A 56,323-nucleotide genomic window follows, 5' to 3' on the forward strand; every position below is an offset into this window, starting at 1 on the left:
CTAAGAAAGTGGCAGCCGGGCTGGGGCAAATGGGCCCCCGGCCCGGCCATAGCGGGCGGCTGAGCGAAGCTCTGCCGGGTGCCCGCGTTTAAGAGAGGCTGCCCGGCAGCTTCGCGCTCACCGGGAAATAGCTAGGAAACCAGTAGCTTCCGCAAGGCTGCGAGCGGTATGCCGGCCCAATCCGGCCGGCAGTTCCGCTCGTAGGCCAGTTCGTACACGGCTTTTTCGCACTCGAAAAATGAACAGGCGCGCGTAAACGCCGCGTCATCCTCCGGCACCAGCCGCACCGGCGCCAGGGCCAGGGCGCTGCGGTATCCGCCTAAGAACGCCTCCCGTGCTGGCCCTTCCCAGTCCGGCCGCGCCGCGGCGTGCGCCGCATAGCCGAACGAGCGCAGCATCCCCGCCACGTCCTGCATCACCGTCCCCTTGCGCCGCCGCTCCGCCAGCGGCCGTGCCGGCTCGCCTTCAAAATCGAACAGGTAGAAATCGCCCGCCGTCTTCAGGACCTGCCCGAGGTGATAATCGCCGTGGATGCGTATTGTCTGGCAGCCCAGGAGGCCCTCCAGGCCCGTCTCCCCGGCTCCCATCCGGGCACACCAGTGGCGCAGCAACGCCGCATCCTCCGGCGCGGCCGCCGCCGCTCCGACGAGTGCGCGCTCGCGCCAGCGCTCGAGATCCGCCGTGCTAATTGGTTCCGGCGTGAAGTCCGCCTCGGCGGCAATCGAGGCAAGGGCGGCATGCAGCTCGGCGGTGCGCCGGCCCAATAGTTCCAGATCGGCGAGCAGCGCCTCCGGGTTCTCGCCCGTGCGCAGCCGTTCGATCGCGTATTCCCAGCCATCGCCGTGGTTGGGAATGAAGTTTTGCAACACCGCCAGAGTTGCCACCTCGCCGCCCCAACTACGATAGGTTATGCGGCCGGCGGCTGCGGGCACGTTGCTGAAACCGGTGTGCGCGGCGAGCGCCCGGGGAATTTCGAAATCGGGATTCTCGCCTACCTGCACGCGCCGGAACAATTTCAGAATCCAGCGCGGCTCGTTCGCGGCGCCGGTGTAGAGGATCGAAGTATTGCTTTGCTCCGCGCGCGAAAGCCGGCTGGAAACAAACACCCCTAGCGGCATCAGCGCTTCAAAATCGAATCGGCCCTGCGCACCGGCAATGCGCGCGCCTTCCTCCAGCAAATGGAACCAGTGCTCGCGCGCCGCCTCTGCCAGTCCCGATCCGCCATCATACTCGGGCAGCGCATAGCGTACCGCGGGATGGCCCGCGGGCGTTATATCCACGAGCGCCAATTCCGGAATGCGATCCCCCAACTCGACGGCCGCAACGAGCGTATCTTTCGCCCCATACCAGCGTTGAGCCAGCAGCCACGCCGCGAATTCCGGATCGACCGGTGGCGCCATGCCTCTTATTCTGGCATGCTCAATTCAGCATGCGGTTTCAATTCGTCGCAGTTACTCTCCTTGCGTCTTTCGGCTTGGCGGCGAGCTTGGCGGCACAGGCCGTGTCGGTGCCCCCAATTCCGTTCAGCGAGTTCAAGCTGAACAATGGCATGCGGGTGATCCTGTCCGAAGACCACACTCTGCCGGTGGTGACCGAGAGCATGCTGTTCGCCGTTGGCGGACGCAATGAGCCCAGGGGGCAGTCGGGCTTTGCCCATCTGTTCGAGCACCTGATGTTCGAGGGTTCGGCGCACGCGCCTAAAGGCATGTTCGATCACCTGGTCGAAGGCTACGGCGGCACGGACAATGCGTCGACGCACGAGGACTACACCTTTTATTTCGAGAGCGTGCCCAGCAATGTACTCGAAACCGTGATGTGGCTTGACGCCGACCGGCTCTCGGCGCTCGATGTCACCCAGGCCGCAATGCAGAACCAGATCAAGGTGGTCGAAGAGGAAAAGCGCCTGCGCGTCAACAACTCCCCCTACGGTCCCCTGATGTACGTGGACCTGCAGCAGCAGGCCTTCGCAAACTGGCAGAACGCGCACCCAGTCATCGGCTCGTTCAAAGACCTGAATGCCGCCACGCTCGCACAAGTGCGGCAGTTCTTCGATGACTATTACGCGCCGCGCAATTGCATTCTGACGATTGTGGGCGACTTCGATAGCGCCCAGGTCAAGCCCATGGTGGAGAAGTACTTCGGCTGGATTCCCAACCGCGGCAAGCCGCTGGCCGTCAACACCAAAGAGCCGCAGCAAGCTCAGCCGCGCCGCCAAACCCTCCACGACGCTCTGGCGAAGCTGCCGGCGCTGACCATGAGCTGGCACGGTCCGGAGCGCGGCACCCGCGACTTCTACGCGCTGACAATGCTGGGCCAGCTCCTGTTCTCGGGCCAGGGTTCGCGCCTGTATCAGTCGCTGGTAAAGGATCACAAGGTCGCGCTGCAAGTGGATGGCGGCCTGGGCTTCCCCATGGGCAGCTACCGCGATTACCTGGCGCCGGGGCTATTTGCCGGCCTTGTGGTCTATAAGCCCAACGCCAACGCTCAGCAAATCGAAGGACTGGTGATGCAGCAGATTCACCAGATCGAAGCCACCGGCGTCTCCACGGAAACCCTGCATCGGCTGCAGACCAAATTCGCCTCCGACTGGATTCGAGTGCAGCAAACCACCCTCGGCCGCAATCAGTTGCTGGCGCTGGCGACGCTGTTCGACGGCCGCCCCGGCGACGCCAACACCGAACTGGCGAAGTTCATGGATATTAATTCCAACGATCTGGAGCGCGTGGCGCAGACCTATCTCACCAGCGCCCGCCTGAATCTGATCGTGGACCTGCCAGGCAAGCCCGCCGCCAAAACGGCTGCGCCGGGAGGTCAGCAATGATCCGGCGCCTTCTACTCCTGCTCGCACTGTTCGGTTTGGCGCTGGCGGCGCAAGCGCCCACCTTCATGGAGAAGCCGCCGCAGGTTCCTCCCGCCAAGGCCTACGCTCCGCCCACGAGTCAGGTCGATCAGCTCCCCAACGGCCTGCGCATCGTCGTGGTGCAGGACCAGCGCTTCCCGCTCATCACCGTGCATCTGGCGCTGCGGGCGGGCACCTCACGCCTGACGCCGTCCAACGCCGGCCTGGCCAGCGCCGAAGCCGACCTGCTCACTGCGGGCACACCCACGCGCACCGCCCTCCAGATCGCGCAGCAGCTCGATGCCATGGGCGGCGACTTAAGCGCCAGTGCGGATCAGGATTTTCTTTACGTCAACGCCTACGCCCTCGGCAGCCGCGCCCATCAGTTGTTCGAGCTGCTGGCGGACGTGGTGCTGCACCCCACCTTTCCGCAATCAGAAGTCGCGCTCGAGAAAGCCAATATGCTGCAGACGCTGCGGGCCAACCGCGCCGATGCGGGCTTTCTGGCGTCGGTGCAATTCAACAAGCTGCTGTTCGGTAATAATCCCTACGCCATCACCGCGCCCACGCCCGAGTCCATCGCGCAAATCAGCCGCCAGGCGCTGGTGTCGTTTCACCAGAACTATTTTCTACCGAACAACCAGGCCGAGATCGTGATCGTGGGCGATGTGCAGGCAGCACGCGCGCACAATCTCGCGCAGCAATATTTCGGAGGGAGCTGGCGGCTGGGCGCGCCCCTGCCGCCACCGGCGCCGCCCGTCGCCAATCCCAAAACCACGCGCATTTATCTGGTCGAGCGGCCCGGCTCGGCGCAATCTACCATCCTGCTTGGCAACCTCGGCTTGACGCGCACTTCGCCCGACTACTTCCCTTTTCACGTCGCCAACGAGGTGCTGGGCGGCAGCTTCAACTCCCGCCTCATCGCTGACCTGCGCGAAGCCAAAGGCTACACCTACGGCATTTACAGCTTCAACGCTCCCTACCGCGATCTCGGCGCCTGGATGATCTCGACCCAGGTGCGCACCTCGGTCACCGCGCCGGCGCTGAAGGCGATTCTGCAGCAATTGAATGCGCTCCGCTCGGCGCCAGTCAGCCCCCAGGAGCTGACGCGGGCGAAAAACTACCTCAACGGTTCGTTCGTGCTCGGTTTGCAAACTCAGCGCGAGCTCGCCGACGCCATGCTGACGCCCGGCCTCTACGGGGTAGGACCGGACTGGCTGGCCAACTATGTCGACAACGTGCGTTCGGTGACTGCAGCCGAGGCCCTGAATGCAACCAAGGATGTGATCCAGCCCCAGCACCTGGTGATCGTGGTCGTCGGCGATGTGAAGCAGATCGAGGCCGGCCTGGCCAATCTCATCCCCGGCGCCACCATGACCATTTTTGACGCCACCGGCAAGATGGTGGGCACCTATCCGCCGGAAGGCGCCGGCAAGACCAGGGTCATAAACCCGCAATAACCGCGGCCGTGAACGCCGCGGTGGAAGCCACCGGCGCACCCGACACCGCGAGATCCGCAGGCAGCGGCCCCCGCCGCAGCGCCGCATCGACGGCGGACTCGATGGCCGCGGCAGCCTCTTCGTGCGGAAACGAATGCCGCAGCATCATCGCCGCCGACAGGATCGCGCCGGCCGGATTGGCCCGGTCCTTTCCGGCCAGATCCGGTGCCGAACCATGCACTGGCTCATACAGCCCCACCGCGCCGCCCAGCGAGGCGGAGGGCAGCAAGCCCAGCGATCCCGCCAGCACTGCGGCTTCGTCGCTCAGGATGTCGCCAAACAAATTGCCGGTAGCGATCACATCAAAACTCCCCGGTCGCAGCATGAGTTGCATCGCCGCATTGTCCACGTAGAGATGATCCAGCCGCACATCCGGAAACTCCCGCGCGACCCGCACGAACACCGAGCGCCAGAGCTGGCTGACTTCGAGCACGTTGGCCTTGTCCACGCTGGTCAGGTGGTCGTTGCGCTCCCGTGCCAGCTTGAACGCAAAGCGCGCCAGCCGCTCGATCTCCCCGGCGCTATAGCGCATGGTGTTGTGCGCCTCGGTGTGATCAGGCGCGAACCCGCGTGGCTCGCCAAAATACAGGCCTCCGGTCAGCTCGCGCACCACCACCAGATCGGTCCGCGCCGCGATCTCCTCGCGCAGCGGGGTTGTGCCCGCGCCCGCGACACGCCGCACCGGCCGCACATTTGCCCAGCACCCCAGCAACTTGCGCAGCGCGAGCAAGCCGGTTTCCGGTTTCCGCTCCGGCGGTTCACCATCGAATGCCGGATCACCCACCGCGCCCAGCAACACCGCCTTGGCTTGGGTTACCGCGGCGCGCGTCGCCGCCGGCAACGGCTCACCGGTAGCGCGCAGCGCCGCGCCGCCAATGAGCTCCTCCTCGGCCTCAATGGTGAAATCAAACCGCCGCCCCGCCGCCTCCAGCACTGCCAGCGCGGCGCGCGTGACCTCCGGTCCAATCCCATCGCCCGGCAGGCAGATCAACTTCACGATGCTTTGCATGTTTGCCGGAGAAGGCCGTGCAGCGCGGCGTCAGAGACAATCTTGTCGCGATCGGCAAGCGCCAGAAACTCCGCGTAGGCCGCATTGAGCTGTCCGCGATCCAGACTATAGCCGAGCTGCCGCAACCGCTCGCCCAGCGCGTGCCGGCCACTGTGTTTGCCCAACACCAGCTCATGTCCGCCGCGGCCCACCGTGGAAGGCGTCATGATGGCGTAGGTCAGCGGCGACTTCAGCATCCCGTCCTGATGAATGCCCGCTTCGTGAGCAAAGGCGTTGGCCCCCACAATCGCCTTGTTCGGCTGCACGCCGATGCCGGTGATCCGGCTCAGTAGTGCGCTGCTGGGATGCAATTGTTCCAGCCGCAGCCCAGTGGCAAACGGCAGCGCGTCGCCGCGCACGTACAGCGCCATCACGAACTCCTCCAGCGCCGTATTGCCCGCCCGCTCGCCAATGCCATTCAGCGTACATTCTACCTGCCGCGCGCCCGCCGCGACCGCCGCCAGCGAATTTGCCACCGCCAGACCCAGATCGTCGTGGCAGTGTGCGCTCCAGACCACATCGCCGCCGCCGCGCACCTGCGTCCGCAGCCAGGTGATTAATGCGCCAAACTCCTGCGGCACCGTGTAGCCAACCGTGTCGGGAATATTGATCGTCCGCGCGCCCGCGGCAATCGCCGCTTCGCACACCGCGCCCAGAAATGCCCGGTCGCTCCGCGTTGCATCTTCGGGGGAAAATTCCACGTCGGCGGTGAACGTCCGCGCCAGTGTCACCGCTGCCGTCGTCGCCATCAGCACCTCCGCCCGCGTCTTGCGCAGCTTGTGCTCCAGATGGATGTCACTGGTCGCCAGAAACAGATGCAACCGCGGCCGCGCCGCCCCGGCGAGCGCCGCCGCCGCGCGCCGCACATCGACCTCCAGCGCCCGCGCCAGCGCCGCCACCGTCACCGTCCGGCACGCTTCGGCTACCGCCGCCACGCCGGCAAAATCGCCCTCGCTGGCGATGGGAAAGCCGGCCTCGATCACGTCCACCCCCAGGGCCGCAAGCTGCCGTGCCAGCGCCAGCTTTTCCTGCGGCGTCATACTGAAGCCCGGCGCCTGCTCGCCATCGCGCAGGGTCGTGTCAAAGATGCAGATCCGCTCCGCCATGCCTTGAGTTTCCCGGCGACACACGTCTAAGTCAAATGGATAATAATTGTCATAGTATAATCATTAATTATGGATCTTGCCGATCTCGAAACCCTGCTCACCGTCGCCCGGGAGCGCAGCTTCTCGCGCGCCGCAGAAAAACTGCACCGCACCCAGCCGGCGATTTCCCAGGCCGTGCAGCGCCTGGAGCACGATTGCGGCGAAATCCTCATTGATCGCGCCAGCCGCCGCGCCCGCCTCACCCCGGCTGGAGAACTGGTCGTCCAGCGCGCCGAGCAGATGCTGCGCGAGCGCCTCCGCCTGCAGCACGAGCTGAGCGAACTGCGCGGCCTGCATCGCGGCAAGGTCACCGTCGGTGCCAACGAGAGCACGGCGTTTTTTCTGCTGCCCATCGTCGCCGCCTATCGCGCCCGCTGGCCGGAGGTCAAAGTCGAAATCCGCCGCAGCCTTTCGCGCACCATCCCCGCCGAAGTGCTGGCCGGCAATCTCGACCTGGGCGTCATCGCCTACGATCCGGAATTGCGCGAGCTCAGCGCCGAGGTCGTCTACCATGACCGCCTGGCCTTCATCGTGTATCCGCGCCATCCCCTGGCCCAGGCAGCAAAACCGGTGCCGCTAAAGCGCCTGGCCTCCGAGTCCTTCATCGCCCACAACGTCGAATCCCCGTACCGCGACTTCACCGTCAGCACCTTCCGCCGCGGCCAGGTCCCGCTCAACATCGCCGTCGAGATGCCCACCATCGAAAGCATCAAGCACCTGGTCGCCCGCGGCCTGGGCGTCGCCTTCGTACCCCGCATTTCGGTCGAGCAGGAACTCCGCGCCGGCGCCCTGCGCGAAGTGTCGATTCGCCAGTTCAAGGTTGAGCGCCCGCTCCGCCTGGTCGCCCCGCGCCACGGCCGCCTCTCCCACGCCGCCGCCGCCTTTGCCTCCCTCGCGCGCAGAGCGCCCCCAAACCTTCCGTCCGCAAACTGTAAACTGTTAACTGTTAACTGTTAACTTTTTTCAATGATTCAACTCTCTGGCGCGGCCAAGCACTTTGGCGGGCGCACCCTCTTTCAGAACGTGGATTTGCTGATTCCGGACCGTACCCGCGCGGGCGTGGTGGGGCCGAACGGCAGTGGCAAAACCACGCTCATGCGCATCCTGACCGGGCTGGACTCGCTCGACGAAGGCAAGGTGGTGCAGAACCGCGATCAAACCGTCGGCTACCTGCCGCAGGACGGTCTCCACGCCGCCGGCCGCTCCCTGGTCGACGAATGCCGCTCGGTATTTGCCGATCTGATGGCCGTCGAGCGCGAGCTGTTGGAAATCGAGGGCCAGCTCGAGCACACCGACGATCTGTCGCTCTTCGAACGCTACGCCGACCTTCAGGAACGCTTCCAGCTTGGCGGCGGGCCGTCGCTGGAAGCCAAAATCGGCACCATCCTCAAAGGCCTGGCATTTACGCCTGCGGATATGGCTCGGCCCTGTGAGGACTTCTCCGGCGGCTGGCAAATGCGCATCGCGCTGGCCAAGCTGCTGCTCGCTGAACCGCAAGTCCTGCTGCTGGACGAGCCGACCAACCACCTGGATCTGGAAACCCGCAACTGGCTGGAGGATTACCTCAATCACTATCCGCACACCTGCCTGCTGGTTTCCCACGACCGCTACTTCCTCGATGCCGTGGTCGAGAAGGTCATCGAACTCGGTCAGCAAACGATCACTCTCTACACCGGCAATTACTCCAGTTTCCTGAAGCAGCGCGATGAGCGCCTGGAGCAGCTCCGCGCCGCCTACAAGAACCAGAAAGACCGCCGCGAGCAGCTCGAAGCCTTCATCAACAAGTTCCGCTATACCGCGACCAAGGCGGCGCAGGTGCAGAGCCGCATCAAGGAACTCGATCGCATGCCGGAAATCGAGATCCCGCCCGCGCAGGAAATCATTCACTTCTCCTTTCCCCAGCCCAAGCCCAGCGGCCGCCGCGTGCTCGAGCTGCGCCAGATTTCCAAAGCCTACGGCGACACCCGCGTGTTCGAGAAGCTTGACGTGGTGCTCGAGCGCGGTGACCGCATCGGTCTCATCGGCCAGAACGGCGCCGGCAAATCTACCCTGCTGCGCCTGCTCGCCGGCGTCGAGTCGCCCGATGCGGGCGAGCGCGTCGAAGGCCACCAGGTCACGCTCGACTTTTTCGCTCAGGACCAGTACAAAGCCCTCGATCCCACTGCCCGCATCCTGGATGATTTGACCTCGATCAGCCCGGCGCTTATGGTCCCGCAGTTGCGCACTTTGCTCGGCAGCTTTCTATTCCACGGCGACGACGTTTTTAAGCGCATCGGCGTGCTCTCGGGCGGCGAGCGCAACCGCTACGCCCTGGCGCGCATGTTGCTGCAGCCCTCGAATTGCTTACTGCTCGACGAACCCACCAACCACCTCGACCTCCAGGCCAAAGAAGTTTTGCTGGAGGCGCTCAAGAACTACAACGGCACGGTAATTTTCGTCTCTCACGACCGCGCTTTCATCGATGGCCTGGCCTCGAAGATCATCCACGTCACGCCCTTCGAACAGGGTGGCGGCGTGGAGATCTATCCCGGCGATTACGAACAATACCGTTGGCATCTGGACCAGGCGAACGCAGAGGCCAGGGGGCAGGGGCCAGGGACCAGCGAGGCTGCACGCACGCCCTCGGCCAGCCCGGGCAAGTCTCCGAAAGTAAAGCGCGTCAACCCGCAGCGCCAGGAGGCCTTGCGCAATTCCATTGCCGCGCTGGAAAAGGCCATTGCCGAGGCCGAAGCCGACGTGCAGCGCATGGAATCAGAAATGGGCAGCGAGCAAACCTTCCGCGACGGCACCCGCGCCGCCGCCCTCATGAAGGCCTACCAGGAGCGCCAAGCCGACCGCTCCCGCCTCTACGCCGAGTGGGAACAAAAAAGCGGCCAGCTCGCCGCCATCGTCGACTGACGCCATCGCCGGGGGCGGCACGCTCGCAAACCGCGCCAGTTGCCCTGCTCTTCCTCATGCACCTCGGCCACGCAACGAGGGCAGTCACCCTCGCCACCGATCTTGCCGTAAAATGTCCTGTGGCCGACGCTCCCCATCGCTCTGCGCTCGATGAGCTTTGCCCCTCCGGGCTTTATCCAGCGATTGCCGCTGCACATGCCGATTCCATCGCAGAAAAAACCATCCTAACCGAGCTGGTATCTGACAAGCTCAGTCTGCCGCCCGACTCGACCCTCGTTGCTTTCGGGTCACTAGCACGCGAAGAATGGTCCAGCGGCAGTGACCTCGATTGGGTGCTGCTAGTCGATGGGCAAGTCAGCCCCGCCCATTTTAGTGCCATGCTTAAAGCACAGCGTGAGCTCGAGCACCTTGCGCCGGGCGCAACCGGCACCTTCGGTGGCCTCGTCTTTAGCCATCAGCTCGTACACCTGATCGGTGGCCAGGATGACAGCAATCGCAACCTCACTCTGCGTATGCTCCTCCTCCTCGAATCGGTTGCCTTAGGCCAACCTCCAACGCAGGCCTACGACCGCGTGCTAAACGCGCTGCTGAGCCGCTACCTCATTGAGCCGAGCTCGTTTTCGCAAAAAAAACTGACGCCGAGATTTCTGTTGAACGATCTGATCCGCTATTGGCGAACGCTCGGCGTTGATTTCGCCGACAAATTTCACGACCAGGCCGGAAAAAAAGCAGTCCTGCGCAACGTGAAACTCCGCTTCTCGCGCAAACTGATCTACACCGCCGGCCTGTACTCCTGCCTGCGCTGGTACGAAACCCAGCCGCAGCCTAACGCAAGCGAAACGCTCGACCACTTCCGCCACCTCGCCACCACCCCACCGCTTGAGATCATCGCCCAGGCCTGCCTCGATCAGGATGCCTCACCCACGACAAGGGAGGCGATTTTCACCAACTACGAGATTTTCCTTTTAGCCTTGCGCGATAAGCGCGAAGAGCTCGAGCAGCTTCCTCCAGGCCAAGCTGCAGCAGATCCGCTGTTCAACCACTTACGCGATGCAAGCCACCCGTTCGAAAATGCACTGATGGACCTGCTCGCTGCTAAAAACCTCGGCTCGCAACTGGTTCGCTATGCCATCTTCTGAAAACACTATCGGCTTCTCCACAGGAGCCATCAGCAAAGGCGACTTCCGCACCGCGCTCGACCTCTTGCGGCCGCTCAACCTCTGCACCGTCGAGCTGTCCGCCCTCCGCCGCAGCGAGCTCCCCACGCTCCTTGCCGCCCTCCCCAGCCTCGATCTATCCGCTTACTCCTACGTCTCCCTCCACGCGCCCAGCCGCCTCGATCCCAGCGAAGAAGCCCTCGTAATCGAAGAACTCTCCCACATTCCCGATCAGATCAGATGGATCATCGTTCACCCTGATGTCATCGCCAATCCCATGCGCTGGCAACCGCTCCAGGCCCGGCTAGCGATTGAAAACTTGGATACACGCAAATCTGCCGGCCGCACGCCGGAAGAAATGCAGCCGCTCTTCGATCAACTGCCGCAGGCCAAACTATGCCTCGACCTCGCCCACGCGGAAAAAGTTGATCCCACAATGCTCGTGGCTCAGGCTATGATCCGCCAGTTCCGTGATCGTATAATTCAGGTTCACCTCAGCGAGATCACCACCGGCAGCGAGCATCGCTGTCTCAGCATTCAGGGCGTCGAAGCCGCCCGGCGCGTCGCCAAGCTCATCCCTGCCGACGCGCCCGTGATTCTCGAAACCCCCGCCAGCTCGCCAGAGAGCATGCTCCACCAGATCCACCTCGCCCAGCGGATCTTCCACCCCGCACTCGAGGACCTCAAGTCCGATATCGACTCCAAGCTCAACTCTCCCTACAATCGACAGGAAGTCGCCAACATTTTTCTGCGCTCCCTAAGCGGTGCGACGGACGCACGCGCCGGCATCTTCAACCTGCCCTACGGCGGAGCCATCGCCCGCGGCCAGGTCTTCGTATCCCCCAAGGACCTCTACAACTCACTCACCGCCGCCGAACGCAGCGAAATCGAGGACCACTATGCCCTTCGACTCCGCCAAGTGCTGGACGAATTCCCGACCCTAGCCGCACTGGTCGCGCCCGCCCAGACACGATAGTCAGAGCCTGCCTGACCCCATGCCCAGCAGTCCGCTCGGTGTGCTACCATCCCGGCGAGGCTTGGGATGGCATGAAACCGCTCTTCCGTTACGCTCTGGGCTTGACGATGCTGGCCATGGCGCTGGTGGCGGTGCGCGCGGCGCACGCCTTCAGCTATGTCGGTGCCCCGAATGGCACGTTCTGGGGCATTCAGGATGCGGCGCCGCCCGGCGTCGATACCGGCAGCATCTGGGGCACCCAGACCGGCGAGGGTGCGCGCGCTCCCTTCACCACCACGATCAACGGCTACGGCGGGCTGCGGGTACGCATCGATAGCTCGCCTGCGCCCCGCTTCAACGGCCAAATGCTGCGCGGCTTTGGCCTGCAGTTCGACGGCCATGAGCACTCCGTCAGCACCCGTGCCGTGGCCTTGGGCCCTGCCAACATCACCCGTTCCATCTGGATTAACCGGCAGGCCAACTGGGGACGCTGGCTCGATACCTTCACCAACACCTCCGCGCGCCCGCTCACGCTCGATGCCGCCTTCGGCGGCCAGACCGGTATTGGCGCCTCCGGACCGTATTCCAGTTATCTCGTGCGCACCTCCAGCGGTGGCACGCGCGTAAGTCCGCACGACGTCTGGATCGCCTATGCCACCCCGGCCGCCAAACAGGCCTCGCGGCTGGTGGGAGGCACGCAAATCACCGTTACCGGCCGGTTTTTCTTTGCCGGCGATTGGCTCAACGATCCCTTCCGGGACTCTCTCCGCTACCGTGGCTATCGGCGCAATTTCCCGGCCTTCGTCAATACGCTCCACATCCCCGCGGACCAGAGCCGCTCGCTGCTGCACTTTGTCGTGCTGGGTCCGCGCGTCAACGCCCAGACCTCGGCCGCTGCCCAGGCACGTGCCGAAGCCATGGCTGGGCAACTGGCCGCCCATCCCAATCTCGCCGGCCTCACGCCCGCCGAGATTTGCTCGGTGGCCAATTTCACCCTCACCTGCCCGGCCACCGCAGCGCGCCGTGTGCCGCAGCCGCCGCCCCCTGCGCCCCTGCCCACAACCACCTCCGTCGCCTATAACGTCGTAGGCAAGACCATCGATCAGTTGCAGGCCGCGATGGAGTCGGGCGAGACCACCTCGCAGGCCATTACCCAGGCGTACCTGAACCGCATCGCCGCCTACGACCGCGGTCAGTTCGGTTTTCATGCTTTCGAGATCGTCGCCGGGAACGCGCTAGCGCAGGCGAAGGCTACTGACGTCGCGCGCCGCGCTGGCCGGCGGGGCCGCCTGCTGGGCATTCCCGTCGCCATCAAAAATCTCTACGACACCTTCGACATGCCCACCACCAACGGCAGTCTGACCTTCGCCGGCTTCCGTCCCGCGCACGATGCCTTTCAGGTCGCACGGCTGCGCTCTGCCGGAGCCGTCATCATCGGCAAGGCCGCCATGGAGGAATACGCCACCAACGGCTTCTATTCCAATGATGCCTGGGGACAGGTCTGGAATGTATTCAGCCCCTCGCGCTCGGCGCTCGGCTCCAGCGGCGGCTCGGCCGTCGCCGTAGCCGCAAGCTTTGCCGCTGCCGCGTTGGGCACCCAGACAGGCGACTCGCTCTACGCACCCGCGAGCGCCGCCGGTCTGGTCACGCTCCGGCCCACCGACGGCATGGAGAGCAGCTCGGGCATCATGCCGCTTGTCTGGATGACCGATACCGGCGGCGTGCTCGCCCGCTCCGTCCCCGATCTGACGGATATGCTCAACGTGGTGACCGGCACCGACGCGAATGATCCTGCTACCGCCGAAGCGAATAAACATCGGCCCCACAACTGGCGCAGCGTGCTGGACCCCAATGCCCTCCGCGGCAAGCGCATCGGCATCATCGCCTCGGCCTGGCGGGATCCGTTCGGCACTCATGAAACCCTGGACGCCGAGAAAGCGGCGTTACGCTTCTTCACCGCCGCTGGCGCCACCCTGGTCCCCATGGGCGCCACCGTCGGCGGGCCCGACCGTCCGCCGCACCCCCGCGACACTGCCGGTGGCAATCTCGAAGCCGAGGGTTGGATGCGCTACCTTGACCGCCACCCCGAGCTGCTCGCGCAAGGCTTTCCGCTGCATAACTTTGTGCAGGTGGAGTGCTCGCAGAAAATGATCGCCTATTCCCGCCTCCCTCTCTCCGCGTGTGCCGAGCCGGAGCCGCCACGCATGAGTGCAGCGCAAATTGCCGCCCATCGTGCGTATCGCCACCTGCGTCAGGCCGGCGTCCGGGCCTGGCTTAACGCCGCCGGCGCCGATCATCGCGGCGTTGATGCGGTCGTCTATCCCGGTCTGTTAAGCGAAATCAGTCTCAACGACGGAGGGGGCGAGCGCCCCAGCTTTGGCCGCCGCGACACGCCCAGCGCCGCCAATGGCGTACCTACCGTGGTGTTTCCCGCCGGCCGTGACATCCTCGGCAATCCCGTGGATATTGAGCTCCTCGGCCGCGCCCGGGATGACGCCAAGCTGGTCGGCATGGCCTACGCCTTCGAGCTGCTTGCCAACCGCGCCGGTGACGGCCATGTTTCGCCATCCGCGGTTCCACCGCTGCGCTACGTGGGGCGGAAGCGATGAACTAGGCGGCTTTCGGGCGGCGGCGCGAGGTGGACTTGCCGCGCGCGAGGGTTTTCATTCCGGTGCGCGTCACGCGTGGCTTGGCCTTGGGCGAGCGCGCCTGCGTGCCCGTGCGGCTGCTGGCAGAGCGGGCGCGGATGGGCTGGATTTTCGCCCGTGCCGGCCGGCGCGTAGCCGGCCTGGCTTCCACGGTTTCCGGATAGACGAGCTTGTGGAAGCGGCTGCCGGGCTTGTCATCATAGACGAGTTCGAGGCCGCGCTCGTCGAAGACCCCGAAGAAGTCGTCCCAGGAGACGTCGGCCAGCTCGCCCGGAAGGTTGGCGGCAAACTCGAAGCGCAGCATCCCGCCGCTGCGGCTCACCACCGAAGGAGTGGCGTCGTGGTCTTCCGCCCAGCAGCGAATCTCATCGTGATCGCGGGTTGTATGGGAGGCCATCCCCGCTTGGATGCGCCTAGGACGAGGACTCGTTGCCCGCACGCTTCTGGGAAACGTGCTCTTCGATCGTGGCCCCGGTGTTGCCCGGCTGATGGCGGTAGGACTCGATCAGGTCGCGCTCGGAGTCGTGCAGCGCGGAGCGCAGACTGAGGCCAATCTTCTTGTCCCCCGGGCTGAGCTTGATGATCTTGAACTCGTATTCGTGGCCGATGATGGGCGGCCCACCATCGGTAATCGCCTGGTTAATCTCGGAGTTGTGGCACAGGCCCTCAATGCCACCCTCCAGCTCTACAAATGCCCCGAATGGCGCCAGGCGCAGCACCTTGCCAGGCAGCACTTCGCCCAACTGGCGGGTGGCGAAGAAGTTTTCCCAGGCATCGGGCTCAAGCTGGCGTATGCCCAGCGACAGGCGCCGGTTGTCCACATCGATGCTCAGGATCTTGGCCCGGACCTTATCGCCTTTCTTAACCACTTCCGAAGGGTGCTGGATGCGCTTGGTCCAGGAGAAGTCGCTGATGTGCACCAGCCCGTCAATGCCATCTTCGATTTCGACGAAGGCGCCAAAGTCGGTCAAGTTGCGGACCCGTCCCTCGACAATGCTGCCCGGCGCAAAGCGATCAGCCAGCGTTTCCCAGGGATTCGACTGCGCCTGCCGCAGCGAGAGCGACATCCGCCGCTCGCCCGGATTGACGTCCAGCACTACCGCCTCGAGCTGCTGCTCCATTTCCACAATCTTCGAGGGGTGCTTGGTGCGCTTCGACCAGGACATTTCCGAGATATGGATCAGCCCCTCAATGCCTTGTTCCAGCTCGACAAAGCAACCGTAGTCGGTGACGCTCACGACTTTGCCCTTCACCCGCGCGCCCACCGGATAGCGCTCCTTGGCGTCCGCCCAGGGATCGGGCAGCAATTGCTTGAAGCCCAGCGAGACGCGCATGCGCGCCTTGTCGAACTTGAGCACCTTGACGGTGATCTCGTCGTTGGGCTGCACCATTTCACTGGGATGGGCGACGCGGCCCCAGGACAGGTCGCTGACGTGCAGCAGACCATCGATGCCGCCCACATCCACAAACACCCCGTATTCGGTGACGTTCTTGACCACACCCGTCACGACCTGGCCCTCTTCCAGCGTTTCCAGGGTTTGGGTGCGCCGGGCGTCGAGCTCATCCTGCAGCACCGATTTGCGCGAGACCACAATATTGCCGCGCTTCTTGTTCAGCTTGATGATGCGGACGCGGACTTCCTGGCCGAGAAAGACGTCCAGATTATGCACGGGGCGTAAATCCAGTTGCGAACCGGGCAAAAACGCCTTCACCCCGATATCGCAGGCCACTCCGCCCTTGATGCGCTCGACGACGCGGCCCTGCATGATGGTGGCCTGCTCGTGGGCGTGCTCCAGCTCGTCCCACAGCCGCAGCCGCGCGGCGCGCTCGTGCGACAGGCGCAGCCCGCGCTCGCCGCCCTCATGCTCGATGACGACATCGATGATGTCGCCGGGATGGACCTGCGCTACGCCTTCGGCATCCACGAACTCGCGCAGCCGCACCACACCTTCGGATTTCTGTCCGATATCCACGACGACGTCTTCGCCGTCGATCTTGAGGACGGTGCCCTTAAGCACTTCGCCTTCACTGGCCTGGTTTTGCTGTTCAAATGTTTCGAGGAGCTGTTCGAAGTCTTCCATGAGGTTGCGAAATACGGACGGCAACGGCTATCACGCCCGCCGGTGGCCGTCCAAGGCGCCTGCTGAATTGAGCCGGATCTGCTTCGGAGCGCAGTAGTTATGATAGTCCCCAACCTCGGCAACTGTCAACGCGGGACTGGGGGAGCCGGCCAGCGGAAGGCCTGGGACGCGCAGCCCCGCGCCAGGGCGGCGCGAGCCGCTCAACGAACCACGGGGGCGGCGTAGGTACGCCGGAAATCGCTGCCGTGGAGAGCCACGAATACGCACATTTCATAGAGGCGCGAGCGCAGGCGCTCGCCGACGGCATCGAGCAGCGAGCCAGGATCGGGGCTGTCAGCGGCAGCCAGGCGCGAGCGCGGCTCGCGATCTTCCAGATTGGTGGTCACAATCGTGGCTCCGTTATTCATGTAGCGGTGGTTGAGGATATAGTGCAGCGTCTCCAGCGCCCAATCGGTCGCGCGCCCGACGCCCAGATCGTCCAGCACCAGCACCTCGGCTTCGAGCAGCGGCTGCACCACGCCCGCCTCCGTGGCCGGATTGGCGGGATCGAAGGTGGCCTGAATCTGCTTCAGCAGGGCGCGGTGATCCACAAAGCGGCAGCCAAACCCCCGCTCCAGCAGCTTGGCCGCAATCGCCACCGCCAGGTGGGTTTTCCCCGCACCCACACCGCCGTACAGCAGCAGGCCGCGCGGCCCGCGGTTGGTATCCGGAGGGAAATCACGTGCATAGGCAATTGCGGTCTGGTGCGCCAGGAACAGCTCGCGCGAACCCTCGGTGTGGAAATTATCCAGCGTGCAATGTTCATAACGCGGCGGAATATTGGCCGCGGCCAGCAACTCCGCGGCGCGCCGCGCAAAATGACAGTCGCATCGGGTCGCGCGCGCGGGCGCCCCGGCAGCTCCGGGCAACATCCTCCATCCCGTGCCGCCGCACACCGGACAGCTTTCCGCGGAAGCAGTCGCAGCCATGCCAGAAGCATAGCAGGCCCGTGCTAGACTTGGCGGACCATGAGCGCTATCGCGCTATCCGCCGATGCCGGTCTGGTCGCCCTTGCGCTGCTGACCGTCAATATCCTTCTCGGCCTGCTGATCTCGGTGCGCTACGATCCCCTGCGCTCCTGGCCGCACTGGCGCGGAGATATTTTCGATCTCCATAATTGGACCGGCTATGTCGCCCTGGCCGCGGCTGCCCTGCATCCCCTCCCGCTGCTGGTTTCGCAGCGAGTGCCGTTCACCTGGACCCAGATTCTCTGGCCCGCGCATGCCCCGCAGCAGCCAAACGCCAATCTGATCGGCGCCGTCAGCCTGTATCTGGTCGCCGTAGTGGTTCTAACCTCATACTTCCGCGTCACACTGGGCCGCCGCCGCTGGAAGCTGCTTCACTTCGCCTCCTACGGCGCGGCGGCGCTGTTTTTCCTGCACAGCCTGCTGCTCGACCCCGAGATGCTCAACCGGTCGATAGACTGGCTTGATGCCGAAAAAGTCTTCGTAGAAATCTGCTTTCTGATCGTGCTGGTAGCCACGCTGGCGCGCTGGCAATACGGCCAGCGCCACCCGCAACGGCTGCGCGTCACGCCCGCCAGCCGGTACATCCCCGGATTCAGCCGCCGCGGACACGATCTAGACTGAAGCGATGTCAGAAGTAGCCGCCAGGCGGATTGCGGATCGGTTGCGCGCAGCCGGATTTCAGGCGCTCTACGCCGGCGGAGCGGTGCGCGACCGGCTGCTCGGGCGCGCAGCTCAGGACTTCGACGTAGCCACTGACGCCTCGCCCGACCAAGTGATGGCGCTATTTCCCCGGCACTCGGCGGTCGGCGCGCAGTTTGGCGTGGTGCTGGCGCACGAGCCGGAGGCCAGCATCGAGGTCGCCACCTTCCGCACCGAGGCGAGCTATCACGATGGACGGCATCCGGAAGGCGTGCGCTACGCCACCACCGCGCGCGAAGACGTCCTGCGGCGTGATTTCACCATCAATGGCCTGCTGCTCGATCCGGCCACGGGCGCAATCCTTGATTATGTTGGCGGTCGCGCCGACCTCGACGCGGCCATCATCCGCGCCATTGGCGAACCCGAGCGCCGCTTTCAGGAAGACCGGCTGCGCATGCTGCGCGGGGTGCGCTTTGCGGCGCGGCTCGGTTTCACCATCGAACCTGCGACACTGGCGGCCATCCGGCAATATGCCGGAGAAATCGGCCAGATCAGCGCCGAGCGCATCCGCGATGAAATTCTGAAGATGCTGACCGAAGGCCACGCCCGCCGCGCCTTCGAGCTGCTCGACGCGACCGGCCTGCTCGTCCACATTCTGCCCGAAGTGGCCGCCATGCACGGCGTCGAACAGCCGCCCCAGTTCCATCCCGAGGGCGATGTTTGGATCCACACGCTGCTGCTCCTCGAAGCCCTGCCCCATCCGGTCTCGCCGGCTCTGGCGCTCGGCGCGCTGCTCCACGATGTCGGCAAACCAAAAACCTTCCGCCGCGCCCCCGACCGCATCCGCTTCGACCGGCACGCCTCCGTCGGCGCCGCCATGGCCGCCGCTATCGGCCAGCGCCTGCGCTTGTCGAAGGCCGATCGCGACGAGGTGGTGGCGCTGGTGGCCGAGCACATGCAATGGATCGAGCTGCCCAGGATGCGCGAAAGCACCCGCAAGCGCTTCCTCCGCCGCCCGGCGCTTCACGATCACTTGACGCTGCTCCGTCTGGATTGCTCGGCCAGCCACGGCGACCTCAGCCTCTACAACCTGGCGCGCCAGCAGCTAGCGGCCCTCAAGCCCGACGAGCTGCGCCCACCGCGTCTGCTGACCGGCGCGGACCTGATCGCCATGGGCTACCCCCCCGGCCCGCGCTTCAAGGAAATCCTCGACACCGTCGAAGACGCCCAACTCGAAGGCGTCCTCGCCGACCCCGCCGCCGCTCGCGCCTTCGTCTCCGACCACTTCCCCGCCCCCTGAGCCCGCCAACTGTAAGCTGTAAGCTGTAAACTGTAAGCTTTTCTTCCTCATGTTCCCCACCCACCGTCCCCGCCGCATTCGCCAAAACCCGGGCCTGCGCACCTTGGTGCGCGAAACCCGCCTGAGCCGCGACTGCATGGTGCAGCCGCTGTTTGCGGTGCCGGGCAGCGGTGTCCGCAAGGAAATCGCTTCCCTGCCCGGCCAGTACCATCTTTCAATCGATAAGCTGACCGAGGAGGCGCGCGCGGTGGCCGACGCGGGCGTGCCCGCAATTCTGCTGTTCGGTATTCCGGAGCACAAGGACAACGAAGGCAGCGGCGCCTGGATTCAGGACGGCATCGCCCAGCAAGCCACACGGGCGCTGAAAAAGCACGTGCCGGCTCTGCAGGTGATTACAGATCTCTGCCTGTGTGAGTACACCGCGCACGGCCATTGCGGCATCGTCGGAAAGCGTGGCCATTCCGTCGAGGTGCTTAACGACCCTACGCTGGAGCTGCTCGCCAAAACCGCGGTTTCGCAAGCGGAAGCCGGCAGCGACCTGATTGCGCCCAGTGACATGATGGATGGCCGCGTGCAGGCCATCCGCCGCGGCCTTGACGGCGCCGGCTTCATCGGGCTGCCCATCATGTCCTACGCCGCCAAATTTTGCTCGGCGTTTTATGGTCCCTTCCGCGAAGCCGCCGGCTCGGCGCCGCAGGAAGGCGACCGCTCCGGCTACCAGATGGATCCGGCCAATGGCCGCGAGGCGCTGCGCGAGATGGCGCTCGATCTGGCCGAGGGCGCCGACATCCTCATGGTCAAACCCGCGCTGCCTTATCTCGACGTGCTCCACGCCGCGCGCTCGAAGTTTGCCGTGCCGCTCGCCGCCTACCAGGTCTCGGGCGAGTACGCCCAAATCCTCGCGGCGGCGCGCGCCGGCTGGCTCGACCAGGAGCGCACCATGTGGGAGACCCTCACCGCCATCCGCCGCGCCGGCGCCGACCTCGTGATCACCTACTTCGCCCGCACCGCCGCCGCCAAGCTGTAAGAGGACGGTGCCGTCTGCTGCTCCACGCAAGTGGCCTAACTGTGCCACGTTTGCTCATAAGGCCTGTATTTGCAATGACGGGCGCGGCACACGTGTGCGGTGCTCCCCTTTTTTGGTCCAGTTCAGGTGAGACATTCAGCCGGTTGGGGGTCCCGTCCAGACCGCTGTGGCCAGGCGGTGATGACGCGCGCAGGTGCGGGACAGTGGCGAACTCGTGAAGATTGAGACACTCGTCCCGCATGCGCCCGTTGCAGCTCTCGATGAAACCGTTCTGCATCGGCCGGCCCGCCAGACCGCCTTGGTGCCCGTCGGGTGGCCCTCCCGGCGCACTTTGCGTGCAGGTTCGCTTCACCCGCTATGCCGGAGTTCGCTGCCAGGCCAAGTTGCCACGCTCAGGAGCGGCGGGCGGGAGCGGCGGCGGCGGCGCGCGAGGAGGCGGGCGGAGCGGCGGGCTCGGTGGGTTCTGAGGAAGCCGAGGGGAGGAGGCCGAGGCGCTGGCGCATCTGCTGATCGAGTTTCTGGAAGATGTCGGGGTGTTCGGCGAGAAACTGCTTGGCGTTTTCGCGGCCCTGGCCGATGCGCTCGCCGGCGTAGGAGTACCAGGAGCCGGATTTTTCAACCACGTTGTGGGCGACGCCGAGATCGATCAGGTCGCCGGTGGCGCTGATGCCTTCGCCGTACATGATGTCGAACTCGGCTTCGCGGAACGGGGCGGCAACTTTGTTCTTGACGACTTTGGCGCGGGTGCGATTGCCAATGACGGCGTCACCGTCTTTGATGGCGGCGATGCGGCGGATATCTACCCGGACGGTGGAGTAGAACTTGAGGGCACGGCCGCCGGTGGTGGTTTCCGGGCTGCCGAACATGACGCCGATTTTTTCGCGGATCTGGTTGATGAAAACCATCGAGGTGCGCGACTTGGAGACCAGGCCGGTGAGCTTGCGCAGGGCCTGCGACATCAGGCGCGCCTGGAGGCCGACATGGGAGTCGCCCATTTCGCCATCGAGCTCGGCTTTGGGCACCAGCGCCGCGACGGAATCGACAACGAGCACATCGACGGCGCCGGAGCGGACGAGCGCTTCGGCGATTTCCAGCGCCTGCTCGCCGAAGTCGGGCTGCGAGACCAGCAAGTTGTCGATGTCCACACCCAGTTTTTTGGCATAGGCAGGGTCGAGAGCGTGTTCCGCGTCAATGAATGCAGCCATGCCGCCGGCTTTTTGCGCCTGTGCGATGACCTGGAGGGCGAGCGTGGTTTTGCCGGACGACTCAGGACCGAAGATCTCGATCACGCGGCCGCGGGGCATGCCGCCGACGCCGAGAGCCGCGTCGAGCGAGAGGGCGCCGGTGGAGATGACGGCAATGGGGCCGATGGCGTCATGCGAGCCCAGGCGCATGATGGAGCCTTTACCGAATTGCTTTTCAATTTGCGAGAGAGCGGCATCAAGGTTTCGGCTGCGTTCGTCTGACATGGGGGAATGGTAGCACGCGCCGAAGGCGAAGATAAAGCGAAATGTCCATGAAGGGGGAACCCGGATGGGGGTGGTGGAGGGTGAGGGGTGGGCGGTCGCGACTAGAACGGAAGTGGGGCACTGACGGTCTGGAAGCGGACGCGCCAGAGCAGCGAGCCGTTGTTGCGGGCGAGACCGATCATCCCCCCGCTGCCGTCCCAGAAGACCACGGCGGTGCGGGCGATGGCGGCGAGCGTATCGACTGGCTGGTCGGCGTGCCAGCGCTCGATACCGCTGACGGCGTTGTAGAGGAGTACGCCAGAATTCGTCTGCACCACGACAGCATCGGCGGAGGCGTGGAGGCGGGGGTTGCGGCCAGCGTCCGCGGAGACTTCGCGGGAATAGAGACGTTCGCCAGAGGCAAGGCTCCAGCCGAGTAGTTGGCTGGCGCCATCGTTTTTTGGCTCGAGCATAATTGCCGCCAGGTGGGTCAAGGCGAGTTGGGGCGCGGGAGCGCGGCGGGGAGCGTGCCACACCGCGCCGGCGTAGGTGCCGCCGCGGATCACGGGCTGATCGCCGGCCCAGTCGGTGAACAGGAAGCCACTGTCGTCGAGCTCGGCGAGGGGGAAGGTGTCCGCGCCGGCCTCCGCAGGCTGATGGCGGTCGAAGAGACGGCGGAAGGGGGCGGCAAGGAAGAATTCGTGGCGGGGCTTGGCGTAGAGCAGCAGGCCGCGGCCGTCGCCGCGGAAGGGATACACCTTGGCGGGCACGGTCACCGGCTGAAGCGCGGCGGCGCCGGGCTGATAGCGAAGCGCCTGCACCACGTTGCCGCGATGACGCTCCAGCATGAGGACACCAGTCGAAGGCAGGGGCATGAGACTGAGTTCGGAGTCCCGGTCCAGATCGAAGCCATGGTTGGGCTGACCATCGGAGGCATCAAGAATCTCGAGGCGGTTGGGCGTGTGGAGGTAGAGGAATCGGCCGGTGTTATCGACCACCCACTCGCGCACGGCGGCGTGATCATGGCACCACAGGCGATGGCCATCGCGGGTGCGCAGGCGGCAGATACGGGTGGTGTAGTGATGCAGGTGAGGAGCGATGGCGACGGTCCAGCCCAGCAGCAGCAGGCCGTGGCCGTCGGTGTAGGTCTGGCCGGTGTAACGCGGAAAGCGCCAGAGGACATGGCCGGTGTGGGCGTTGAGGGCGACGCCGTCGAGGGGCAGAAAGATCGTGTCCGGCGCGACCCGGTAGACGGGCTGCACCGCCCGCGCGGTTACGCCCAACACCAGCAACAACAGCAGTACAATTCCGAGACCGGTTCCCGCGCGCTGCATACTCAACCGCCGCCAGAGTACGCGCATCGAGAGCGGGATGCAAACCGGAGGAATTACCTAGACGAACCAATTTTCGAGACGGAGGCCGGGGACGCGGCTGAACTCGAGGGTGTTGCCGGTGACGAGAGTGCAGTCCAACCCGGCGGCAGGTATTGCGCAATCTGCGCCGCCACTGGCCCGCGAGGATCGCGAACGGCGCGGGAGGCACTATCGGTGTCGAGCCAACGGCCGTTCAAAAGTCCACCGGCTCGGGCGGGGGATCTTCGATTTCCGGGAACGGCTCGTCGATCGGGGGCTTCTGCGCCAGCCACTCGAGCAGGCCGAGTGGTTCTTCCAGCTCCAGTACCAGGCGGCCGCCTTTGGCGGCAGCTTGGAGGAGCCCTGAGCGCCGGCGGCCGGACCCTGCCGGGAATCGAAGCCCGCACTCCAAGCGACCAACGGGAGCGACCCGGGCAAAATGTGGCGAGCCACCCCGATGAATCGCAACTTCCGGACCCGGAAGCTCGAACTCCTTGGGGATGCGGACCGCTTGACTGCGGCCATTGCGGCGATTGAGGGAGCGTTAGTCCTTCCAGGCGCGCACGACCAAGTGGCCATAGACGAGCGTCGTGGGATCGCCTGCGGGAGCTATTTGACACGCATGAAACAGTGGGCCGCCCGCCTGCATTATGCCCTCCGCGAGCAGCCAGATTAAATGCAAGAGACCCTTAAGAGCCACCAGGTGAAAACGGTTCTGGAAAGTCCAGGTTTGGTCGAAAGTCTGGGGGCGCCCGGTCCTGCTCTTGCGGCGCACCCGGCGCAGGGTTCGCAATGGCCATTCGTGAAAAACTTCGTAAACCGCACGCGCCCACGGATGGAGTTGAACAGCGAAGATGTCCCAACGGGCGAAGCCGGCAGCCCGCAGCATCGCGTCCAGCGGCGCCCTGGTCTCGAAACGCGTCACGCCATCGCCCTTCGGAGGCGGGTAGTTCGGAAAACTGAAGAAGAGCATTCCGCCATTGCGGAGCGTGCGGCAGGCGTTGCGCAGGCCTTGTGCGGGGTCGGGAACGTATTCGAAAACATCGAGTCCGAAAACCAGGTCATAGTCGCGTAGCGAGCGTGGCCACTCCGTGCTCGCCAGATCCGCCACTTCGGCGTTGACGTTTGGCACAGACGCGAACCGCCGTTGCAGCTCCAGGATCAGGAGCGGCTTCACGTCCACGAGGGTGACCTGTTGCATCAGCGGCGCTAGTCTATAGCCCGTGTAGCCATTGCCGGGTCCGGCCTCGAGCACCTGCATACCGCATCGCAGGGGGCAAAATTGGAACAAAAGGTGATCGCGAACGGCCAGATCGTGCAGCGGCGCGGCCAGCAGGTCGCGCAAGCGCGAGGCCGGACGGCGGATTCCAGTCTCAAGTTCCGCAAGCGCTGGTGACAGCATGTGTCTCTCCGCGTCCGCCCATGCAATCCGTGTGCCAGCGGCGTGGCGGCTCGTGGAGCTGGCGTGCCCGGGCTTTCGGCGGAAAATCGAGGCTGCAGCCAACTTCACATTTTCTGCACGCCGGTGGTGCCACGAACGCACCGGCTCAGCTTTGCGCCCATGCCGCGCGGGTTGGGCGACTGGCCCATAAATTGCGGAGCGCTGGTTGGGAGCAAAGCACCGATTGACCCAATGGCGGACTTGGCAAGTTCAAGGAGATTTTGGGAGGAGAAGGCCAAAGAGAACCCGCTTTGGTACGTCTCGTCCTACGGCTCGTTTGCCCATCGCGATGAGGCCCAGTTCTGGGACTCCGGCGACCGTATCTGGAGGGAAATCAAGCGCGCGGTTGGATATCAACCGACCGCGACCGACACGGTAGTCGAACTTGGCTGCGGAGTAGGTCGTCTGACTCGGGCCATTGCAACAGAAGTCACTGTGTGCCACGCGTTCGATATATCGGAGACGATGTTGGCGAGGGCGCGCGAGGGAATCGGGCACGGGGTTGAGTTTCATCTGGCCGAGGGCGCTAGCCTGCGGCCGATGGGAGACGGTGTGGCCGATCTCGTGCTGGCCTACTGTGTCTTGCAGCATCTGCCGAGCGAAACCGTGCTCGCAGCGAATCTGTCGGAAATGGTGCGGGTGGTGAAACCAGGGGGACTGATCGTGTTCACCACGGCGCCGAGAGGCTGGAGGTCAAGGCTTTTACCTTTATCGAGATTCAAGAGCGTGCTGATGGCTGCTTTCCGGCGAACGGGGCCAAAGGGGACGTACAAAAAAGAGTGGGTGGGCATAAGGCCAAGCCGGGCGAGGGTCGAGCGGCTCTGCCCGGTGCCACTGGAGTTCCGCGCCCTGCCCGGCGAACGCTGGCTGTACTGGAGCCGGAAACCGGTCGCCATAGAGCGATCAGGAGAAACGGGTTGATCAGTACTTTTAGGGGCCATGGCCAGATTTGCGGTCAAGCCAGCCGGCGAGTACGGCGATTAGCGGTGGGGGCGCGGGCGAGCGTAGCGACACGACGTCGATTGGCGGCAGCTTGGAGGAGCCCTGAGCGCCAACGGGCGGACCCTGCCGGGAATCGAAGCCCGCACTCCAAGCGACCATCGGGAGCGACCGGGGCAAAAAGTGGCGAGCCACAAGACAACTAATACTTATAGAAGCCGCGGGCGGTTTTGCGGCCGAGCCAGCCGGCGGCGACCATGTTGCGCAGCAGCGGGCAGGGGCGGTATTTGGAGTCGCCGAGGCCGTCGTGGAGGACTTCCATAATGTGGAGGCAGACGTCGAGGCCGATGAAGTCGGCAAGGGTGAGCGGGCCCATGGGGTGGGCCATACCGAGCTTCATGATCTCGTCGATGGCCTCGGGGGTTGCGACGCCTTCCATGACGCAGTAGATCGCTTCGTTGATCATGGGCAGCAGGACGCGGTTGGCGATGAAGCCGGGATAATCGTGGACTTCGACCGGAGTTTTTTCCAGGCGCAGGGCAAGATCCTGCACCGCCTTGACGGTGGCGTCAGAGGTTTGCAGGCCGCGGATGACCTCGACCAGCTTCATCATCGGCACCGGATTCATGAAGTGCATGCCGACGAATTGCTCGGGGCGGCCGCTGGCGGAGGCGAGCTCGGTGATGGAGATGGAGCTCGTGTTGCTGGCGATCAGCGCCTCGGGGCTCAGGACTTTGTTGAGCTGGGCGAGCAGCGGCAGCTTGATGTCGCGAAGCTCGGGGACGGCTTCAATCGCGAGCTGCGCGCTCGCCGCGGCGGCGACGTCGGTGGCCAGGGTGATGCGCCGGCGGGCAGCCGCGGAGGCGGCTTCGTCGAGCTTGCCTTTGGAGACTTCGCGGGCGAGATTTTTCTCGATGGTGGTGAGAGCCTTTTGGCCGGCGCCGGCGTTGGCCTCAATCAGAGTGACATCCACGCCAAACTTGGCGAGCACATGGGCGATGCCATTGCCCATGGTGCCGCCGCCGATGACAGCAACCTTCGTAATTTCCATCCAATTTCCTTTTACAAACGTTCGATGGCCATGCCGACGGCGTTGCCGCCACCGAGGCAGAGGGCCGCGATGCCGCGCTTCGCCTGGCGGCGCTCGAGCTCGTACATGAGCGTGACCAGGATGCGGCAGCCGCTGGCGCCGATGGGATGACCGATGGCGACCGCGCCGCCGTTAACGTTGACGCGGGCGGCGTCGAGCTTAAGCTCGCGGATGAGCGCCACGCCCTGCACAGCGAAGGCTTCGTTCAACTCATACAGATCGACGTCCTCGGCCTTCCAGCCGGTTTTGGTCCAGAGCTTGCGGACGGCTTCGACCGGCGTCATCATCACCCACTTGGGTTCGAGGCCGCTAACCGCCTGAGCGACAATGCGGAACTTGGGTTTAAGGTTCAACTCTTTCGCTTTGGCCAGGGTGGTCACCACGACGGCGGCAGCGCCATCGTTGACGCCGGGGGCGTTGCCGGCGGTGACGGTACCGTCTTTTTTGAAGGCGGGCTTAAGCCTGCCGAGGGCTTCCATCGAAGTATCGGCGCGGGGGCCTTCGTCTTTGGAGATGATGACGGGCTCGCCTTTTTTCTGCGGAATCTCGACTGGGACGATCTGCGAATCGAGGTAGCCGGCTTGCATGGCGGCAATCGCCTTCTTGTGGCTGCCGAGAGCATATTCGTCCTGCTGCTGGCGGATGATCTTGTACGTATCGGAGACCAGCTCGGCGGTGTTGCCCATGTGGAAGTCTTCGTAGACGTCCCAGAGGCCGTCGTGGACCATGGAATCGACCACCTTCTGGTCTCCCATGCGATAGCCGGTGCGGGCGCCGGGCATAAGGTAGGGGCAGTTGGACATGGATTCCATGCCGCCAGCGACGACGATGCTGGTATCGCCCAGCAGCACGCCCTGAGCCGCCAGGCCCACTGCCTTGAGGCCGGAGCCGCAGACCTTGTTGATGGTCATGGCGGCGACGTGCGGCGCGAGACCTCCGTAAAGAGCCGCCTGGCGGGCAGGGTTCTGGCCGTTGCCCGCCTGCACCACATTGCCCATGATGCATTCATCGACCTGTTCGGGCTTGATACCGGCGCGCTGAACCACTTCGCGCACCACGATGGCGCCCAACTGCGTCGCTTTTAACGGCGCCAAACCTCCAAGGAAACGCCCCACGGGCGTGCGGACTCCGGTGATGATGACGGCTGAATCGCTCATAAAGACAGTTTACAGTTTACAGTTCACAGTTAACAGTTTTGGCAGAGTGGACCGAACGGTTGGGAGGTGGCGCGGAGGGGCAGGCAAAAAAATGGGCGCCCTTGCGGGCGCCCGGTTTTTTGCGGCCGAAACTGCGACTACGAACCGCTCGTGGCGAGGCTGTTTTTGAGGACTTTGATTTCGACAGTACCGCCGCGGGTCCGGCGCGTGGGAGCGGCTTCGCCCATTTGGGCGGAAACCGGAGCCGAGGCGTTGCCCATGCCCATAGTGAAAATCCGGTAGAGCGGGACGTTGTGCTGCAGGACTAAGTAGCGCACGACGGTGTTGGCGAGATCCGTGCTGGCAGTGTCGCCCGCACGGCCTCGGCGCGTGGAGTAGGCGGTTACTTCGACGACGTAGCCTTTTTCGGTGTCGAGGTTTTGCAGGAAGGTGTCGAGTTGCTGCTGGGCCGGAGTGCTCAGCTTGGCCGGGCCAGGCTTGAAGTGCAACACGGCTTGCTGCGCGATGCGGTATTGGTCGACACCCTGGACTTTGGTATTGACGCTGGCGACCTGTTGGTTGAGCTGATCGGCCTGGGAGGAAGTCTGTTGTACCTGCTGGGTGGCGGCATTGGCCTCGTCGTTCGCCTGCTGCGCCTGGGCGTTGGCTTTCGCCAAGGCGGCCTTGTTGGCGGCGGCGAGATCGGCGATGGACTTGTCGTTGTCAGCACTGAGACCGTCGAGCTCATTCAGGCGGTCGCGGATGGGCGCGACCTGATTCTGCACATACTTTTTGCGGGCGAAGGGATTGAGACGACCCCAAAAGCCCTGCCGGATTTGCGGGGTCAAGGGCGGCTTTTGGGTCGCAGTCGCCTGCGCCGGCTGCGATGCTTGCGCCTGGGTTTGCGTCGCCTGATTGGCTGGATTGTTCTGTTGTGCCGTCACCGGCAGCGAGCACATGCCGGCTAATGCCAGCATCACCACACTTGTGAAGATTTGCCGCTTGAGTGTCATGGAGATTCTCCTCCTACAAGCTTCTATACACGTTGGATGCCAAACCGAAACCGCACAAAACAAAGGGAGAAATGCGAGGACCAGGACTGCGCGGAGTGGAGAATTGGGTTGGCAGCAAGTAAAAATGGCGATATCCTTCGTAACGGAACAGGTAGTGCAAAGCGCGAAAGGGGAATAAAGCAGCCATGTTGATTTTGCTGTTTGTGCTGGGCGCCGTGGGGATGCGGTTTTTGCCCCACTGGTGGGACTTCACGCCGGTGATCGCCATGCTGCTGCTGGCGGGCTGCTATATGAAAGGCAAGCAGCTATGGGTGCCGCTGGTGGCGCTGATGGCGAGCGACTTTGCGCTGAACCTGTGGGTGTATCACGCCGCGGGCGGCCTCGATCAGTATTTCACCTGGGGCACGTACCTGCTGGTGCTGGGGCTGGCGCTGTGGCTGCTGAAGGGAAAGGTGAAGTTGCCGCGGCTGCTGGGCACGACGGTGGTCTGCTCGACGCTGTTTTTCCTGGTAACCAACTTTGGCGTTTGGGTCACTACCGAGATGTATCCGCATACCTGGGGCGGGCTGGCAACCTGCTACGCCATGGGCGTGCCGTTCTTCCGCACGGCAGCAATCGGCGACCTGGTGTACGCCGGCGCGCTGTTCGGGCTGTATGCGGCCTGCCAGGCGGGGATTGAGCATTGGCAGTCGGCGCGGGTGCGCATTCCCGCATAGGGTTCTGGCTCCCCCTCAAGCGCTTATCGTTTTTAATCCTGACGCGGGCCGGCGGCCGCAGTCGCGGCGGCGGCAACTGGACGCGCTGGTGCGCGCGCTCACCGGCCGGGGATGGCGCTGCGAAGTCAGCGTGGCTCGAGCGGAAGCAGAGGCCGCAAGCCGCTATGACGTGCTGATTGGCTGCGGCGGCGACGGCACGCTGCACGCGCTGGCGCAGATCGCCGCGGGCGGGCGTTGCCTGCTGGGCGTGGCGCCGCCGTTCGGAACTGCAAACATCCTCGCCCACGCGCTGCGCTGCCCGTCGCGGCCGGAGGCGGCCGCGGACTGGCTGGCGCGGGCGTGGCGGCTGGGTGGCAAAGAGCTGCCGCTGGGCGTGGCGGAAACGGCGACCGTAAGGCGATACTTCCTTGCGATTGCCAGCGTGGGCTATGATGCCGCGATCGTGGCTGCGATGGGCGCGGGCGCAAAGCGCCGCTGGGGCAAACTGGCGTTTGCGGCACGGGCGGCAGCCGCATGGCGGCGCTACTTCCCTGCTCCGCTGATCTGCGATCTCGCGCCGGCGCCTCTCGATGGGCTGCTGTTCAGCCTGACGCGATTTTATGGCGGGCGGCTGCGGCTGGGCACACCGGCCCCCGGGCAGCCGTTGCTCTTGGGGTTGCGCGGTGCGCCGTATCTGCTGCCGCTCCAGGCACTGGCGCTCGCGAGCGTGGGCCTGGTGCATGCGCCGGGCGTGACGCGGTTCCCGGGCCATGCGGTTGCGGTGGTGACGCCGGGTCGGCCGCTGCAGCTTGATGGCGAAGCCTACGGAGCAACGCCGGTGCGGTTGGGGCTGGAGGCAGGCGGGATCCGCTTTCTTGTGCCGCAGTAATTGTGTATGCTTCCGGCAATGCAGCCGACCAAGGGCACAGCCGTCGAATCGCAGCCGCACGGGCTGGTGCGGGGCATGGGGCTGTGGGACGTGGTGTTGTTCAACGTCGCCGCGGTGCTGGGGCCGCGCTGGGTGGCGACGGCGGCGCACACCGGACCCAGCTCGGTGAGCCTGTGGCTGGGCGCGGCGATTCTGTTTTTCATTCCCGAAGCGCTGGTGATCACCGAGCTGGCGACGCGATTCCCGCGCGTGGGCGGCATTTATGCCTGGACGAATGAGGCGTTCGGGCCCTTTCACGGCTTCGTTTCCGGCTGGGTGTACTGGACCTACAGCATCGTCTACTTCCCTGCCCTGCTGAACGCCAGCGTGGCCATGTCGGCGTACATGGGCGGGCCGAAGTTTGCGGCGCTGGCCACCAACAAGCTGTTCGTGATTGTGGGGGCGCTGATCATTCTGGGCATCGCCATCTGGCTGAATATCGTGGGCGTGCATATCGGCAAATGGCTGGAGAACGCCGGCGCCGCGGGAACGTATCTGCCGCTGCTGCTGCTGGTGCTGTTCGGGGCCTGGTTTGCCGCCAGCCATGGCCCGGTGACGGCATTTACGGCGCAAAGCATGAGCGTGCATTTCAGTTGGGGCACGATCAACTACTGGGCGCAGATTGCGTTTGCCTTCGCGGGCCTGGAGGTGGTGTGCTTCATGGGTGAGGAAGTGCGCGACCCGCAAAAGACGTTCAAGCACGGCATCCTCATCGCGGCGATCGCGATTGTGGCGGCGTATGTGCTGGGGACGATGGGGACGCTGGCGATTCTGCATCCCGGGCAGGTGGATCTGCGCGCCGGGGCGATTCAGGCGCTGACGTCGGCGGCGGGGCAGTTCGGGCTGGCGTGGATCGCGATCATCATGGCGACGCTGCTGTTCATCGGCAACATTGGCGGCGTGGGCACGACGGTGGCGGGCGTGGCGCGGGTGCCGTTTGCGGCGGGGATTGACCGTTACATGCCGCGCGCGTTCGGCAAAATTCACCCCAAATGGCGGACGCCCTGGGTGGCGATGCTGGTGCAGGGGGGCGCGGCGGCGCTGCTGCTCATTGTCAGCCAGATTGGCGGGGCCAGCGCGGCAAGCGCGTACCAGTTGCTGGTCGATGCGACCGACATCATGTACTTCATCGCCTTCGTGTACACGTTCGCGGCGGTGCTGGCGATGCGCAAGCGGCCCGACCGGGGGACGCAACCGGGACACGCGCTGATTCCGGGCGGCCAACTGGGAGTGTGGATCTGCGGCACGCTGGGGCTGCTGATCACGCTGCTGTCGATCATCATTTCGCTGATTCCGCCCGATGACCTGCAGGGTTCGCGGATGTGGTTTGAGATCAAGCTGGTGGGCATCTGCGGGGTGCTCATCTTCAGCGGTCTGATTCTGTACTGGCGGAAGAACAAGCGCGGAGACGAACCGCTGGCCACAACGGCATAACCGCCGCTGAGCCACAGAGCGCGTTAAAATTGGACATGGCGTTATTGGCGGAGTCCAAGTGCGATCTGGACAATTACCTGCGTTACCCGGACCACGAGCTGGACGGGCGGATTGCCGAACTGCGGGCCACGCTGGGGGGAAGGGTGCTGATTCTCGGGCACCACTACCAGCGCGACGAGGTCATCCGGTTTGCCGATTTCCAGGGTGACTCCCTGCGGCTGGCGCAGCAATGCACCCAGCACCCGGAGGCGGAATTCATCGTGTTCTGCGGGGTGCATTTCATGGCGGAAAGCGCCGACATCCTGCGGGCTGAGCACCAGCAGGTGATTCTGCCGGACCTGAACGCAGGCTGCTCGATGGCCGACATGGCCGAGTACCCGCAGGTGCTGGACGCCTGGGAACAGTTGCAGGAGCTGGGGCTGGTGGACGAGTTTCTGCCGATCACCTACATGAACTCGACTGCGCGCATCAAGGCATTCTGCGGCGAGCAGGGCGGGCTGGTGTGCACGTCCTCGAATGCGCCGGCGGCGTTCCGCTGGGCGTTCACACAGAAGCCGAAGATTTTGTTTTTGCCGGATCAGCACCTGGGGCGGAACACGGGCGTGAAGGTGGGCCTGGGGCTGGAGGAGATGCTGACCTGGGATCCGCGGCAGGATTACGGCGGGAACACGCCGGAGGCCGTGGCGAAGGCCAAGGTGCTGCTGTGGAAGGGCCACTGCTCGGTGCATCAACGCTTCCGGCCGGAGCAGATAGACGAGTGGCGGAAGAAGGAGCCGGGGATCAGGATTCTGGTGCACCCGGAATGCTGCCACGAAGTGGTGGCCAAGGCGGATTTGGTGGGCTCGACGGACTTCATCATCCGGCAACTGGCGCAGGCGGCGCCGGGGACGCGCTGGGCGATTGGCACCGAGTTGCATCTGGTCCACCGGCTGGCGGCGCGGCATGAGGACCAGTTGATTTCGCCGCTCGACAACGACGGCTGCCCGGTATGCTCGACCATGTTCCGAATCTCGCCGCAGCATCTGGCGTGGGTGCTGGATAATCTGGTGCAGGGCCAGGTGGTCAACCGGATTGCCGTGAAAGAGGAAGTCAAGCACTGGGCGCGGGTGGCGCTGAACCGGATGCTGGAGCTGACGCCGGCGGCCGCGAGCGCAAACGACGGAGCGGGGCGATGAGCAGCGATCGGACGTTCACGCTGGGAGAGGCGCAGGAGCTGCTGCCGCTGCTTGATGGCCTGTTGCACAACGCCATGCGGGCGCACCGGCGGGTGGAGGAGCTGGACGAGGAGATGCAGGGGGTCATCAGCCATATCCTGCTCGCCGGCGGGGTGCAGGTGGATCCGATCCACACCAGCGGCATGCGCAGTGAGCGCGAGCGTTGCGCGCAGCAACTCGAGGACGCCACGCGCGAAATTGCCGCCAGCGGCGCGCAGATCAAGGATCTCGAAGAAGGCTTACTGGACTTTCCCTGCCTGCTGCATGGGCGCGTGGTGCTGCTGTGCTGGAAACGGGGCGAGCAGGCCATCGAGCACTGGCATGGCACACAGGAAGGCTTCGCCAACCGCAAACCGCTGGATCCGTCGATGTATCAGGGCGGCGGATTTCATATTCATTAATCGCGGGCACCCACAGTGGAATGAGAGTCTTGCTGCAGCGGGTGAGCCGGGCGCGGGTGCGGGTGGGGGGCGAAATCACCGGCGAGATTGGGGCGGGGTATGTCGCCCTGATCGGGGTGGCGCGGGGCGATACGCAGGCGGATATGGACTATCTTTGCCGCAAGATCGCGGCGCTGCGGCTGTGGCCGGATGAGGCGGGGAAAATGAATCGTTCGCTGCTGGAGGCGGTGGCGGCGCCGGCGGTGCTGGCCATCTCGCAGTTCACGCTGCTGGCCGACACGCGGCGGGGATTGCGGCCGAGCTTTGATGCGGCGGCGCCGCCGGAAGAGGCGCGGCCCCTGTACGAAGGCCTGATTGCACAACTGCGGACCGCCGGGGTGAACGTGGCGACGGGCGTGTTCCAGGCGGATATGGATGTCGAGCTGGTCAACCAAGGGCCGGTAACAGTTCTGCTGGACTCGCGAGATGGCGTGGCGGAAAAGACACAAATCACCGGCCGCGTGTAGCATTTAAGTCACTGCAACAAAATGCCTTAGCTGTGACTCTGGGGGTATGTCAGGATAAAAAGACATGCCCAGCGAAGCCACGCTTGCCCACAGCGCCACAGCCACAGGCGTGGGATTGCATAGCGGCGCCAAAGCGCATTTGAAGCTGCTGGCGGCGCCCGCAGGGAGCGGGATTCACTTCCGGCGCACCGATCTGGACGACTTTGCCGTGGAGGCGCGGGCGGGCAACATTGCCAAAGTCAGCTACGCCACGAGCCTGATGAAGAAGGGCGTGTTTATCTCCACCACCGAGCACTTGCTGTCGGCGCTGATGGGCGCCGGGGTGGATAACATGGTCGTGGAGCTGGACAATCTGGAGGTGCCGATTCTGGATGGCAGCGCGCTGCCGTTCATGGAGATGATTGCGGCAGCGAAGCTGCGGCGGCAGAGACGGCGGCGGCGGGTGATGGAGATTCTGGAGCCGCTGGAGATGCGGGAGGGGGAGAAGTTCATCGGGGTGTATCCCTGCCGGGAATACCGGCTGCATTACCGGATTGATTTCCCTCATCCTGTGATCGGAAAGCAGGAATTCGCACTGACGCTGACGCCGGACAGCTACCGGCGGGAACTGGCGCCGGCGCGGACCTTCGGATTTCTTGCCGACTTTGCGGCGATGCGGCGGCAGGGACTGATCCGCGGGGGCAGCCTGGAGAACGCGGTGGTGCTGGATGACAAGCGGGTAGTGAACGGGGAGCTGCGCTTCCGGGACGAGTTTGTGCGCCACAAGATGTTGGACCTGATCGGGGATCTGGCGCTATTAGGCGCGCCGCTGCAAGCGGAAGTACGGGCCGACCGGGCGGGCCATGCGCTGCACACGGCGCTGGTGCAGCGGCTGCTGCGGGAGAAGCGGCATTGGCGCTGGCAGGACGGTACACAAGGAGCAGCGGCGGCGGATGCAGGCATCCTGGCGGCTACTTCTGTTGCGACCTTAGACGCATATACTGAGTAAAGGGTTTGATTTGATAGGAAATGGAGAGAGAATGAGCACCCTTACTGAAGAATTGAGTGTCGACGCCCAGGAAACCAATCCGGCGGCGGCGCAGGCCAGCCGGTTCAATATCGCGGCCAAAAAGCTGAACCTGAACGAAGGCATCGCCAAGATTCTGGCGCACCCCGCACGCGAGCTCACCGTGAATATTCCGGTGCAGATGGACGATGGCCGGATTGAAGTGTTCACCGGCTACCGCGTGCAGCACAGTGACGCGCGCGGACCGTGCAAGGGCGGCATCCGCTACGCGCCGGATGTATCGCTGGATGAGGTACGCGCGCTGGCGACCTGGATGACGTGGAAGTGCGCGGTCGTGAACATTCCCTTTGGCGGCGGTAAGGGCGGCATCATCGTGGATCCCCACATTCTGTCGCGCAACGAGCTGGAACGGCTGACGCGGCGCTACACCGCCGAGCTGACGCCTTTCATCGGGCCGGAGCGGGACGTACCGGCGCCGGACGTGAACACCAATGCGCAGATTATGGCGTGGGTGATGGACACCTACTCGATGCATCAGCGGCAGACGATGACGGCGGTGGTGACGGGCAAACCGCTGGCCCTGGGCGGCAGCGCGGGACGGCCGGCAGCGACCGGACGGGGCGTTAAGTTCGTCTGCGACCGCGCCACCGAAAAGCTGGGCATGAAGCGGAAAGACACGCGGGTGATCGTGCAGGGCTTCGGCAACGTGGGCAGCAATGCCGCCGAGCTGATGGCCGCGGACGGATACCAGGTGATCGGGATTGACGAATACGATGGCGGCGTGCTGAATCCGAAGGGACTCGACATTCCGGCGCTGATGGCGCACAAGGAGCAGAAGAAGACGCTGCAGGGGTTCGGCGGCGCCAAGATGCTGCCGCCGCGGGCGCTGCTCACCGAGGCCTGTGACATTCTGGTGCCCGCGGCCACGGAGAATCAGATCACCAGCCACAATGCGGCGCAAGTGAAGGCGAAGATTCTGTGCGAAGGCGCCAACGGACCGACGACGGCGGTGGCGGACGGCATCCTGCAGGAGAAGGGTGTATTCGTAATTCCCGACATCCTGGCCAATGCCGGCGGCGTGACGGTGAGCTACTTCGAGTGGGTGCAGGACCGGCAGGGCTACTTCTGGAAAGAGCCGATGGTCAACGAGCGGCTGCAGGAGGTCATGGACGACAGCTTCGCCGCGGTGATGTTGTACGCGGAAAAGCACAAGGTGAACAACCGCATCGGGGCTTACATGGTGGCGATTGACCGGGTGGCGACGGCGATTCAGTTGCGCGGGCTGTACGCCTGAAGAAGCCCGGGTCAGGGGCCAGGGACCACGGTCCAGCGGGGGCGCCGGAGCGGTATAGCGCCGTGGTCAATGACCGCGGCGCGGAGCGGGTGCGCGGCGGGCATCCCTGGATTTACGGCACTGATATTTTAGGCTGGGAGCCGGAGCCGCCGGCAGCGGCGGTCCTGACGGCGGGGGTGCGCGACCGGCGCGGGCATGAGCTGGGCACCGCCGATCGCAGCCCGCAATCCAAAATTCAGCTTCGGATGCTGACGCGCGAGGCGGGCGCGACGGTGGACCGCGCCTTTTTGCAGGCGCGGCTGGCGGAGGCACTGGCGTACCGGCAGAAGCTGGTGCACGACAGCGAGGCTTACCGGCTGGTGTCGTCGGAAGGCGATGGCCTGCCAGGGCTGATCGTGGACCGCTACGGCGATGCGCTGGCGTTGCAGACGCTGAGCTGGGCGATGGCGGCGCGGCAGGCCGAGATCGTCGAAGACCTGAAGGCGCTGGTGGCGCCGCGCACCATCGTCGAGCGCAATGAGGCGCGGGTGCGCCTGCAGGAGGGGCTGGAGCAGAGGGCGGGATTGATCGAGGGTGCGACCAGCACGGTCGAGGTGCAGGTGAACGGGTTGCGCCTCGAAATGGACTTGCTCGGCGGGCAGAAAACCGGAGGGTTTCTCGATCAGCGCGAGAACTGGAAAGCGGCTGCCGGCTATGCGCAGGCGCTGGGCTGCCGGAAGGCGCTCGATGTGTTTACGTATCAGGGCGGCTTTGCACTGCACCTGGCGCGGGCGGGCGCCGCGGTGCAGGCGGTGGACAGCTCGCGGACGGCGCTGGAAGTAGCGGAGCGCAATGGCGAGCGAAACGGCTTTCCGGCGATCGATTGGGTCGAGGCCAACGCGTTTGATCTGCTGCGCGATTATGACCAGCGCGGGGAGCGGTTCGACTGCCTTGTGCTCGATCCGCCGGCGTTCGCCAAATCGCGGGCAGCGCTGAAGACGGCGGCGGCGGGCTATAAGGAGATCAATTTGCGGGCGCTGAAGCTCGTGGCGCCGGGCGGGCTGCTGGTGACGTGCAGTTGCTCGCATCATCTGAGCGAGGCGCACCTGCTGGAGATTCTGGCGGATGCGGCCCGCGACGCCCGCCGCGAGGTGCGCGTGCTGGAGCGGCGCGGCCAGGCGGCGGATCATCCCGTGGTGCTGGGCTTTCCGGAGTCGGCGTACTTGAAGTGCATCGTAGCCGCGGTGCAGTAAAAGTGCTTGACTTTAGCTCCGGCATGTACTTGGATGTGCTCAGGAAAGTCGAGAACAGCAGCGCATGCGGATCCTTTCTCGCCTGACGGTACGAGGTGGCAGGGGGGGGGCGGATTGCAGCGGCTGTTGCCATTGTTGCGTTGGCAGCACTCGACGCGTCACTTCTGGTAAAGAATCGCAGCCTCAACCGCGAAATCGTCTCGGGCGAATTCTCACAGCAGCCCCCGATCGGCGACTTCATGCCGCCGTTGCGGGGCGTCAATCTGTCGGGCCGGTTTGAGACCGTGGCCTACAACGCTGGTCAGACGGCGACGTTCGTCTTCGTCTTTGCTGGAAGATGCGAGTTCTGCGGCCAGTCTTGGCCGTTGTGGCTGCGCCTGGTGAACGCGGCGGATCCACGCCGCTTCCGCTGCGTTTTTGTGAGCCTAGATAACGAGACGACTCCCACCCGCGTCGCTGCGCGGCTAAAATCCGACCACACCGTTATCACGCACCCGGACCCGCGCGACATCGCAGCGTTTAATTTTCGCTTGACCCCAGAGGTCATTGAGGTCTCGCCTACCGGCCGCCTGGTGGCCGGGCGCTCGGAATTGCTCACTTCTCCCCCGGCTCAGCAGCGAACGGGGCGCTATTGCTGGGCCCGCCTCGTGCGCCCCCACATCCCGGCTCTTTGCCGTAGTCCCACGTGAGGTATGAGTATGACTCTCAAAAAGGTGGTCTTCGTCAGGTTCGGTCGCGCGGTTGCGGTCGCCGCGCTCGCGGCTCTTGTTGGCTTCTCTGTCCTGCAGCTCCAGGCGTCGGCGGCGTCCCTATCGCCGCAGGTAGGCTGCGGCGGCACTTGCAGTTCGACACAGGCCTGCCAAGGCGAGTGCGGCTGCTATTTCTATCCCGATGGCACGGCACGCTGTATTGATGCACTGTGACCAGAGGAAGCGGCACCGGTGGCATCTGCTGCTGGTTCCGCTTTTAGTTGTGTGCGCCGCGCCGGTGATGGCACAGCGACCCGGGCGAGACGAGGTCCGGATCAGCACACGCGCTTACCGCCCGCCTCCGGCGATCATCCGCGCCAACGTAGCGTCGGTCGAGGTGGACGCGGTGGTGCGCGATGGGCACGGGGAGCCGGTGGCGGGCCTGCTCCGCGATAATTTCCGTGTTTACGATGAGGGCAGGCTGCAGAAGCTCACCGGGTTTATGGTCGCTGCATCTCCAGCAGGCGGCGCGGCAACGCCGACTACCGCAACTCTGGCGAAATCGACAGCGACTCCGCCGGCAGGCCCGGCGCAGCGGCCGCCGCGTTATCTGGCATTGTTTTTCGATGACGTGAACAGTGGCACGGGCGACCTCAGCCATGCACGCGATGCGGCCAAACTATTCCTGACGCGCGCCCTTCGCGGCAACGATCGCGTGGCGATCTTCACCGCATCTTCGTCGCACTCGGTCGGTTTTACACACGACCGCAGCCGCCTGCTCGCAGCCTTGGGGGCACTGAGCCCGCATCCACGGGCCGCGAGATCCAGCACCGGATGCGTGCATATGACGGCCTACCAGGCGTATTTGATCGTGAACCACCTCGACCCGGCCGCTCTTGCCGCAGCCGAGGCGAATACGAAAGCCTGTGCGCAAACCAGCGAGGGAGCAGCAATCTTTGGGGCCAATGGCCCGGCTGAGAGTGAAGGCGGCGCGATCGGGTCGATTTGGCTGCAGGCCCGTGCGGCATCGCAGGCAACGCTGGCTGCGATTCAGGACGTGGATGACTACCTCGCCCGGCAACCGGGACCGAGAGTGCTCGTCATCGCCTCCGGGGGCTTTCTCGGCCAAACGCTCGAAGCCCAGCAGGACCAGATCATTCAGGAGGCGCTGCGTCAGCGGGTCACCATCGACGGGCTCGATGCCAGCGGGCTGTACGCCAGCGGCCCCGGTCTAGCGCTGGATCAGCAGGCCGATGTGGGCGTGGCGCCGTTGGCGATGTTTGAGTTTGATGAAGAGTCGAAAATGCCCGAGCACGAAGCGATGGATGCGGCCATGGCGAACCTGGCGCAAAGCACCGGCGGCCTGCTGTTTCAGAACAACAACGACCTTGCGCTCGGCTTCGAGCGGCTGGGGCTGGTCGCGAGCGTGACCTACCGGCTCTCGTTCGCACCCGCCGGGCTCGTCCCCGACGGCAAGCTGCATCGCCTCCGGGTGAAGGTCGAGCCGGACCATGGCTATACGATCGAGGCGCGCCGCGGCTATTTTGACCCGCCGCCGGAAACGCCCGCAGTCAAGCTCCGTGAAGCCATCAACGCAGCCGCCCGCGGCCACGCCGAGGTACGGCAGTTCGGCGCGAGTTTGAAGGCGAGCCAAAACGGCAGCGGCGTGGCCGTCGCGATCCAGGTCGACCTGGCAGAACTCGATTTCCAGCGCGAGAAGGGCCGCGAACGCAATCGGCTGATTTTCACTGCCGAACTTTACGCCTCCGACGGGAAATTCGTGACGGGGAAACAGGCAGAAATGGATTTTGCCTTGCGGTCGAAGAGCTGGCAAATGCTGCGCCGCAAGGGCCTCGTTGTGCACCTCAGCCTGCCTACTGGGACCGGCCGCTATACCCTGTGCGTGGTCGTCGCTGCCGAGAACGGAGGCAGGCTCGACGCGATGAGCCAGCCGGTCGTGATTCGTTGACCGAACAGGCCTTTGGTATACTTGGTGACACCAAGGGGCACCAGGATGGCGACGCAGGCGACAACCACGCTGAAACTGGACGCGAAGACCAAGCAGCGACTGAAGAAGCTGGGGGCGGCGCGGCGGCGCTCGGCGCACTGGCTGATGAAAGAGGCCGTGCGGCAGTATCTGGAGCGCGAGGAAGAGCGGGAGCAACTGCACCGGGACGCGCTGGCGGCGTGGCGGGAGTACGAGGAGACGGGGCTGCACGTGACGGGCGAGGAGATGGATGCATGGCTCACAGCGGTCGCGGAGGGGCAGGACGCGCCACCGCCTAAGCCACACCGCTAGCTATGGTGCAGCTTGTTTGGACAGCAGCGGGGGCGCGGGACCTGACGCGCATCCGCCGCTTTCTGGGCGCGCGCGATGAAGCCAGTGCACGCCGGGCGGCGAAGACGATTCGCGACAGCGTGCGGCGGCTGGCGCGATTTCCGGCGCTGGGACGAACGGTAGAGGAGCTGCCGCCGGAATTCCGCGAGTGGTTCGGGCCGTTTGGCGACAGCGGCTATCTGGTTCTGTATCGGCTCTCCGGAGATCGAGTCTCGATTGTCGCAGTCCGGCATGGACGCGAGCGGAGCTACGCGACCGACGAAGCCGCTACTCGCTAATCCTTCACGCTCGCCCAGATGAGGGTGGCGAGCCAGACTACGCCGGTCCAGCCGAGGAGGAGATCGAGGGCGAAGATGGTCCAGGCGCGGCGCTTTTTGCGGAGCCAGGCGACGATGGTGGGCAGCAGGTAGAGGCAGGCGCTGGTAAGGCCGGCAAGAAAGATGCCAAACGAAAGCGGGACGGAAGAGGTGCGGGCGAGCTGGGTGAGCGCCTCGGTTTTGTAGGAGTAGATGACGCTGGCGACGATGGTCAGGAACGGAATGACGGCCATGAGGGCAGCGCCGAGCCAACTGCTATCTGCTGGGCGCGCAGCCACGATATTTTGGGATTGGGCCACCTCACAATTCTACGCCTCGGCTACCGATCATGACGGGATAGTTCTCCACTGGGATGGGGATCCAGGGTAAAACCCGCGGCGGGGGCGAATAATCAAGCCAAGTATGAGCGGGCGAAAGATTGTTCTGGGTGCGAGCCGGTGGGAGTCGTCGGAATACATGAACAGCACCTGGCGGCAGATGCTTTTGGCGACGCTGCCGGCGAGTTAGCCTGGACCTGGAGTTTGCCCGCAACCCGCCGCCCAAGTACAAGGTTCCGGAAATGGTGCCGATCCCGGAACGGACGCAGCGGCCGGCGATACCGGCGTAAGGCCGTTGCACTTGACATCCTAGTAGAGCCAGCCCCACACTACTTGAATGCCAAGTGAAGAACGCATCGAAGTGCTGCCGGGCACGCTGGATCTGATGGTTCTGCGGACGCTGCAGAGCCTGGGACCGCAGCACGCCTACGCGATTGCCAGCCGCCTGCAGCAGGTCTCCGGCGGGCGGCTGCGGCTGAATCAGGGAACGTTGTATCCGGCGCTGGTGCGGCTGGAACAGCGGGGCGATATTGCCGGCGCCTGGAGGCAAACGGAAAGTCACCGCGAGGCCAAGTATTATGCGCTCACGCGCGCGGGCGAGCGGCGGCTGGCAGCGGAGACGCGGCGCTGGCGGCAGATGGCGGGGCTGGTAGAACGCCTGCTGGAGGAGGGCGCATGAGGCTGCGCCCGGCGTGGCGGCGGCTCCGGGCGCGCACACAGGCTGTGCTGCATCCGCGTGCGGCGGAAGCGGCGATGCAACGCGAACTGGCGGCGCATCTGGCGCTGATGGAAGAAGACTTGCAGCGTCGCGGCCTGAGTGCGGAAGCCGCGCGGCGCGAAGCGCGGCTGCGCTTCGGCAGCAGCGAGGCTGCGGCCGAGGCCCACCGCGCAGCGCGCGGCTTCGCTGCGGTGGAGCAGCTTGCCCACGATACGCGCCTGGCGCTGCGCAGCCTGCGGCACGCCCCCGCCTTCACCATCACCGCCGTGCTCACGCTGACGCTGGGGCTGGGAGCGGCGATGGCGGTTTTCACGGTGGTCAACTCGGTGCTGCTGGAGCCGCTGCCCTACCCCGAGGCCCACCGGCTGGTAGCGTTGCGGCAGCTGGCGCCGGGCGCAGGCGGCGTGGCCAACGCGGCGGGTGGGCTGGGACTTTCGGAGTCGATGTTCCTGACCTTCAAGCGGTACAACCACAGCTTCAGCGCCATGGGAATCTGGACGGCGGATATGGCCTCCATCACGGGCCGGGGCCAGCCGCAGCGCGTGCCCGCGGTCGATGTCAGCGACGGCGTGCTGCAGGCGCTGGCGGTTCCCCCGCTGCGCGGGCGCTGGCTGGGGCCGGGCGATCACGAGCTGCACGGTGCGGCGACGGTAATGCTCAGCTACGGCTACTGGCAGCGGGAATTCGGCGGAGCGGCGGCGGCGATCGGCTCCACGCTGGAGGTGGACGGGCGCGTGCGCGTCATCGTAGGGGTTATGCCGCCGGGGTTCCGCATTGAGGATCAGCCGGCCGATCTCATCGTGCCGTTGGCGTTCGCCCACACCGGACTCAAGCTGGCCGGATTCGGTTACCAGGGCCTGGCGCGGCTGAAGCCGGGCGCGACGCTGACGTCCGCCGACGCCGAACTGACGCGCCTGCTACCGGTGTGGATGAACTCCTGGACCAATTGCCCCAAATGCGACCCGCACTTTTACGAAACCTGGCACATCACACCGGCACTGCGTCCGCTCAAAAGCGCGGTAGTCGGCGGCATCGCCGGAACGCTCTGGATCGTGCTGGCAACCGTTGGCCTGCTGCTGTTGATCGCCATGGGGAATGCCATCAACCTGTTTCTGGTGCGCGCCGAGGCGCGGCAACACGAGCTCGCCGTACGCGCGGCGCTGGGCGCCGGGCGAGCGCGGCTGGCGCAAGCACTGCTGCTGGAAAGCACGCTCGTTGCCGGAGCCGGATTCGGCCTGGGGCTGGCGGCAGCGGAGGCCGCCATCGTCTGGCTGCGCGCGCTCGGTCCGGTCAACTTGCCGCGACTGACGGAAGTGGGATTGGATCTGCGCGTGGCGGGCTGCGGCGTGGCGCTGGCGATTGTGGCCGCGCTCGGCGCCGGCCTGGCGCCGCTGTGGCGGAGGCACTTCACAACGATTACACCCACGCTCGCGGGCGAGTCGCGCGGGGCCAGCGCCAGCCGGCAGCGCCGGCGGGTGCGCAGCGCGCTGATCGTGGCGCAGACCGCCATGGCACTGGTGTTACTGTTGGCCGCCGGGCTACTGGTGCGCTCCTTTGCCGCGCTGACGCGGGTGCAGCCTGGCTTCTCGCAGCCACAAACCGTCCAGACGTTCCGGGTGGCGATTCCACATGTCCCAGGCGACTCGGATGCGATGGTGGTGCGCACGGAAAACGACATCGTGAACCGCCTGCAGGCTATTCCCGGCGTTACTGCGGCCGGCTTTGCCGATCAGGCTCCCATGCAGAAATTTGGCGGGGATTGGGACATCGTGGTGAAGCGCGGCGAAGCGGTGGCGGCGGGATCGTCGCCGCCCTCGCGCTGGTTCACGTTCGTTTCGCCCGGCTACCTGTGCACGTTGGGAACGGCAGTCATCGCGGGGCGCGACTTTACCTGGGCGGATCTGTATGCGGAACGGCACTACGTGCTGCTGTCGCGCAATTTAGCGCGCGAGTTTTTCGGAAGCGCGCAGGCGGCCGTCGGCCAGCAGGTCAGCCCCAGCGGCCCGGGCAACTGGTACGAGGTGATCGGGGTGGTGCAGGATGTGCATATCGCGGGCGCGCAACAGCCAGCGCCCACGATGGTGTACTGGCCCGCGCTGACGCCGGGGCTGTGGGGCAGCACCAGCATGTCCCAGCGCGTGGTCACGGTTGCCGTCCGCACGCCGCAGGCCGGCACGGCGGCGCTGCACGCGCAGATTCTGCGCGCGGTCGCGGCCGTGAGCCCGGAGATTCCCCTCACGGAGTACGCGACGATGCAGCAAATCTACGCGCAGGCGCTGGCGGTAGCCTCGTTTACGCTCGCCCTCCTCGCCATGGCGGGGGTAATGGCGCTGGCGCTGGGCTTGATCGGCATTTATGGGGTCATCGCTTATGAGGTCGTGCAACGGCAGCGCGAAATCGGCATTCGGATCGCGCTGGGCGCCAGCCGGGGCAGCGTGCGTGCGCTGTTCCTGCGCCGCGGACTCGGACTGGCGGCGCTGGGCTGCGGTCTGGGTCTGCTCGCGGGCGCGGGTTTGACCCATTCGTTGCACGCGCTGCTGTTCCAAATCAGTCCGCTGGATCCGCTCACGTTCCTGCTGGCGCCCGTCCTATTGCTCCTTGCAGTGATATGCGCCAGCTATTTGCCGGCCCGGCGTGCTTCGGCGCAGCCGGCAGCAGCGGTTCTTCGCTCGTAATTTCAAACTACTGAAAATAAACGGATAAAATTACATTGACATTAATACGCTCATATTTTATGCTTTTACTGTTAGCAGATTGCTAACGGAGGAACATTGAAAATGACTACGACATTGGTTTTGCAAGGTAAGCCAGCCACCTACTCGGCCAGCGATTGGGCGCCGAGGGCTGATGTAGTGGAAAACGAAGCCGGTTATGAAGTGGCGCTGGATCTGCCGGGCGTGAAGCGCGAAGAGCTGGACGTGCAGGTGGACCACGAGACGGTGACGATCAAGGGCGAACGCAAGCTGGCCGCCAGCCCGGAGGCGTACCATCGAGTGGAGAGGCCGTACGGGAGTTTCAGCCGGGTGTTCCTGCTGCCGGAGTTTGTAAATCCGGCGGGCATAGAAGCCAAGCTGAGCGATGGCGTGCTGCATCTGACGCTGCCGCGGCGGGAGGAAACGAAGCCCAAGCAGGTCAAGGTGCAGGTGAACTGAAACAGGGGCCAGGGGTCAGGTTCAGGGTTCCGGAAGGCGCTGAACTTGACCCTTGGCCGGCGTTTTATCTATGCCGATAAGATTCGACAAGCTAACGGTGAAATCGCAGGAGGCGCTGGAGGCGGCGCGCAACCTGGCGGTGGAGCATCAACAGGGAGCGATCGAGCCGCTGCATCTGCTGGCGGCGCTGCTGGCCGACCGCGAAGGGGTGATCGGGCCGACGCTGCAGCGGCTGGGGGTGAATGCCGCGAGCCTGGCGGCGGACCTCGAGCGCGAGCTGGAGAAGCGGCCGAAGGTGCAGGGGGCGAGCGTGGAGCGGTCGCTGTCGCCGGAGCTGGCGCAGGTGCTGGAAGCGGCCTTTCGGCATGCCGACAAATTCAAGGACGAATTCGTCTCGACCGAGCATTTGCTGCTGGGCATGCTCGACCAGAAGGACACGGCGGCGCAGCGGCTGCTGGCGGCGCATGGAATCACGCCCGAGCGCGTGCTGCAGGCGCTGCAGGCGATCCGCGGCAGCCAGCGCGTGACCGACCAGAATCCGGAGGGGCGCTACCAGGCGCTGGAGCGGTACGCGCGCGATCTGACCGAGCTGGCGCGGAAGGGCAAGCTCGATCCGGTGATTGGGCGCGATGACGAGATTCGGCGGGTGATTCAGGTACTGTCGCGGCGGACGAAGAACAATCCGGTGCTGATCGGCGAGCCGGGAGTGGGCAAGACGGCGATTGTCGAGGGGCTGGCGCAGCGGATCATCGCCGGCGATGTGCCCGAGGTGCTGAAGACCAAGCGCGTAGTGGCAATGGATTTGGGCGCGATGGTGGCCGGCGCCAAGTACCGGGGCGAGTTTGAAGACCGGCTGAAGGCGCTGCTGAAGGAAATTGAGGAAGCGGGTGGCGAGATCATCCTCTTCATTGACGAGCTGCACACCCTGGTGGGGGCGGGCGCGGCCGAAGGCGCGATGGATGCGAGCAATATGCTCAAGCCGGCGCTGGCGCGGGGCGAGCTGCGGGCGATTGGCGCGACCACGCTGAACGAGTACAAGAAGTACATCGAGAAGGACGCGGCGCTGGAGCGGCGCTTCCAGCAGGTGTACGTAGGCGAGCCGACGATCGAAGACTCGATTGCGATTTTGCGCGGGCTGAAGGAGCGCTACGAAATTCACCACGGCGTGCGCATTCAGGATGCGGCGCTGGTGGCGGCGGCGCGGCTGTCGGCGCGCTATATCGCCGACCGCTTTCTGCCCGACAAGGCGATTGACCTGGTGGACGAAGCCGCGGCGGCGCTGCGCATGCAGTTGGACTCGCGTCCGGTGGAGATTGAGACGCTGGAGCGGCGGCTGACACAGTTGCAGATCGAACAAACGGCGCTGGAAAAGGAAAAGGACAAGGCCTCGAAGGACCGGATCGGCGAAATTGAGCGCGAGGTGGCGGACTTGCGCGAGCGGGTGGGAGCGTTGCGGACGCGCTGGGAAAACGAGAAAGATGAAATCCAGAAGGTGCGCGACCTCAAGGCCAAACTCGACGCGCTGACGGTGGAGGAGCAGCAGGCGGAGCGGCAGGGGAATTTTCAGCGCGTGGCAGAGATCCGCTATGGCCAGCGGGGCGAGCTGGAACGGCAACTGACGGCGGCCAGCCAGAAGCTGGAGGCGGATCAGGGCACGCGGCTGCTGCACGAAGAAGTGGGCGAAGGGGAGATTGCCGCCATCGTGTCCAAGTGGACCGGCATTCCGGTGACGCGGATGATGGAAGGCGAAAAGCAGAAGCTGGTGCACATGGAAGAGCGGCTGCACCAGCGCGTGGTGGGGCAGGACGAGGCGGTGAGCGTGGTGTCGGATGCGATCCGGCGCTCGCGCGCGGGACTGGGCGATCCCCGGCGGCCGATTGGATCCTTCCTTTTTTTGGGACCGACGGGGGTGGGCAAGACCGAACTGGCACGGGCGCTGGCGGAGTTCCTCTTTGACGACGAACACGCCATGGTGCGGCTGGACATGAGCGAGTACATGGAAAAGCATTCCGTGGCGCGGCTCATCGGCGCGCCGCCCGGCTACGTCGGTTACGAAGAGGGCGGGCAGTTGACCGAGCGGGTGCGGCGGCGGCCGTACGCGGTACTGCTGCTGGATGAGATCGAGAAGGCGCATGGCGACGTGTTCAACGTGCTCCTGCAGGTGCTCGACGACGGGCGGCTGACGGACGGCAAGGGGCGGACGGTGGACTTCCGCAACACGGTGGTGATCATGACCTCGAACCTGGGCGGCCAATACCTTCACGGCGAAGTAACGCCGGCGGCGCGCAGCCAGGTGATGGAAGAGCTGCGGACGCACTTCCGGCCGGAGTTTCTGAACCGGGTGGACGAGATCGTGATCTTCCACGCGCTGGAGAAGGCGCAACTGGAGCCGATCGTGGAGCTGCAGTTGGCGCAGCTGCGGGCGCTGCTGGCGGAGCGCAACATCGGGCTGGAGCTGGCGCCGGCGGCGCGCGACCTGATTCTGCGGCAAGGCTACGATCCGCAGTACGGGGCGCGGCCGCTGAAGCGCGCGCTGCAGCGGCTGGTGCAGAACCCGCTGGCGAGCGCCATCCTGAAAGGCGAGGTGGAGGCGGGCGAAACGGTGGAGGCGGTGCTGGCGGCCAACGGCGAGGAGCTGCAGTTTCTGCCGCTGGCGCAGGCTGCACCGGAAGCGGCCCCGGCGGCATCCAAGAGCTAGCCATGCAGGTATTCAAAACCACCTTATTGATGACCGTGCTGACGGTCGTGCTGCTGCTGATCGGCAACTGGCTGGGAGGCGACACCGGCATGATCATCGCGCTGATCTTTGCCGGGGTGATGAACTTTGCCTCCTACTTCTACAGTGACAAGATCGCACTCAAGACCTATAACGCGCAGCCGGCGACGCGGCAGGAGCTGCCGAACGTGTACCGGATTCTGGAGAGCCTGACCGGGCGCGAGAATTTGCCCATGCCGAAGGTGTACGTGATTCCGGTGGATTCGCCCAACGCCTTTGCCACCGGGCGCAATCCGCAGCATGCCTCGGTGGCGGTGACGCGCGGCATTCTGCAACTGCTCAGCGACGAAGAGCTGGAGGGCGTGCTCGGGCACGAGCTGGGGCACGTGCGCAATCACGACATTCTGATCAGCTCTGTGGCGGCGACGCTGGCGGGCGCGATCATTCTGATCGCGCGCTTTGCCGGCTGGGCGGCGCTGTTTGGCGGCTTCGGGAGCGACGACAACCGCGAGGGCGGAGCACTGGGAGCGCTGGCGCTGATGATTGTGGCGCCGGTGGCGGCGATGCTGATTCAGTTGGCGATTTCGCGCTCGCGCGAATATGCGGCGGACGCTTCAGGCGCGAAGTGGACGGGCAATCCGCAGGCGCTGGCGTCGGCTCTGGAAAAGCTGGACGCCTACTCGAAGCGGCTGCCGATGCAGGCATCGCCGTCGACGGCGCACCTGTTCATCATCCAGCCGCGCACGCGGGAATTTCTGGCGGGACTGTTCTCGACGCACCCGCCCATTCCGAAGCGGGTGGAGCGGCTGCTGGGACATCCGGTGGAGATGGGCGAGAGCGGGCGCGGTTACTGAGGCGGCAGCACCTGGCCACCGAGGGCGCAGACGACGGCGCGCACGCGCTCATCCAGGCTGAGCATCACGAGGGCGGGGAACGCGCGCCTGGCCTTTTCATAAAACGCCAAATGCAGGGCATCGAGCGTGCGGATGGGCTCCAGAGGAAACCGCTGCCGCGCGCGCGCGACAATGCTGCCTTCAAATTCAAGCACATGACTTCTGTCCCAGAGGTCGGCGGCGGCCGCGCGCGCAGCATGCAACAGCGCGGGGCTGAATTGTTGCAACGATGCTGCGCGGTGCAAGGCGCGATCACATTCGATCAAGGTCAGATCGGAGGTCACGGACAGTTCGGCGGAGCGGAGCAGATGGCTCATCTCGGCGCCGCCGGCCTGGCGCAGCCAGCCGGCGAGCGCGGCGCTCGACTCGACGTAGACGATCACTTCTCGCCCCGGCCCTCATCCAGTAGTTGCTTGGCCAGCCCCTCGGGAAATTTTCCGGGGAGGGGCTTGAGCACGAACGGCCCTGGACGCGTGGGAGGACGGACTTCCCCGCTGCGGATCATCTCCGCCCAAGCGGGGGGCACCGGTTGAGCGGCGAGCCAACCGGCGGGGACAATCTCGGCAATCGCCCGGCCGCGGTCGGTGACTTCCAGCGCCTCGCCAGCCTCCACCTTGCGCAGATAGGCACTCAGCTTCGCTTTCAATTCGCGCACGCCTACGCTGGTCATAGGGTCATTATGACCACATGTAGTCACGGCGTCAAACGTGCTGCGCTGCGATCGAGCCTGAACCCGGCGGCAAATATAGCCGCTTAGGACGGACGGGGGCGGAGCGCGTAGGGTTCGACCTGCAGCCCGGGCAAGTCGTCGAAGTCGCGGACGTTGCGCGTGAGCAGCGAGCAGCCATGCTGGATGGCCTGGCTCGCCAGCCAAAGGTCCTGCACCCGAGCACGATGGCGGTGAGCCGAAAGGTGAAGCTGCGCGGTAAGGCTGCCGAATACGAGTCCCGTGGTGCGATCGATGGACAGCAGCGGGCGGGTTTCAATGCGCGCGAGCGCAGCCAGACGCTGCTGGCGCAGTGCGGGCGCGGCGATCTCGGCGCCGAAGCGGAGTTCCGCGAGCGTCACGGGGGAAAGGTAAACCTCCTCTCCGCGTGTGAGCACGGCGACATCGCCGGGCGCCAATACCGCGCGCTCCACGTCGATCCAGACGCAAGTGTCTAAGAGGAATGCCATGGATCGCGTACGCGCTGGGACCAGTGGCCCCGGCGGGCGTCGGCCTCCCAGCCCTGGGCCGCAGCTTCCGGCAGGGTGCGGTACAGATCGGCCAGCGCCTCGAGAGCGTTCTGGCGCGGAGGGTGAGGGACGAGTCGTCCAATGATGCGCTGGTGGCGTTCGATGGCGATCTCCTCGCCTCCGCGTACCAACTCGTCCAGCACATGGCTAAGGTTTCGAGCCAGCGTGGTCGCACTCAACGTTTTCATAAAATCTGATTTTATCAGATTTTATGTAGACCACCTCTTTGGGGGATTGCGCGGTAGACAGGCGAGGCCGCAGGCTCAAAGGATGAAGCGGCTGGTGGTGTTGGGGGTCTTGGGGGGGCTGGCTGTGCTAGCGATCGGCTGCCAGCAGCCGTATCAGGTGTTTGCCGTACAGATCGCCAAGGCAGCGCCGACGACGACGGCAACCGCGGCAGCGGATCCGCCACCGGATGGCCAACAGCCGCGGGTGAAGAAGCGGAAGAAGCGGTCGGAGCGGCAGAAGTGGGACGTCAACCGGGTGCCGGCGTCGACGCTGATGGAGCTGCCGGACATCAGCCGCGCGACGGTCGCGGCGATGATGGCGGGCCGACCCTATAAGGCCAAGCGCGAACTGCTGAAGCGCGGAATTTTGACGCCCGCACAGTACGCGAAGTGGAAGGGCGAGCTCGTAGTGCATCGACCCGACAGCCGGACGCGCTAAGCGGCGTGGCGTTCGCCGGGGTGGGTACGGGGCGTGCGTGTGGCTTTGCCGGCCCTGCGGCGGTGCTCTTCCCAGCGCTTCTTAGCGGCTTCGGAGATGCGGGCGCGGCCTTCCGGGCTGAGACGGTTGCTTTTGGAACCAGTCACGAGCTCTTCCAGAATGCGGATCGCCTCCGTCAGGCGGGCCTGTTCCCGCTTCAGTTCAGCCAATGATCTCTGTAATTGATTGGTGCTTGCAATCATTTCTGACCTCGGTGTGACTTCCATGCTGATTTAGACGCAACCTGAAGGCAAAACGTCCACAAGAAATTTTACCGCAACGGCTCGTGCCGTCTTTATTCGGGGGCTGCGCCCCGCGCCGACCGGCGTACGGCTGAAAGACGTCGTCAGTGATTGATGACGGGAGGTGCCCCCCCGTTAGACCCAGAGTGGGGGGTGGGAATACCTCCAGGAACGGTGACTCCGGTCTCGACTTTGGACTTGATGAGGGCGCGCAGGCGGGCCTGAATGCGGTTGAAATCCGAAGTGGTGACGACGTAAGAGGCACGGAGCGGGAGGATAGTTTGAATCTCGCGTTCGGTGACGGCGATGCGGTTGGTGGTTTCCGGATGGCTGGCGTACATGCGTGAGATCAGGCCGGGTTTCTGTTTTTCCTCGGCCTCGATCAGCTCAAAGGCGCGCGCCATGCCATAGGGGTCATAGCCGGCTTTCCACAGATACTGAGTGCCAAGCCAGTCCGCCTGCTCCTCATCGCCGCGGCTGAAGCGCTCCATCTGGAGCGGCACGATGGCGCTGGCGCCGACTTCGGTAGCCAGTCCACCGAAGCCACCCAGGCTGGGACCGGCCAAAATCTCAGCCGGGATGGTGAGTAAAGACATCAACTCACCCTTGGTAGCATTGCGGGTCATATGACGGCAGGCGACGTGGGCGATTTCGTGGGCCATCGGGCCGGCCAGCTCATCTTCTTCTTTGACGGCGAGGATCAAGCCGGTATTGACGAAGAAATAGCCGCCGGGCAGGGCGAAGGCGTTGATGGTATCGTCCTGCAGCACGTGCACATGGAAAGGAACTTTGGCGTCGGAGTTGCGAACCAGGTTTTGCGCCAGCCGGTTGACATACTCGTTGACCTCGGGATCGGTGATGACTTTGCTGTTTTGCATCACCTGCTGCGCCAACTGCTGCCCGAGCGCCAGCGCCTTTTGCTCACTGTAGAAGTCCAGGCCGTTGCCGACGTTACGATGGCCAATCAAGGCGACGTTGTCCCAGGCTTTGAGTTTTTTGGCGGTGGTGGGGTTGGCGACGGGAACGCCTTCGACAGTGGCGTTGGGATCCGGCAAAGGTTTTTGCTGCGCGGCCAACAGGCACGGGGGTAGCAATAGCGCCAGGGCCACCGGCAATACTTTACGAAAACTGGAAGAGGCAATCACAACCCACCTACCTTTGTAGATGCCCGAGGAGCGCGGGCCGTTACGGCAGGATCACTTGCCGATGCAAAACCGGGAAAAGATTACCCCCAGTATATCCTCAACAGTGGTCTGGCCAGTAATGGCATCGAGGGCGTGCAAGGCCTCATATAGGTCCACCAGGAGCACCTCGTGGGGCACGGAGCCTACGGCAGCCCGGCACCTGCCCAGACAGTCGATGGCGAGCTGGATTTGCTGGGCATGCCGGGCGTTGGTGATGAAAGCGGCCTCACCGCCTGCAGCCGGCAGCAAGCGCAGGCGCACGGCGGCGCGCAAGGCGTCCAGGCCCGCGCCGGTGAGGGCGGAAACGAACAGAGTTTGGCCGGAAAGAGTCCAGCCCGGCGCCTGGGGCAAGTCACGTTTGTTGCCCACACGCAGCGCCTGCGGCAGGGTGGCGAGGCGCGCCTCGAGGGCAGCGTCTTCGAGTGTGGGCGGAGAAGAGGTGTCAAAGACGGCGAGAACGAGATCGGCATCGGCGGCGGCTTGCCAGGATTTTTGAATGCCGATGTGCTCGGCTTGGCCCTGAGGGTCGCGGATGCCGGCGGTGTCGATGAGCTGCACGGGAATGCCATCCCAATCGAGGCTGTCTTCCACCAGATCGCGCGTGGTGCCGGCTTCGGCGGTGACAATGGCGCGCTCGCGGCGGAGCAGGCAGTTGAACAGGCTGGACTTGCCCACGTTGGGGCGGCCCAGCAAGGCCAGGCGGATGCCCTCGCGCACGAAGCGGCCGTGTTCGAAGCCAGCCGCGAGGGCGGTAAGCGCACGCTCGACGGCAGTCAACGCGGAGCGGAGCGCGTCATCGGCCAGGACAGTGACATCGTTGTCGGCAAAGTCGATGCCCGCTTCGAGGCGGGCGATCAATTCCACTAACTGTTGATGAGCGGGCCGCAGCAGTTGCGCGACCGAGCCTTGCAGTTGCCGGGCGGCGGTGCGGGCCTGAAACAGGGTGTGCGCGGCGATGAGGTCACCGACGGCTTCGGCCTGCGTGAGATCGAGGCGGCCGTGAAGAAAGGCGCGGCGGGTGAACTCGCCGGGCTCGGCGAGGCGCGCGCCATGCCCACAGGCATCGCGGAGCAGCGCGTCGAGCAAGACGGGTGCGCCGTGCGCGCTGATTTCCACCACATCTTCGGCGGTAGCGGAATGGGGTGCCTGAAACCAGGTCAGGATGACTTCGTCGAGCAACGCACCGCTCGGATCGCGATACTGGGCCAAAGTGGCATGGCGGGGCTGAAGCGCGATGCCGGCGAACACCGCCGCAGAGACGGCGTACGCTGAGGGGCCGGAGAGGCGGACGATGCCGAGACCGCCGCGACCAGGCGGGGTGGAGACGGCCACGATGGTGTCGGTTTCCGCCACGCTAGAGGGCTCGGGCCGCCTCCTGAACGGCCAACACGAGCATCTCGTCAGGCGTGAGCTCGCGCGCACCGCGGGCAGCGGCGATGCGATCGAGCCAGGTTTCGAGGCCTGCCGAGGACAAGGGCTTGCGCAGAGAGCCGTCGGCCCCGCCGAGCGCGGCAGGGGCAAGGTGGGCGAGGGCACCGACCAGCACCAGGACGGGAATCGATTGCAGAGCCGGATCGGACTTCACCTTTCGGCAAAGCTCCATACCGCCTAAGGGCGAGGCAAAGCCGGGGAGAGCGGCATCGACGAGGATCAGCTCCGGGCGGTCCTGCCGGAGCGCGGCGAGGGCGGCACCGCCGTCAGCGGCGGTAGTCACACGATAGCCCAGGCCGGACAGATATTCGGTTCCCATGCGGAGCGTATGAGGATTGTCGTCGGCGAGCAGGATCGTGCCCTTCATATGTGGCGATTATAATTGTGGATCGTGTTCCAGGAACTCAGCAAAGCCTACGAGCCGCAGATGATCGAACCGCGCTGGGCGCAGCGTTGGGTCGAGGGGCGCTTGTTCCACGCCGAAAACGGGCGGCCCAACAACTGGTCGCTGGTGATTCCACCGCCCAACGTCACCGGCTCGCTGCACATGGGTCACATGCTGGAGCACACGCTGATTGACATCGTGGTGCGCTGGCGGCGGATGCAGGGCGACAACACGCTTTGGCTTCCGGGCACCGACCACGCCGGAATTGCCACGCAGATGGTGGTGGAGCGGGCGCTGGCGGCCGAGGGCAAAGACCGCAAGACGATAGGGCGGGCGGCGTTTGAAGAAGCCGCGTGGGCGTGGAAGGCGCAAAGCGGCGGCCGCATCCAGCAGCAGATGATGCGGCTGGGGGCCTCGTGTGACTGGCAGCGGGAGCGGTTCACGCTCGATGAAGGGCTGTCACGGGCGGTGCGGGAAGTGTTTGTGCGGCTGTACGAAGAAGGGCTGATTTATCGCGGCCGCTACATCGTGAACTGGTGTCCGCGCTGTCAGACCGCGGTCAGCGATCTGGAAGTGGTACACCAGGATGTGACCGGGAAGATGTACCGGGTGCGCTACCTGCTGGTCGACCAGCCGGGAAAATTTCTTGAAGTGGCCACCACGCGGCCGGAAACGATTCTGGCCGACGTGGCGGTTGCGGTGAATCCCGGCGATGCACGCTACCAGCACCTGATCGGCCAAAAAGTTGCAGTGCCGCTGACCGGGCGCACCGTGCCGGTGATTGGCGACGAGATCGCCCAGCCGGAGTTCGGCACGGGTGCGGTCAAGATTACGCCCGGCCACGACCCCAACGATTTTGCCGCTGGCGAACGGCACCATTTGCCGCAGTTGACGATTCTCGACGAAACGGCGCACATGACCGCGGAAGCGGGCGCTTACGCCGGTCTGGACCGGTTCGCGGCGCGCAAACGCATCGTGGCGGACCTGGAGGCGCAAGGCCTGCTGGCGGAGGTGAAAGACCACCCCATGGCGGTGGGCCATTGCCAGCGCTGCCGGACGGTGATCGAGCCACGCATTTCGACGCAGTGGTTCGTGAAGATCGCGCCACTGGCGCAGGCGGCGGTGGCGGCGGTGGAACGGGGCGAAGTCGAGTTCATTCCGGAAGTCAACGCCAAGCACTTTTTCGACTGGATGGCGAACATTCACGACTGGTGCATCTCGCGGCAGCTCTGGTGGGGGCACCGGATTCCGGCCTGGTACTGCGACGCCTGCGGCAAGACCATCGTGGCGCGCGAAGCGCCGGAGCGTTGCCCCGGCTGCCGCGGGCCGTTGCGGCAGGAGACCGATGTGCTGGACACCTGGTTCAGCTCGGGGTTGTGGCCGTTTTCGACGCTGGGCTGGCCGGAAGCGACCGAGGATTTACGGGATTTTTATCCCACCTCGCTGCTGATCACCGGTTTCGACATTCTGTTTTTCTGGGTGGCGCGGATGCTGATGTTGGGCGTGCACTTCACCGGGCGCGCGCCGTTCCGCCAGGTGTACATTCACGCTCTGGTGCGGGATGCCGAGCGGCAGAAGATGTCGAAGACCAAGGGCAACGTAATCGATCCGCTGGTGGTGACGGAAAAATACGGCACCGACGCGGTGCGCTTCACCCTGGCGGCGATGGCGGCGCCGGGAACCGACATTGCTCTGGCAGAAGAGCGGATGCAGGGCTATGCGGCCTTCGCCAACAAAATTTGGAACGCGGCGCGGTTCATTTTCATGAGCGCCAATCAGGCGGGCGCAGCCGCACCGGCGGACAGCCCGGAGCGCTTGCTGGCGCAAGGCGAGCATTGGGTCGACCGGTGGATCTTCTCCCGGCTGAACGCGGTCGCCGCGAAGCTGGACGAGAGCCTGACCGCGTATCGTTTTCACGAAGCGGCGGACACGCTCTATCACTTCTTCTGGCATGAGTTCTGCGACTGGTATCTGGAGTGGAGCAAGCCGCGGCTGCGCGATGCCAGTCAGCGCGAGATTGCTGCGGCCAATCTGCTGGCGGCGTTTGATGGCGCGTTGCGGCTGCTGCACCCGGTGATGCCGTTCCTTACCGAGGAGCTGTGGATGGCGCTGCACGCCGGCGCCACGCCAGCAGTGTCGATTGCCCTGACGCGCTTCCCGCAGGCTGAGGCGGCAGGCGTCGATGCCGCGGCGGAAGCACAGGCGGAGCAAGAGATGGAGCAAACCCGCGCCGCCCGGCTGCAGCGGAACGCCGCCCGGACGGCGGCGCCGGTGGGCAACGCCAAGGCAGAGCTGGAGGCGGCGATCGCGCGCAAGCGCAAGCTGCTGGCGAACCCGAACTTCGTGCAGAAGGCCGCGGCCGCGGTAGTCGAAAGCGAACGCGAACAGCTCCGCGAGCTGGAAGGAAAGCTCGCAGCCATCGCAGACGAGCCGAAAACTGACAACTGAGAACTGATAACTCCAGTTCAGCGCCCGACGGCGGTGTGGCTGTTTTCCGGGCGGCGGTCCATGGCGCGGGTCTCGTGATAGGTGTGGCGGATGCGCTGGATGACGGTCACATTGCTGAGGACGGCAATCACCCAGAGCACCGGCTCCATGCGGTTGAACAGGGCGCCGATGATGACCAGC

The 56,323-nt window shown here is 64.9% G+C and carries 54 protein-coding genes and 2 pseudogenes (1 of these 56 cut by a window edge); 31 read left to right on the forward strand and 25 right to left on the reverse strand.

Translation table 11 applies throughout. The annotated features are described in order from the left end of the window. Positions 1-131: 131 nt before the first annotated feature. The gene (locus tag EPN33_13435) at positions 132-1,400 is read right to left on the reverse strand and encodes a hypothetical protein (protein ID TAN20787.1); all 1,269 of its coding nucleotides are present in this window, start codon (positions 1,398-1,400) and stop codon (positions 132-134) included. Positions 1,401-1,429: 29 nt separating this feature from the next. Here EPN33_13435 and EPN33_13440 point away from each other — a divergent pair, with 29 nt between their 5' ends. Both EPN33_13440 and EPN33_13445 read left to right on the forward strand, forming a co-directional pair. After that, complete coding sequence (locus EPN33_13440; protein ID TAN20788.1) at positions 1,430-2,821, forward strand: insulinase family protein; 1,392 nt, start codon at positions 1,430-1,432, stop codon at positions 2,819-2,821. After that, complete coding sequence (locus EPN33_13445; GenBank protein ID TAN20789.1) at positions 2,818-4,299, forward strand: insulinase family protein; 1,482 nt, start codon at positions 2,818-2,820, stop codon at positions 4,297-4,299. Before EPN33_13440 ends, EPN33_13445 begins: the two co-directional genes overlap by 4 nt. Here the strand turns inward: EPN33_13445 and leuB are convergent. Next, complete coding sequence (gene leuB / locus EPN33_13450; protein TAN20790.1) at positions 4,283-5,347, reverse strand: 3-isopropylmalate dehydrogenase; 1,065 nt, start codon at positions 5,345-5,347, stop codon at positions 4,283-4,285. The two genes, EPN33_13445 and leuB, sit on opposite strands and share 17 nt — an antisense overlap. After that, the gene (locus EPN33_13455; GenBank protein TAN20791.1) at positions 5,332-6,492 is read right to left on the reverse strand and encodes a 2-isopropylmalate synthase; all 1,161 of its coding nucleotides are present in this window, start codon (positions 6,490-6,492) and stop codon (positions 5,332-5,334) included. The genes leuB and EPN33_13455 overlap by 16 nt, the downstream gene beginning before the upstream one ends. Before the next feature lie 69 nt (positions 6,493-6,561). Between EPN33_13455 and EPN33_13460 the strand changes: the two genes are divergently transcribed. The 5 genes from EPN33_13460 to EPN33_13480 all read left to right on the forward strand — a co-directional run bounded on the left by EPN33_13460 (position 6,562) and on the right by EPN33_13480 (position 14,150). Beyond that, positions 6,562-7,488 carry a LysR family transcriptional regulator gene (locus tag EPN33_13460; GenBank protein TAN20792.1) on the forward strand — a complete coding sequence of 309 codons (927 nt, stop codon included), beginning with the start codon at positions 6,562-6,564 and terminating at the stop codon, positions 7,486-7,488. A gap of 9 nt (positions 7,489-7,497) precedes the next feature. Further along, the gene (locus tag EPN33_13465; protein TAN20793.1) at positions 7,498-9,429 is read left to right on the forward strand and encodes an ABC transporter ATP-binding protein; all 1,932 of its coding nucleotides are present in this window, start codon (positions 7,498-7,500) and stop codon (positions 9,427-9,429) included. 56 nt (positions 9,430-9,485) lie between these two features. Continuing rightward, the gene (locus tag EPN33_13470) at positions 9,486-10,568 is read left to right on the forward strand and encodes a hypothetical protein (protein ID TAN20794.1); all 1,083 of its coding nucleotides are present in this window, start codon (positions 9,486-9,488) and stop codon (positions 10,566-10,568) included. A gap of 81 nt (positions 10,569-10,649) precedes the next feature. Continuing rightward, positions 10,650-10,847: a hypothetical protein gene (locus EPN33_13475; GenBank protein ID TAN20962.1), complete on the forward strand. Its 198-nt coding sequence runs from the start codon at positions 10,650-10,652 to the stop codon at positions 10,845-10,847. Between the two features lie 786 nt (positions 10,848-11,633). Beyond that, positions 11,634-14,150, forward strand: coding sequence for an amidase (locus tag EPN33_13480; GenBank protein TAN20795.1), 2,517 nt, complete (start codon positions 11,634-11,636; stop codon positions 14,148-14,150). A 1-nt stretch (position 14,151) separates the two neighbouring features. Here EPN33_13480 and EPN33_13485 read toward each other — a convergent pair whose 3' ends face one another. The 3 genes from EPN33_13485 to EPN33_13495 form a co-directional block, all read right to left on the reverse strand. Beyond that, a complete protein-coding gene (locus EPN33_13485) occupies positions 14,152-14,586 on the reverse strand; it encodes a hypothetical protein (protein ID TAN20796.1) in 435 nt (144 codons plus the stop codon). A 16-nt stretch (positions 14,587-14,602) separates the two neighbouring features. After that, positions 14,603-16,294, reverse strand: a complete 1,692-nt coding sequence (locus EPN33_13490) for a 30S ribosomal protein S1 (GenBank protein TAN20797.1) — start codon at positions 16,292-16,294, stop codon at positions 14,603-14,605. Between the two features lie 176 nt (positions 16,295-16,470). Further along, on the reverse strand, positions 16,471-17,238 hold the full coding sequence (locus EPN33_13495) for a DNA replication protein DnaC (protein ID TAN20798.1): 768 nt from the start codon (positions 17,236-17,238) through the stop codon (positions 16,471-16,473). 39 nt (positions 17,239-17,277) lie between these two features. Here EPN33_13495 and EPN33_13500 point away from each other — a divergent pair, with 39 nt between their 5' ends. Genes EPN33_13500 through hemB form a run of 3 tightly spaced genes read left to right on the forward strand, consistent with a single transcriptional unit; the run spans position 17,278 to position 20,243 of the window. Next, a complete protein-coding gene (locus tag EPN33_13500) occupies positions 17,278-17,898 on the forward strand; it encodes a hypothetical protein (GenBank protein TAN20799.1) in 621 nt (206 codons plus the stop codon). Between the two features lie 4 nt (positions 17,899-17,902). Continuing rightward, on the forward strand, positions 17,903-19,216 hold the full coding sequence (locus EPN33_13505; protein ID TAN20800.1) for a CCA tRNA nucleotidyltransferase: 1,314 nt from the start codon (positions 17,903-17,905) through the stop codon (positions 19,214-19,216). A gap of 49 nt (positions 19,217-19,265) precedes the next feature. Beyond that, complete coding sequence (gene hemB / locus EPN33_13510) at positions 19,266-20,243, forward strand: porphobilinogen synthase (protein TAN20801.1); 978 nt, start codon at positions 19,266-19,268, stop codon at positions 20,241-20,243. On the opposite strand, the gene EPN33_13515 is transcribed toward hemB, so the two are convergent. The 6 genes and pseudogenes from EPN33_13515 to EPN33_13540 form a co-directional block, all read right to left on the reverse strand. Beyond that, positions 20,206-20,520 carry a hypothetical protein gene (locus EPN33_13515; GenBank protein TAN20802.1) on the reverse strand — a complete coding sequence of 105 codons (315 nt, stop codon included), beginning with the start codon at positions 20,518-20,520 and terminating at the stop codon, positions 20,206-20,208. The genes hemB and EPN33_13515 overlap by 38 nt on opposite strands. A 115-nt stretch (positions 20,521-20,635) precedes the next feature. Further along, positions 20,636-21,712 carry a recombinase RecA gene (gene recA / locus EPN33_13520; GenBank protein ID TAN20803.1) on the reverse strand — a complete coding sequence of 359 codons (1,077 nt, stop codon included), beginning with the start codon at positions 21,710-21,712 and terminating at the stop codon, positions 20,636-20,638. A gap of 101 nt (positions 21,713-21,813) precedes the next feature. Further along, positions 21,814-23,052: a hypothetical protein gene (locus EPN33_13525; GenBank protein TAN20804.1), complete on the reverse strand. Its 1,239-nt coding sequence runs from the start codon at positions 23,050-23,052 to the stop codon at positions 21,814-21,816. A gap of 30 nt (positions 23,053-23,082) precedes the next feature. Continuing rightward, positions 23,083-23,163 (reverse strand): annotated as a pseudogene (locus tag EPN33_13530) (VapC toxin family PIN domain ribonuclease). 328 nt (positions 23,164-23,491) lie between these two features. After that, a pseudogene (locus EPN33_13535) lies at positions 23,492-23,572 on the reverse strand (AbrB/MazE/SpoVT family DNA-binding domain-containing protein). A gap of 15 nt (positions 23,573-23,587) precedes the next feature. After that, on the reverse strand, positions 23,588-24,445 hold the full coding sequence (locus EPN33_13540; protein TAN20805.1) for a class I SAM-dependent methyltransferase: 858 nt from the start codon (positions 24,443-24,445) through the stop codon (positions 23,588-23,590). Between the two features lie 63 nt (positions 24,446-24,508). On the opposite strand from EPN33_13540, the gene EPN33_13545 reads away from it, so the two are divergent. Further along, entirely contained in the window at positions 24,509-25,405 is an 897-nt protein-coding gene (locus tag EPN33_13545; GenBank protein TAN20806.1) for a class I SAM-dependent methyltransferase, read from the forward strand. A gap of 220 nt (positions 25,406-25,625) precedes the next feature. Here the strand turns inward: EPN33_13545 and EPN33_13550 are convergent, their stop codons facing one another. The 3 genes from EPN33_13550 to EPN33_13560 form a co-directional block, all read right to left on the reverse strand. Continuing rightward, complete coding sequence (locus EPN33_13550; protein TAN20807.1) at positions 25,626-26,474, reverse strand: 3-hydroxybutyryl-CoA dehydrogenase; 849 nt, start codon at positions 26,472-26,474, stop codon at positions 25,626-25,628. An 11-nt stretch (positions 26,475-26,485) separates the two neighbouring features. After that, positions 26,486-27,670, reverse strand: coding sequence for an acetyl-CoA C-acetyltransferase (locus EPN33_13555; protein TAN20808.1), 1,185 nt, complete (start codon positions 27,668-27,670; stop codon positions 26,486-26,488). Between the two features lie 137 nt (positions 27,671-27,807). Continuing rightward, complete coding sequence (locus tag EPN33_13560) at positions 27,808-28,662, reverse strand: hypothetical protein (GenBank protein TAN20809.1); 855 nt, start codon at positions 28,660-28,662, stop codon at positions 27,808-27,810. Between the two features lie 185 nt (positions 28,663-28,847). On the opposite strand from EPN33_13560, the gene EPN33_13565 reads away from it, so the two are divergent. The 13 genes from EPN33_13565 (at position 28,848) to EPN33_13625 (ending at position 40,677) form a co-directional block, all read left to right on the forward strand. Continuing rightward, complete coding sequence (locus EPN33_13565; GenBank protein ID TAN20810.1) at positions 28,848-29,378, forward strand: hypothetical protein; 531 nt, start codon at positions 28,848-28,850, stop codon at positions 29,376-29,378. After that, positions 29,317-30,246, forward strand: a complete 930-nt coding sequence (locus EPN33_13570) for a hypothetical protein (protein TAN20811.1) — start codon at positions 29,317-29,319, stop codon at positions 30,244-30,246. The genes EPN33_13565 and EPN33_13570 overlap by 62 nt, the downstream gene beginning before the upstream one ends. Positions 30,247-30,252: 6 nt before the next feature. Continuing rightward, a complete protein-coding gene (locus tag EPN33_13575) occupies positions 30,253-31,719 on the forward strand; it encodes an amino acid permease (GenBank protein ID TAN20812.1) in 1,467 nt (488 codons plus the stop codon). 35 nt (positions 31,720-31,754) lie between these two features. Further along, positions 31,755-32,894: a quinolinate synthase NadA gene (gene nadA / locus EPN33_13580; GenBank protein ID TAN20813.1), complete on the forward strand. Its 1,140-nt coding sequence runs from the start codon at positions 31,755-31,757 to the stop codon at positions 32,892-32,894. Further along, positions 32,891-33,334: a DUF2203 family protein gene (locus EPN33_13585; protein TAN20814.1), complete on the forward strand. Its 444-nt coding sequence runs from the start codon at positions 32,891-32,893 to the stop codon at positions 33,332-33,334. Before nadA ends, EPN33_13585 begins: the two co-directional genes overlap by 4 nt. 20 nt (positions 33,335-33,354) lie before the next feature. Then, positions 33,355-33,840, forward strand: a complete 486-nt coding sequence (locus EPN33_13590) for a D-tyrosyl-tRNA(Tyr) deacylase (protein TAN20815.1) — start codon at positions 33,355-33,357, stop codon at positions 33,838-33,840. 64 nt (positions 33,841-33,904) lie between these two features. Next, positions 33,905-34,828 (forward strand): UDP-3-O-acyl-N-acetylglucosamine deacetylase, encoded by a 924-nt coding sequence (locus EPN33_13595; protein ID TAN20816.1) that lies wholly within the window; start codon positions 33,905-33,907, stop codon positions 34,826-34,828. Positions 34,829-34,859: 31 nt separating this feature from the next. Continuing rightward, positions 34,860-36,140 (forward strand): Glu/Leu/Phe/Val dehydrogenase, encoded by a 1,281-nt coding sequence (locus EPN33_13600; protein TAN20817.1) that lies wholly within the window; start codon positions 34,860-34,862, stop codon positions 36,138-36,140. Beyond that, positions 36,137-37,372, forward strand: coding sequence for a class I SAM-dependent rRNA methyltransferase (locus tag EPN33_13605; GenBank protein ID TAN20818.1), 1,236 nt, complete (start codon positions 36,137-36,139; stop codon positions 37,370-37,372). The genes EPN33_13600 and EPN33_13605 overlap by 4 nt, the downstream gene beginning before the upstream one ends. Positions 37,373-37,512: 140 nt before the next feature. Continuing rightward, positions 37,513-38,061, forward strand: coding sequence for a hypothetical protein (locus EPN33_13610; protein ID TAN20819.1), 549 nt, complete (start codon positions 37,513-37,515; stop codon positions 38,059-38,061). Positions 38,062-38,263: 202 nt separating this feature from the next. Beyond that, complete coding sequence (locus EPN33_13615; GenBank protein ID TAN20820.1) at positions 38,264-40,030, forward strand: VWA domain-containing protein; 1,767 nt, start codon at positions 38,264-38,266, stop codon at positions 40,028-40,030. A 45-nt stretch (positions 40,031-40,075) separates the two neighbouring features. Next, positions 40,076-40,360, forward strand: coding sequence for a ribbon-helix-helix protein, CopG family (locus tag EPN33_13620; protein TAN20821.1), 285 nt, complete (start codon positions 40,076-40,078; stop codon positions 40,358-40,360). Positions 40,361-40,362: 2 nt separating this feature from the next. Further along, entirely contained in the window at positions 40,363-40,677 is a 315-nt protein-coding gene (locus tag EPN33_13625) for a type II toxin-antitoxin system RelE/ParE family toxin (protein TAN20822.1), read from the forward strand. Here the strand turns inward: EPN33_13625 and EPN33_13630 are convergent. Further along, a complete protein-coding gene (locus EPN33_13630; GenBank protein TAN20963.1) occupies positions 40,674-40,949 on the reverse strand; it encodes a superinfection immunity protein in 276 nt (91 codons plus the stop codon). The genes EPN33_13625 and EPN33_13630 overlap by 4 nt on opposite strands. Positions 40,950-41,370: 421 nt before the next feature. Between EPN33_13630 and EPN33_13635 the strand changes: the two genes are divergently transcribed. The 5 genes from EPN33_13635 (at position 41,371) to EPN33_13655 (ending at position 48,473) form a co-directional block, all read left to right on the forward strand. Next, on the forward strand, positions 41,371-41,712 hold the full coding sequence (locus EPN33_13635) for a PadR family transcriptional regulator (GenBank protein ID TAN20823.1): 342 nt from the start codon (positions 41,371-41,373) through the stop codon (positions 41,710-41,712). Continuing rightward, positions 41,709-44,426: an ABC transporter permease gene (locus EPN33_13640; GenBank protein ID TAN20824.1), complete on the forward strand. Its 2,718-nt coding sequence runs from the start codon at positions 41,709-41,711 to the stop codon at positions 44,424-44,426. The genes EPN33_13635 and EPN33_13640 overlap by 4 nt, the downstream gene beginning before the upstream one ends. A 102-nt stretch (positions 44,427-44,528) precedes the next feature. After that, entirely contained in the window at positions 44,529-44,903 is a 375-nt protein-coding gene (locus EPN33_13645; GenBank protein ID TAN20825.1) for an Hsp20 family protein, read from the forward strand. Between the two features lie 70 nt (positions 44,904-44,973). Continuing rightward, positions 44,974-47,601, forward strand: coding sequence for an ATP-dependent chaperone ClpB (clpB, locus tag EPN33_13650; GenBank protein ID TAN20826.1), 2,628 nt, complete (start codon positions 44,974-44,976; stop codon positions 47,599-47,601). A gap of 2 nt (positions 47,602-47,603) precedes the next feature. Further along, positions 47,604-48,473: a protease HtpX gene (locus EPN33_13655; protein ID TAN20827.1), complete on the forward strand. Its 870-nt coding sequence runs from the start codon at positions 47,604-47,606 to the stop codon at positions 48,471-48,473. On the opposite strand, the gene EPN33_13660 is transcribed toward EPN33_13655, so the two are convergent. The 4 genes from EPN33_13660 to EPN33_13675 all read right to left on the reverse strand — a co-directional run bounded on the left by EPN33_13660 (position 48,467) and on the right by EPN33_13675 (position 49,936). Next, on the reverse strand, positions 48,467-48,895 hold the full coding sequence (locus EPN33_13660) for a PIN domain-containing protein (protein ID TAN20828.1): 429 nt from the start codon (positions 48,893-48,895) through the stop codon (positions 48,467-48,469). The two genes, EPN33_13655 and EPN33_13660, sit on opposite strands and share 7 nt — an antisense overlap. Further along, the gene (locus EPN33_13665) at positions 48,892-49,182 is read right to left on the reverse strand and encodes a type II toxin-antitoxin system prevent-host-death family antitoxin (protein TAN20829.1); all 291 of its coding nucleotides are present in this window, start codon (positions 49,180-49,182) and stop codon (positions 48,892-48,894) included. The genes EPN33_13660 and EPN33_13665 overlap by 4 nt, the downstream gene beginning before the upstream one ends. An 83-nt stretch (positions 49,183-49,265) precedes the next feature. After that, complete coding sequence (locus EPN33_13670) at positions 49,266-49,688, reverse strand: type II toxin-antitoxin system VapC family toxin (GenBank protein ID TAN20830.1); 423 nt, start codon at positions 49,686-49,688, stop codon at positions 49,266-49,268. Further along, a complete protein-coding gene (locus EPN33_13675; protein TAN20831.1) occupies positions 49,673-49,936 on the reverse strand; it encodes a type II toxin-antitoxin system Phd/YefM family antitoxin in 264 nt (87 codons plus the stop codon). Before EPN33_13675 ends, EPN33_13670 begins: the two co-directional genes overlap by 16 nt. An 82-nt stretch (positions 49,937-50,018) precedes the next feature. On the opposite strand from EPN33_13675, the gene EPN33_13680 reads away from it, so the two are divergent. Continuing rightward, the gene (locus EPN33_13680) at positions 50,019-50,414 is read left to right on the forward strand and encodes a hypothetical protein (protein ID TAN20832.1); all 396 of its coding nucleotides are present in this window, start codon (positions 50,019-50,021) and stop codon (positions 50,412-50,414) included. On the opposite strand, the gene EPN33_13685 is transcribed toward EPN33_13680, so the two are convergent. From EPN33_13685 to EPN33_13700, 4 genes are all read right to left on the reverse strand, one after another. Beyond that, on the reverse strand, positions 50,411-50,623 hold the full coding sequence (locus EPN33_13685; GenBank protein ID TAN20833.1) for a hypothetical protein: 213 nt from the start codon (positions 50,621-50,623) through the stop codon (positions 50,411-50,413). The two genes, EPN33_13680 and EPN33_13685, sit on opposite strands and share 4 nt — an antisense overlap. A 176-nt stretch (positions 50,624-50,799) precedes the next feature. Beyond that, positions 50,800-51,804 (reverse strand): peptidase M48, encoded by a 1,005-nt coding sequence (locus tag EPN33_13690; GenBank protein TAN20834.1) that lies wholly within the window; start codon positions 51,802-51,804, stop codon positions 50,800-50,802. An 87-nt stretch (positions 51,805-51,891) separates the two neighbouring features. Further along, positions 51,892-53,232 (reverse strand): tRNA uridine-5-carboxymethylaminomethyl(34) synthesis GTPase MnmE, encoded by a 1,341-nt coding sequence (gene mnmE / locus EPN33_13695; GenBank protein ID TAN20835.1) that lies wholly within the window; start codon positions 53,230-53,232, stop codon positions 51,892-51,894. A gap of 1 nt (position 53,233) precedes the next feature. Beyond that, positions 53,234-53,677 carry a response regulator gene (locus tag EPN33_13700; protein TAN20836.1) on the reverse strand — a complete coding sequence of 148 codons (444 nt, stop codon included), beginning with the start codon at positions 53,675-53,677 and terminating at the stop codon, positions 53,234-53,236. A gap of 21 nt (positions 53,678-53,698) precedes the next feature. Between EPN33_13700 and EPN33_13705 the strand changes: the two genes are divergently transcribed. Continuing rightward, positions 53,699-56,143, forward strand: coding sequence for a valine--tRNA ligase (locus EPN33_13705; protein ID TAN20964.1), 2,445 nt, complete (start codon positions 53,699-53,701; stop codon positions 56,141-56,143). Positions 56,144-56,160: 17 nt separating this feature from the next. Here the strand turns inward: EPN33_13705 and EPN33_13710 are convergent, their stop codons facing one another. Further along, on the reverse strand, positions 56,161-56,323 hold the 3' end of the coding sequence (locus EPN33_13710; protein TAN20837.1) for a CDP-alcohol phosphatidyltransferase family protein. 461 nt of this gene lie beyond the right edge of the window; the window shows 163 of its 624 coding nt (coding positions 462-624); the start codon falls outside the window, past its right edge — the gene reads right to left on this strand; its stop codon occupies positions 56,161-56,163.

The sequence above is a fragment of the Acidobacteriota bacterium genome (assembly GCA_004299485.1).
Classification (GTDB): Bacteria; Acidobacteriota; Terriglobia; order Terriglobales; family SCQP01; genus SCQP01.

What these genes read in the sequence shown, in the direction of transcription:
- EPN33_13435 (TAN20787.1), bottom strand. Translation starts at nt 1,400, where the DNA reads ATGGCGCCACCGGTCGATCCGGAATTCGCGGCGTGGCTGCTGGCTCAA.
- EPN33_13440 (TAN20788.1), top strand. Translation starts at nt 1,430, where the DNA reads ATGCGGTTTCAATTCGTCGCAGTTACTCTCCTTGCGTCTTTCGGCTTG.
- EPN33_13445 (TAN20789.1), top strand. Translation starts at nt 2,818, where the DNA reads ATGATCCGGCGCCTTCTACTCCTGCTCGCACTGTTCGGTTTGGCGCTG.
- leuB (TAN20790.1), bottom strand. Translation starts at nt 5,347, where the DNA reads ATGCAAAGCATCGTGAAGTTGATCTGCCTGCCGGGCGATGGGATTGGA.
- EPN33_13455 (TAN20791.1), bottom strand. Translation starts at nt 6,492, where the DNA reads ATGGCGGAGCGGATCTGCATCTTTGACACGACCCTGCGCGATGGCGAG.
- EPN33_13460 (TAN20792.1), top strand. Translation starts at nt 6,562, where the DNA reads ATGGATCTTGCCGATCTCGAAACCCTGCTCACCGTCGCCCGGGAGCGC.
- EPN33_13465 (TAN20793.1), top strand. Translation starts at nt 7,498, where the DNA reads ATGATTCAACTCTCTGGCGCGGCCAAGCACTTTGGCGGGCGCACCCTC.
- EPN33_13470 (TAN20794.1), top strand. Translation starts at nt 9,486, where the DNA reads ATGCACCTCGGCCACGCAACGAGGGCAGTCACCCTCGCCACCGATCTT.
- EPN33_13480 (TAN20795.1), top strand. Translation starts at nt 11,634, where the DNA reads ATGAAACCGCTCTTCCGTTACGCTCTGGGCTTGACGATGCTGGCCATG.
- EPN33_13485 (TAN20796.1), bottom strand. Translation starts at nt 14,586, where the DNA reads ATGGCCTCCCATACAACCCGCGATCACGATGAGATTCGCTGCTGGGCG.
- EPN33_13495 (TAN20798.1), bottom strand. Translation starts at nt 17,238, where the DNA reads ATGGCTGCGACTGCTTCCGCGGAAAGCTGTCCGGTGTGCGGCGGCACG.
- EPN33_13500 (TAN20799.1), top strand. Translation starts at nt 17,278, where the DNA reads ATGAGCGCTATCGCGCTATCCGCCGATGCCGGTCTGGTCGCCCTTGCG.
- EPN33_13505 (TAN20800.1), top strand. Translation starts at nt 17,903, where the DNA reads ATGTCAGAAGTAGCCGCCAGGCGGATTGCGGATCGGTTGCGCGCAGCC.
- hemB (TAN20801.1), top strand. Translation starts at nt 19,266, where the DNA reads ATGTTCCCCACCCACCGTCCCCGCCGCATTCGCCAAAACCCGGGCCTG.
- EPN33_13515 (TAN20802.1), bottom strand. Translation starts at nt 20,520, where the DNA reads ATGCAGAACGGTTTCATCGAGAGCTGCAACGGGCGCATGCGGGACGAG.
- recA (TAN20803.1), bottom strand. Translation starts at nt 21,712, where the DNA reads ATGTCAGACGAACGCAGCCGAAACCTTGATGCCGCTCTCTCGCAAATT.
- EPN33_13525 (TAN20804.1), bottom strand. Translation starts at nt 23,052, where the DNA reads ATGCGCGTACTCTGGCGGCGGTTGAGTATGCAGCGCGCGGGAACCGGT.
- EPN33_13540 (TAN20805.1), bottom strand. Translation starts at nt 24,445, where the DNA reads ATGCTGTCACCAGCGCTTGCGGAACTTGAGACTGGAATCCGCCGTCCG.
- EPN33_13550 (TAN20807.1), bottom strand. Translation starts at nt 26,474, where the DNA reads ATGGAAATTACGAAGGTTGCTGTCATCGGCGGCGGCACCATGGGCAAT.
- EPN33_13555 (TAN20808.1), bottom strand. Translation starts at nt 27,670, where the DNA reads ATGAGCGATTCAGCCGTCATCATCACCGGAGTCCGCACGCCCGTGGGG.
- EPN33_13560 (TAN20809.1), bottom strand. Translation starts at nt 28,662, where the DNA reads ATGACACTCAAGCGGCAAATCTTCACAAGTGTGGTGATGCTGGCATTA.
- EPN33_13565 (TAN20810.1), top strand. Translation starts at nt 28,848, where the DNA reads ATGTTGATTTTGCTGTTTGTGCTGGGCGCCGTGGGGATGCGGTTTTTG.
- EPN33_13570 (TAN20811.1), top strand. Translation starts at nt 29,317, where the DNA reads ATGCGGCCTGCCAGGCGGGGATTGAGCATTGGCAGTCGGCGCGGGTGC.
- EPN33_13575 (TAN20812.1), top strand. Translation starts at nt 30,253, where the DNA reads ATGCTTCCGGCAATGCAGCCGACCAAGGGCACAGCCGTCGAATCGCAG.
- nadA (TAN20813.1), top strand. Translation starts at nt 31,755, where the DNA reads ATGGCGTTATTGGCGGAGTCCAAGTGCGATCTGGACAATTACCTGCGT.
- EPN33_13585 (TAN20814.1), top strand. Translation starts at nt 32,891, where the DNA reads ATGAGCAGCGATCGGACGTTCACGCTGGGAGAGGCGCAGGAGCTGCTG.
- EPN33_13590 (TAN20815.1), top strand. Translation starts at nt 33,355, where the DNA reads ATGAGAGTCTTGCTGCAGCGGGTGAGCCGGGCGCGGGTGCGGGTGGGG.
- EPN33_13595 (TAN20816.1), top strand. Translation starts at nt 33,905, where the DNA reads ATGCCCAGCGAAGCCACGCTTGCCCACAGCGCCACAGCCACAGGCGTG.
- EPN33_13600 (TAN20817.1), top strand. Translation starts at nt 34,860, where the DNA reads ATGAGCACCCTTACTGAAGAATTGAGTGTCGACGCCCAGGAAACCAAT.
- EPN33_13615 (TAN20820.1), top strand. Translation starts at nt 38,264, where the DNA reads ATGGCACGGCACGCTGTATTGATGCACTGTGACCAGAGGAAGCGGCAC.
- EPN33_13620 (TAN20821.1), top strand. Translation starts at nt 40,076, where the DNA reads ATGGCGACGCAGGCGACAACCACGCTGAAACTGGACGCGAAGACCAAG.
- EPN33_13625 (TAN20822.1), top strand. Translation starts at nt 40,363, where the DNA reads ATGGTGCAGCTTGTTTGGACAGCAGCGGGGGCGCGGGACCTGACGCGC.
- EPN33_13630 (TAN20963.1), bottom strand. Translation starts at nt 40,949, where the DNA reads ATGGCCGTCATTCCGTTCCTGACCATCGTCGCCAGCGTCATCTACTCC.
- EPN33_13635 (TAN20823.1), top strand. Translation starts at nt 41,371, where the DNA reads ATGCCAAGTGAAGAACGCATCGAAGTGCTGCCGGGCACGCTGGATCTG.
- EPN33_13640 (TAN20824.1), top strand. Translation starts at nt 41,709, where the DNA reads ATGAGGCTGCGCCCGGCGTGGCGGCGGCTCCGGGCGCGCACACAGGCT.
- EPN33_13645 (TAN20825.1), top strand. Translation starts at nt 44,529, where the DNA reads ATGACTACGACATTGGTTTTGCAAGGTAAGCCAGCCACCTACTCGGCC.
- clpB (TAN20826.1), top strand. Translation starts at nt 44,974, where the DNA reads ATGCCGATAAGATTCGACAAGCTAACGGTGAAATCGCAGGAGGCGCTG.
- EPN33_13655 (TAN20827.1), top strand. Translation starts at nt 47,604, where the DNA reads ATGCAGGTATTCAAAACCACCTTATTGATGACCGTGCTGACGGTCGTG.
- EPN33_13665 (TAN20829.1), bottom strand. Translation starts at nt 49,182, where the DNA reads ATGACCAGCGTAGGCGTGCGCGAATTGAAAGCGAAGCTGAGTGCCTAT.
- EPN33_13670 (TAN20830.1), bottom strand. Translation starts at nt 49,688, where the DNA reads ATGGCATTCCTCTTAGACACTTGCGTCTGGATCGACGTGGAGCGCGCG.
- EPN33_13675 (TAN20831.1), bottom strand. Translation starts at nt 49,936, where the DNA reads ATGAAAACGTTGAGTGCGACCACGCTGGCTCGAAACCTTAGCCATGTG.
- EPN33_13680 (TAN20832.1), top strand. Translation starts at nt 50,019, where the DNA reads ATGAAGCGGCTGGTGGTGTTGGGGGTCTTGGGGGGGCTGGCTGTGCTA.
- EPN33_13700 (TAN20836.1), bottom strand. Translation starts at nt 53,677, where the DNA reads ATGAAGGGCACGATCCTGCTCGCCGACGACAATCCTCATACGCTCCGC.